Here is a 57,671-nt window from a genome sequence, read left to right on the forward strand (position 1 = left end):
TTACCGAGGCCGTTGATGTTGTCATTTCCGATCAGCGTGAGGTTTTCCAGGTTGGTGCCCAGCCCCCAGCTCACCGAAGAGCGCACCATGTCGATCTCGCCGGCCAGGGTGCTGTCTTCGCTGATCACGTCACCGACGTTGTCGACCACATAGGTGTCGTTGCCGGCGCCGCCGATCAGGGTGTCTTTACCGGCAAGACCATTCAGAACGTTACCCAGTGCATTACCTATCAGGGTATCGTCATTGGCCGAGCCCACAGCGTTTTCGATCTTGGCGCCATAGGCTATCGCCAGCCCTTCATTAAAGGCGGTATTGGTGTCTGTGTTCAGGAATGCCTGGCCGATCTTGCTGAACTGCCCCTCATTCAGATTGATGCGCACTGCCGACAGCTGATTACTGGCATCGATCGTGTCATTGCCACCGGCGTCCCAGATGGTCTCGAATACCGACTGGTCAACCGCCCAGCTATAGGTGTTGTTACCGGTCTGCCAAAGGGTATTGGCACCATAAAGACTCTGGATGGCGGCAATATCCAGCAGCATGGGGGTGGTCGGCTCATAAGAGTACGAGTTGTGGTAACTCATGACCGTATAACGGACATCATCGTACTGGGCAGCAAGCACCGTGGGGTTGCTAGGACCTGGGGTGAACGGATGCTTGAGACCCAGCGCGTGGCCAATTTCATGCACGAAAGTCAGATAATCGTAACTGCCCTGAACGGGGCTTGGGTCGCTCGTCGCCGGCCCGATCCAGACGTCACCGGCGCTGGCGCTCAGGCCGGGGAAATAACCCCAGGCGGCGGTGCCGTCGTCCATGTCCCCATAACCACCGAATCGCAAGTCGCCGACGTTGGTGGAAGACTCGCTCACCTGGGTGAACTTGATATCGGCCACTGAACTCCATTTGCCCAGGGCGCTGACAATGGCGCTTTGTTGCGCTGAAGACAGGACGTAGCCAGACGTGTATTCATTTACGTTGCTATAGGAGCGGGCGAAATATGAATCGGTGGTCATGAAACTGTATGTCAAGGCCGTGGAGAACGTGCCGTTGGTATCCATCCAGTAAGTGCCGTAGATCAGGCTGTCGACTTGGGCATTTCCGGTCAAACTTGCCGGCAGAGCAAATGTAAAACCAGCGGGACTTGGCATACGAACTTCCTGTGTGCAGATCTGCGGCCCTTCCTAGGATGCGGCCGCTACAAGTGATCATAGTGTTGGAAAATGGCGACATTGATATCACATTGCCACCACCCTATCAATTCTGACGCTATTTTTTTGGCGCAACAAGCCAGTCATTGGCCTTGCGAATATCCCCATCCCCCAACCTTCCGCTCCAGCGCTGCAGGACCAGCAAGCTGGTTACGAACCGATACTGGGACTGATAGAAGTCACGCCGTGCGCGAAACTCTTCCTTGATGCTGTCCAGTACGTCCACGGCATTCTTGACGCCATATCCGAAGGCCTTCTCCGTGGCCATCCGTGACTTTTCAGCGGACTCCAGCGCATGGCGCGTGGCCTTGATCCGGCTGAGTTCGGCCGACATCCCGAGATAGGCGGTGCGTGTCTCCTTGATCACCTGGCGCCGCAAAGCCTCCAGCTCTTGCTGGGCGGCTTCCTTATCGCTTTCGGACGTCGATACCCGAGCACTGGTGGATCCACCGCTGTAGAGCGGCACCTGCAAATCAAGGGATGCGACCAGGTTATCCGAGCGCGGCGTCACCGCCCCCTCATAACCGATATCGCTGCGTTGTGCCGTCAGGTTCAGGCCCAGACGGGGCAGATGGCCGGCCCTGGCCTCACCGATAGCCGCCTCGGCGGCACGGATACTGTGCTCGCGGGCGTGCAGCGCCGGGTTGCTCTCGAGTGCTGTCTGCACCCAATAGTCCGGGGTCTGCGCCGGCAGACTGAAAGCCGGATTGTCGCCGATGCGCTTGAAAGGCTCCTGGACATCGCGCCCCACCAATTCGGAAATGGCTTCCCGACTGACCTGGACCTTGTTGCCGGCTTCGATCTCATCCGCCTTGAGCGCATCCACTCGCGCCTCGAGGTCAAGGGTATCGGTCACCATCGCCATCTGCCGCGCATACAACGCATTGACGCGCTTGAGGTTGCGCTCGGTCGCATCCAGCTCGCTGCGCACCAGGGACAGCTCATCCTCCGCCGCGAGCACGGCGAAGTAGCGCTCGGACAGGTCGATGCTGGACTGTACCTGGGTGTCGTTGGATTCGTATTCGCTCTGTCGGGCCAGTTCTACATACTTCTGGTAACTGCGCCAGACCTGCGGGTCGTAGATCACCTGGCTGAGCGCCACGGCCATGCGCTTGCCGTTGTACTGGATACGGCTCAGGTCATCGTCACGCCGACCGCGATTGACGCTGCCGCTGGCGTTGAGCTGTGGCAGCAGTTGGCCAAGGGCCGCACGCTCGTTGCCCTCCCCGCTGTGGATCCGGGCTTGCGCCCGCAGAATACGCGGATCGGCACCCTGCGCCTCCTGATGGAGCTGCCACAGGTCTATGTAAGAATCGTCGGCAACCGCGCCAAGCGGCATGACGAGCAGGCATATCGCGATCAGAGACTTCATGTCAGTCCTCGATCAACGAACGGGCAAAGGCATTGCTCGCTGGTTGCATCAGATACTGCAACAGCGTCCGCTCACCGGTGTTGATCAGCACTTCGACCGGCATGCCCGGCACCAGAGTCAGGCCGCCCAACGCCTGACGTCCCTTGTCAGTCATGGCCACCCGGGCCAGGTAATACGGCGTGCCGGTATCCTTGTTGACCAGGCGATCAGCAGATACTTGCACCAGTTGTCCTTCGACGACCGGCGTAGCCCTGTTCTTGAACGCACTGAAACGAATGTTCGCCAACTTGCCCACTGCGATGCGATCGATATCCATTGGCGAAACCTGGGCTTCGACGATCAGCTCTTCGTTGGCCGGAACGATATCGAGCAGCGCCGTGCCTGGACTGACCACTGCCCCCAAGGTGTGGACGGTCATGCCCATCACCATTCCCGACTCGGGGGCGAGGATGTCGGTGCGCTGGTCACGATCCTGCAGTGTCGCCAGCCGTTCGCGCAGTTCGTACACTTTGGTTCGGGCATCCCCCAACAGACCGGCGACTTCGCTGGCGAAGGTCTTTTTCAGTTGGAGAATCTTCAGTGTCGCCTCGTCGATATTGACCCGCGCCTGGGCGATCTGGGACTGACTCTCGGCTATTTCAGTCTGCAGGCGAGAGAGACTGCGCTCCTGCTCGCGCAGGCGCTGCTTGTCCACGTAGCCTTCGGCAAGCAGCGCTCGCAAATCGACAATCTCGTCCTGGTAGGAGGCCGCCAGCATCTGCTTGCTGGCGATGATGGTCTTGAACCCGCGAATCTGTTCTTCGATTTGTCCGATGGTCTTTTCCTGCAGGCCGACTTCACCCTGCAACGAATTGCGTCGAGCCTGGAAGATCCGTGCTTCGCTGTCGCGAGCCTCACGCACTCGCGGATCAGCCGGGTCCAGGGTCGGCACCGCTACCGGTTCGGGCAGTGCGTCCCGCTCAGCCTCCAGTCGGGCCTGCAACTCGAGCGCGGCGATCAACTGGCTGCGCATGGCTTCCATTTCCGAGCGTGCCTGGGTGTTGTCAAGCACCAGCAACACATCGCCGCCGTTCACCCGGTCGCCGTCATGAACGCGCAGTTCGCGCACGATGCCGCCTTCAAGATGCTGTACGGTCTTGCGGTAGCTTTTGACCGTGACCACACCCGGCGCCAGTGCAGCACTGTCAAGTGGCGCCAGGCTGGCCCAGCCGCCGAACAGGCCGAAAGTCACCAACAACATGAGGTAACCGATGCGCCGTGCCGGTACATCATCGATCGGCAGCGCGGGCACGTGGGCGGATGAAAGCTGACTGTTCTGCATGAAAGGTTTTATCCGCTGCTTACGATTGAATCACGGTGGCCGGGGGAACTGCGGACGCAACGCCCTGCAATCGGGCCAGGACCTTGTCCCGTGGGCCGAACAGACTCAGTTCGCCCTGATTGAGTACCAGCAGTTTGTCCACCTGGGCCAGCACCCCGGAGCGATGGGTAATGACAAATACCGTGGCCCGACTCTGCCTGAGTTTGCGCAGGGCCTCGGCGAGCATTTTTTCGCCGGCGTCATCCAGGTTGGAGTTGGGTTCGTCGAGTACCACCAGGCGCGGTTCGCCGTACAAGGCACGGGCCAGGCCGACACGTTGACGCTGGCCGCCGGACAACCCGCCACCATTGGCACCGATCACGGTGTCGTAGCCCTCGGGCAATTGCAGCACCAGTTCATGAACGCCGGCCATGCGTGCGGCGGCGACCACCGCAGACGCGTTGGTCGGGCCGAAGCGCGAGATATTCTGGCTGATGGTGCCCTCGAACAGTTCGATGTCCTGGGGCAGATAACCGATGTACTGACCCAGTTCATCGCGACGCCATTGGCTGATGTCCGCATCGTCCAGGCGCACGGTGCCGGCCTGGCTTGGCCAGATCCCCAGCAGCGCCCGTGCCAGCGTTGACTTCCCGGCCCCGCTGGGGCCAATGATCCCGACCACTTCCCCCGCGGCCACCCGGAAATCCAGGCCGCGAATGATCGGCTTGCGCGCGTCGGGGGCTACGACCGACAACCCCTCGACACGAATCGCCCCCGCCGGCGCTGGCAACGGCATGCGTTCGGGCTCTGCGGCTACCTTGACCAGCAATTCGTGGAGCCGGGCATATTGCGAGCGCGCGCCGAGAAAGCCTTTCCACACGCCAATCAGTTGGTCGATGGGGGCCAAGGCGCGTCCCAGCAAAATGGAGCCGGCAATCATCAGCCCCGGCGAAATCTGGTGGGTGATGGTCAAATAAGCCCCCAGGCCCAGCACCAGGGACTGGACGATCTGGCGGAACGTCCTGGATACCGCCGCAACGGTCGCACCGCGATCACTGGCCAGGCTTTGCAGGACCAGGACCTCATGAACCCGTCGGCTCCAATGCTCACGCAGGCTTGCCAGCATGCCCATGGATTCGACCACTTCGGCATTGCGCAAGCTCTTGTTTATGAAGGCGGTAGCCGCCATCTGCTCGCGGTTGGCGGCCTGCAACGGTGAGCGCGTGAGTTTTTCGTTGACGAAGGCCAACGCCCCCAGCAACAACGCGCTCAATACCCCCATCCAACCGTACCAGGGATGGAACATGAACATGACGCCCAGGTAGATCGGAATCCAGGGCGCGTCGAAAAAAGCAAACAGGCCGTTACCGGTCAGGAACTGACGCAAGGCGCTCAGATCGCTCAACGGCTGGGCCGACGCGCTCATGCCACAGGTATTGAGCGCCTGTCTGAAACTGGCGTCGAACAGACGCCGGCCCAGCAACGACTCCAGGCGCGTACTGACTCGCACCATGATCCGCGAGCGCACCCACTCCAGGCCGCCCATCGTAGTCATCAACAGCAACATGATCAGGGTCAGCATCAACAGTGTGGACAGGCTGGCGCTGCCTACCGCGCGGTCATACACCTGCAGCATGTAGAACGATGGAACCAGCATCAGCAAATTGACGAAGAAACTGAAAAAACCAACGGAAAGAAAACTGCCCTTGCAGAGGGCAAGGGCACTTTCCAGCTCGGTCCTGGGGTGGGCTGACATGGTTCATTACCTGAGGTCGTTGGGCCGACCCGCAAAAATCGGATAAACGCTGGCGCATGAGCGCCCTGAGGAGTGTTGGCAGATACCTCTGAAGCGCCCGCGCGGTTTGAGCTGCCTGCGTTGTATCGACAGCGGCGCCTGGTTCTGAAGGGAGGGCGACTGTAATCCGCGCAGATAATCCGCCAAGAACGCAAGGCCTTCGCTGGCCAGATGATCTATACCTTCAGGACAACCAATAAGATCAAGGCAACAGCAGCAGAATGTCCGAACGAAACGATCATGACGGATTCACCTTCGCAAACGCCGCATCGAACGATCGGAGAACCTGCAGGACGCTGTTTCACGAGGCCAGTCACACGTAGAATGCCGCCCCCTTTTTTCAATGCCTGAAGTATCGATCATGAGCCGGATCACACGCGTGTTGAATGTTCGCCCCGAAGCGCTTTCCCGGCTTTGCCTGTTGCTGTCGCTGCTGCTCGTTCACACCGCCCACGGAGAGCCCAGGCCGATTGAACTGCACATCCTGGACGCTCCCCCGCTGACATTCGTCAACGACCCCAGGGGTTATGGCATCGTCGGGGATATCGCCGTGCAAGCCATGGCCAAGGCGGGATACGCGATGAAAATCCATGTATTGCCCTGGGCCAGGGCGCAAAAACATGTCAGCGAGGAGCGAGATCACTTGATCACGCCGCTGTCACGCATCCCCAGCCGTGAAGACCACTTCACCTGGATCGCCCCCATCATGCCGATGGAGCGGGCTTTCTTCAGCCTCGACCGACAAGTGCGCAATTTTGCCGAAGCCAAGGATACCTTTCAGAAGATCGGCGTCGGCCTGGGCAGTGCCCAGGAAGAGATCCTGCGCGTCCAGGGATTCAGGGATGATCAGATCTATCCGCTGACCATTGGCGACAACCCCGCCCAGATGCTCCTGATGGGGCGCATCGATGCCTGGTTCAACGGCGTTCCGGAAAGCCGTTACATCTGGCCGAAGGTGTCCAAGCGCAAACTGCTCATGAGCCCGGTCAACAGCCATGCCGACCTCTACCTGGCCTGTTCGAAGCTGTGTTCTCCCAAGATGGTGGAGGATTTGCGCGAGGCCGTTGAAATGCTGCGCAAGGACGGTACCATCGACCGCGTGCATGACCGTTATCTGTCGCAATGACCGACGATGAGGGTGGGCTGCGCTTATATCATTCCGAATGATAGTTACCTTTGCTTCATTCGATTCGTTCCCTCGCATCCCGCCACGCATTATCCGCCCATCTCAATACACTTGGCGGATGCTATCCATGGACCATTCACTTTCAAAACTACGTTTTCCCCTCGCACTGTTGGCGGTGCTGGTGATAAGCGCCTGTGGCAAGACACCTGACACGGCAGCGTCCATGCCGGCCGCCAAAGTCAGTGTGGCCAAGGTACTGGAACAGCCAGTCAACGAATGGGATGAGTTCACCGGACGCCTCGAAGCACCGGAAACCGTCGAAATTCGTCCACGGGTTTCCGGGCAGATCGACGAAGTCGCCTTCACCGAAGGTGCGCTGGTCAAGAAAGGCGACCTGCTGTTCCAGATCGACCCTCGCCCCTTCCAGGCTGAAGTGCGCCGTCTCGAAGCCCAACTGGCCCAGGCCCGCGCCACGGCCACCCGCAGCGAGAACGAAGCCCAGCGTGGCGAACGCCTGCGCCAGAGCAATGCCATTTCCGCCGAACTGGCGGATTCGCGTACCAGCGCCGCCCAGGAAGCCCGTGCCGCCGCCGCGGCGATCCAGGCACAACTGGACCTGGCCAAACTGAACCTGAGCTTCACCCGCGTCACGTCGCCCATCAATGGTCGCGTCAGCCGCGCGGAAATCACCGCCGGCAACCTGGTGACCGCCGACGTCACCGCGCTCACCAGTGTGGTTTCCACCGACAAGGTCTACGCCTACTTCGACGCCGACGAGCGTGTCTTCCTCAAATACACCCAACTCGCCCGCCAGGGCCAGCGCGGCCAGGCCACGCCGGTCTACATGGGCCTGTCCAACGAGGACGGCAACCCGCATCAGGGCCAGATGAACTTCATCGACAACCAGGTCAACCCGCAGACCGGCACCATCCGCGGCCGCGCCGTATTCGACAACAAGGACGGGGCCTACACCCCCGGCCTGTACGCCCGGCTGAAGCTGGTGGGCAGCGGCACCTACTCCGCCGTGCTGATCAACGATGAAGCCGTGGGCACCGACCTGGGCAAGAAATTCGTGCTGGTGATGGACGCCGACAACAAGCCTGCATATCGCCCCGTTGAGCTTGGACCGAAGATCGAAGGCCTGCGCATCGTGCGTAGCGGCCTGAGCAAGGACGACACCATCATCGTCAAGGGGCTGCAACGGGCTCGCCCAGGGGCACCGGTCACGCCTGAAGTCGTACCGATGGCCAGCGAACAAACCCTCGCCGCCCTGGCTCAACAACGCAAAGCGCTCGAAGCCAGCAACCTGCCCCAGGTCGCGCCGTCCAAGGCGACGTCCACAGCGGCGGGAAAACTGGCCGCTGCGACCCCACGCGGTTAAGGAACTGAACTCAAGATGAAATTTTCCCAGTTCTTCATTTCGCGGCCGATCTTCGCAGCGGTGCTTTCGCTGCTGATCCTGATCGCCGGCGCCATCTCGCTGTTCCAGTTGCCGATCAGCGAATACCCCGAAGTCGTTCCGCCTACGGTGGTCGTGCGGGCCAACTTCCCGGGCGCCAACCCCAAGGTCATCGGTGAAACCGTGGCCGCGCCCCTGGAACAGGCCATCACCGGCATCGAGAACATGCTGTACATGTCCTCGCAATCCACCGCTGACGGCAAGATCACCCTGACCATCACCTTTGCCCTGGGCACCGACCTGGACAACGCCCAGGTACAGGTGCAGAACCGCGTCACCCGGACCGAGCCCAAGCTCCCGGAAGAAGTGACCCGGATCGGCATCACGGTGGACAAGGCGTCGCCCGACCTGACCATGGTCGTGCACTTGACCTCGCCGGACAAACGCTACGACATGCTCTACCTGTCCAACTACGCCCTGCTCAACATCAAGGATGAGCTGGCGCGCCTGGGTGGCGTGGGTGATGTGCAACTGTTCGGTATGGGCGATTACTCCCTGCGGGTCTGGCTGGATCCGAACAAGACTGCTTCGCGCAACCTGACCGCCACCGACGTGGTCACCGCCATTCGCGAGCAGAACCGTCAGGTCGCGGCTGGTGCCCTGGGTGCGCCACCGGCGCCGAATGCCCAGGCGTTCCAGCTCTCGATCAATACCCAGGGTCGCCTGGTGAATGAGGAAGAGTTCGAGAACATCATCATCCGTTCCGGCGCCAACGGTGAAATCACCCGCCTGAAAGACATTGCCCGCGTGGAGCTGGGCTCCAGCCAGTACGCCCTGCGCTCGTTGCTCGACAACCAGCCGGCGGTGGCGATCCCGATCTTCCAGCGTCCAGGTTCCAACGCCATCCAGATCTCCAACGACGTCCATGCCAAGATGGACGAACTGAAGAAGAACTTCCCGGCGGGAATGGACTACAGCATCGTCTATGACCCGACGATCTTCGTGCGCGGCTCCATCGAGGCGGTGGTCCACACCCTGTTCGAAGCGCTGATCCTCGTGGTGCTGGTGGTGATCCTGTTCCTGCAGACCTGGCGTGCCTCGATCATCCCGCTGGTGGCCGTGCCGGTATCGTTGATCGGTACGTTCGCCGTGATGCACCTGTTCGGCTTCTCGTTGAACGCGCTTTCGCTCTTCGGGTTGGTATTGGCCATCGGTATCGTGGTGGACGACGCCATCGTCGTGGTGGAAAACGTCGAACGGAACATCGGCCTGGGCCTCACCCCGGTGGAAGCGACCAAGCGTGCCATGGGCGAAGTGACCGGCCCGATCATCGCCACTGCACTGGTGCTCTGCGCGGTCTTCATTCCGGCAGCATTCATCAGCGGCTTGACCGGGCAGTTCTATAAGCAGTTCGCCCTGACCATTGCCATTTCCACCGTGATCTCGGCGTTCAACTCCCTGACACTGTCGCCGGCCCTGGCCGCGGTACTGCTCAAGAGCCATGACGCACCCAAGGACCGTTTCTCCAAGTTCCTCGATGCATTGCTGGGCAGCTGGCTGTTCCGTCCGTTCAACCGCTTCTTCGACCGCGCCAGCCACAGCTACGTGGGCGCCGTAGGCCGCGTGATCCGCAGCAGCGGCATCGCCCTCTTCGTCTATGCAGGCCTGATGGTGTTGACGTTCTTCGGCTTCTCCAACACCCCGACCGGCTTCGTGCCCGGCCAGGACAAGCAATACCTGGTGGCCTTCGCCCAACTGCCGGATGCCGCGAGCCTGGACCGTACCGAAGACGTGATCAAGCGCATGTCCGACCTGGCGCTCAAGCAACCGGGCGTCCAGAGCGCGGTGGCGTTCCCTGGACTGTCGATCAACGGCTTCACCAACAGTCCGAACGCCGGCATCGTGTTCGTGACCCTCAAGCCGTTTGATGAACGCAAGGACCCGAGCCAGTCGGCCGGCGCCATCGCCGGCGCCTTGAACGGCCAGTTCGCGGGCATCCAGGAAGCCTACATGGCGATCTTCCCGCCGCCGCCCGTACAGGGCCTGGGCACAATCGGTGGTTTCCGCCTGCAGATCGAAGACCGGGGCAACCTGGGCTACGACGAGCTGTACAAGGAAACCATGAACATCATCACCAAGAGCCGCAGCGTGCCGGAACTGGCCGGGCTGTTCACCAGCTACACCGTGAACGTGCCCCAGGTCGATGCCGCCATCGACCGGGAAAAAGCCAAGACCCACGGCGTGGCCGTCAGCGACATCTTCGACACCCTGCAGATCTACCTGGGTTCGCTGTATGCCAACGACTTCAACCGCTTCGGCCGTACCTACCAGGTCAACGTCCAGGCCGAGCAGCAATTCCGCCTCGAATCGGACCAGATCGGCCAGCTCAAGGTGCGCAACAACCGTGGCGAGATGATCCCGCTGGCGACCTTCATCAAGGTCAGCGACTCCTCGGGACCAGACCGCGTGATGCACTACAACGGTTTCATTACCGCTGAAATCAACGGTGCCGCCGCACCGGGCTACAGCTCCGGCCAGGCCGAGAAAGCCATCGAGAAACTGCTCAAGGACGAATTGCCCAACGGCATGACCTACGAGTGGACCGACCTGACGTACCAGCAGATCCTGTCGGGCAACACCGCGCTGTTCGTGTTCCCGCTCTGCGTACTGCTGGCGTTCCTGGTACTCGCGGCACAGTACGAAAGCTGGAGCCTGCCGCTGGCAGTGATCCTGATCGTACCGATGACCCTGCTGTCCGCCATTACCGGGGTAATCCTGTCCGGTGGCGACAACAACATCTTTACTCAGATCGGCCTGATCGTACTGGTGGGGCTTGCCTGCAAGAACGCGATTCTGATCGTCGAGTTCGCCAAGGATAAACAGCTCGAGGGCATGAACCCATTGGCAGCGGTCCTGGAAGCCTGCCGCCTGCGTCTGCGGCCAATCCTGATGACCTCCGTGGCCTTCATCATGGGCGTGGTGCCCCTGGTGTTCTCCAGCGGTGCCGGTGCGGAAATGCGCCACGCCATGGGTGTCGCGGTGTTCTCGGGGATGCTGGGCGTGACCTTCTTCGGTCTGCTGCTCACCCCTGTGTTCTATGTACTGATCCGTAACTTCGTCGAGCGCAGCGAGGCCCGCAAGTCGGCCCGGGCTTTGAAACTGGAGACGCAACAATGAGCTTGGCAACAATGAGCTTGAAAGTGTTCGTGCCGAGCTTGCTGGTCCTGGCCCTGGGCGCCTGCGCCGTGGGGCCGGACTACAAGGCACCGCAAACCGAGGCGGCGAATATCACCACCGCCACCGACGGCGCCGCCGGCCAGAAGAACTTCGACCGGGCCCGTTTCGAAGGCGTCTGGTGGCAGCAGTTCGATGACCCGACCCTCAATGCGTTGGTGACCCGTTCCCTGGAAGGCAACCGCGAGTTACGCGTCGCCTTCGCCCGTCTGCGGGCGGCGCGAGCCATTCGCGACGACGCCAGCAATGACGCCATGCCGACCATCACCAGTCGCGCCAGCAGCAACCTGGGCAAAGGCCAGATTCCGGGACAGACCACCGACCGGGTCAATACCGAGCGCTACGACCTGGGCCTGGACATGGCCTGGGAAGTGGATCTGTTCGGGCGCATCCAGCGCAACCTGGAAGCCACCGACGCCGACCAGCAGGCGGCCGAGGCCGATCTCTACCAACTGCAGGTGACCATGATCGCCGAGCTGGTGGATGCCTACGGTCAACTGCGCGGCGCCCAACTGCGGGAAAAAATCGCCCTGGCGAACCTCCAGAACCAACAGGCGTCGCGCAAGATCACCGAAAGCCTGCGCGATGCCGGCGTAGGCGATCAGTTGGATGTGGTCCGTGCCGACGCCCGCCTGGCCTCCGTAGAAGCCAGCGTGCCGCAGTTGCAGGCCGAGCAGGTGCGTCAGCGCAACCGCATCGCCACCCTGCTGGGTGAACGTCCGGACAAACTGAGCGTGGACCTGAGTCCCAAGGACCTGCCGGCCATTGCCAAGGCCTTGCCGATCGGCGACCCGGGGCAGTTGCTGCAACGTCGGCCGGATATTCTCAGCGCCGAACGTCAGTTGGCCGCGGCCACCGCACGCATTGGCGTGGCCAAGGCCGACCTGTTTCCACGGGTCAGCCTCAGCGGCTTCCTTGGTTTCACCGCAGGGCGTGGTTCGCAGATCGGCTCGTCGGCGGCCAACGCCTGGGCGCTGGGCCCGAGCATTACCTGGGCAGCCTTTGACCTGGGCAGCGTGCGGGCTCGCCTGCGCGGCGCCAACGCCGAGGCCGATGGCGCCCTGGCAACTTACGAACAGCAGGTGTTGCTGGCACTGGAAGAGTCGGAGAACGCCTTCAGCGATTACGGCAAACGCCAGCAACGGCTGATCTCGCTGATCCGCCAGAGCGAATCCAGCCGCGCCGCTGCCGACCTGGCCGAAATCCGCTACCGCGAAGGTACCGTGGACTTCCTCGTGCTGCTCGACGCCCAGCGCGAGCGCCTCGCCGCCGAAGACACCCAGGCCCAGGCTGAAGTTGACCTGTACCGCGGCATCGTCGCGATCTACAAGGCCCTGGGCGGTGGCTGGCAGCCGGAAACCGTCGCCAGTAACTGATCGACCTTTGCACAGAGCCCCTTTGGTTGACCGCAATCAACCAAGTCCTTGCCCCGCTCCACCCTGGACGCGGGGCTTTTTTTATCTCACCCGCAGTGCCTCTGTGGGAGCGAGCCTGCTCGCGATAGCTCTCTGTCAGCCAGCACCCATGTTGACTGACACACCGCCATCGCGAGCAGGCTCGCTCCCACAAGGGTTTTGCTGATACCTATCACAAGGTTTGACTCAGCCCCCCACCTGACCGAAGCTTGCGACATTTCAAGTTTCCCGGTCATGGATTACCTGCATGCCTTCGTCTCGTCGCTATCTTCTGCTCAGCCTTGGGGTCGTCCTGATGATCGGACTGGTTGGGTTGTGGCGGCACAGCAACACCCCGCAAATCCCCGAAGCGATCAAGCGCGGCTACAGTGAAGCCCTGGCTCAGGCACGTAACGGGCTCCCCGGCGCGGCGAGGATGCTCTATCAGCAACTCGGGCGTCCGGACCTCTCACCCAAGCGTCGCGTGTGGCTGCACGCCGAACTGCCCAACTACCCGAGTCCCCAGGCCTTGAAACTGGCGGACGCGGACCTGCACAGCGAATCGGCGGATGTACGTCGGGCGGCCATCGGCAGCATTGTCGGACTGGTGCCGACGGCGCAACGCAGCCTGCTGCTGGGACCGCTGCTCGATGATGACGACTCCAGCGTGCGATTTGCCGCCGTGAACGCCCTGCTGGGCCTGTCGCCGGATGAACTGGGCTTGTACTTCGGCGCCATGCAACTGGCCATCGACACCTGGGAACAGCAACTTCAAGATGGCCCGCAAACCACCGACGCCTTCTATCAACTCGCCCGCCTGCACCTGCACAACGCCGAGTTGAAAAAGGCCCAGCAAGCCCTGGAACAAGCCCTGCGCCTGAAGCCGGACAACCTGCCAGCAGTGGTCATGCAGATCGAAGTACTCGACAAACAGGGCCAGGGCGAAGCCGCACGACAATTACTCGCAAGACAGTTGCAAACCCAGCCGCAGTCAGCTTACCTGCAACATGCGCTGGGCATGTGGTTGTTGCAACATGGCCAGAGCGAATACGCGGTGCTCGGCTTGGCAAAAGCCGTGGAACTGGAGCCCGACAATCGCTATTACCGTTATGACCTGGCCACCACCCTGCATGCCGAGCAGGAGCTGGAAGCCGCGCAGAAACAGTTGCAGGAAATTGTTCAGCGCTACCCCGCCGACCGCAAAGCCCGGGTGTTGCTGATCAACTACTGGAAGGAAACCGGTCAGTTGCAGAATGTGCAGATCCTGCTGGCGAAACTGGAACAGCTGAACCCGGACGATCCGGTGTTGCAGCAAGGCTTGTAGAAGGCCTCGTCCACACCGCAAGTTGTACAACTTCACCAGTTATGTAGCAGGAAGCGGAACCGCCATCACCGCCAAAGGTCAAGTATTCAGACACTCAACCTGCTTTACTTCCTTAGCCATGAGGGGGCTATTTTTGTCTACATTGAACGAGTTGATCGACGCCAAAGCCGCCACCGGTATCGAAGGACTGGACAATATCCTCTCCGGTGGCCTGTCCCGCGGCCATGTGTTCCTGTTGGAAGGGGAACCCGGCACCGGCAAGACCACAGTCGCGTTGCATTTCCTGTTGGCCGGCGCCCAGGCCGGCGAACGCTCGTTGTACATCACGCTGTCGGAAACCGAGCGTGAATTGCGCCAAGGCGCGACGTCCCACGGGTGGACCCTGGACGAAAACATTCACATCTTCGAACTGACGCCGCCGGAAAGCCTGCTCAATGCCGAGCATCAGCAAAGCCTGCTGTATTCTTCGGACCTGGAGCTAGGGGAAGCGACCCGGCAGATCTTCGAGGTGGTCGAACAGGTCAAGCCGACCCGGGTCGTACTCGACAGCCTGTCGGAGATCCGTCTGCTGGCGCAGAGCTCCCTGCGCTATCGCCGGCAGATCCTGGCGATCAAGCACTACTTCGTGCGCTACGACGCCACCGTCCTGCTGCTCGATGACCTGACCACCGAATCCTTGGACAAGACCGTGCACAGCGTCGCCCACGGGGTGATTCGCCTCGAAGAGTTGACCCCCAATTATGGCGCCGAACGGCGACGGATCCGGGTGGTCAAGTATCGCGGGCAAAAATACCGTGGCGGCTTCCACGACTTCACCATTATGGGGGACGGTCTTCACGTCTTCCCGCGCCTGGTGGCGGCCGAGCATCGCGGGCAGTACCTGCGTCAACAGCTGTCCAGCGGCATCGCGGAAATGGACGCCCTGCTGGGTGGCGGTATCGAGACCGGTTCAAGCACCTTGATCCTGGGGCCGGCAGGTACCGGGAAGTCGCTGATTTCGATGATTTTCGCTGCAGCGGCCGTGCAACGGGGCGAAAAGGCTGCCCTGTTCATTTTTGACGAAGAGCTGGGCCTGCTGTTCGAACGTATGAACAATATCGGCATCGATCTGAAGGCGCTGCAAGAAACCGGCAACCTGTTGATCGAACAGGTAGACGCCGCCGAATTGTCTCCCGGTGAGTTCTCCCACCGGGTACGCCGCTGCGTCGATGAAGGTGACATCAAGACCGTCGTCATCGACAGCATCAACGGCTACCAGGCCGCCATGCCGGAAGAAAACGCTCTGGTGCTGCACATGCATGAGCTGTTGCTCTACCTCAATCGCAAGGGAGCGGCCACCTTCATGACCGTCGCGCAACATGGCCTGGTAGGCGATATGCAGGCGCCGGTGGACATTACTTATCTGGCCGATACCGTGATTCTATTGCGGTATTTCGAGGCGCTGGGCAAGGTCCGCCGAGCGATTTCCATCATCAAGAAACGCACCGGCAGCCACGAATCGACGATCCGCGAATACCGCATCAGCGGGCAAGGCATGACGATCGGCGAGCCGCTGGAGGCATTCCAGGGTGTATTGCGCGGGGTACCGACCTATATGGGAGCGGACCATCCACTGCTCAGGGATGAGCTCCAGTGATGTTGGTCGAGCCCCTGTCGGAGCGGGCACTGATCCTCGCGCCGCTGGGACGGGACAGCCAGATTGCCATGATGATCCTCAATGAGGCCGGGTTCACCGGCCTCATCTGTCGCCATCTGGGGGAACTGTGTGAGGAACTCGAGCATGGCGCCGGCCTGTTGGTCATCTCGTCGGAAGCCTTGGTGGGTCCCGACCTGGAAACGTTGTTCCAACAGATTGAACAACAGCCTGCCTGGTCCGACCTGCCCATCGTCCTGCTGACCCATCATGGTGGCCCGGAACAGAACCCGGCGGCACGCATTGGCATGCAGCTGGGCAACGTAACGTTCCTGGAGCGTCCTTTTCATCCAGTGACCCTGGTCAGCCTGGTCACCACCGCCTTGCGCGGTCGACGAAGGCAATACGAGGCCCGGGAACGCCTGATCGATCTCAGCAAGAGCGAGCTGCGCCTGCAGAATACCCTTGAAACCCTTGAACAACAGGTAGAAGAGCGCACCGCTCAATTGCGCCACAATGAAGAAGCCTTGCGCCAATCACAGAAAATGGAAGCGGTGGGCCAGCTGACTGGCGGTATCGCCCACGACTTCAACAACATGCTGACCGGGATCATCGGCAGCCTCGAACTGTTGCGCAGACGCCTGGCACGGGGCCGCACCGAAGACCTGGACAGCCTGATCGACCTGGGCGTGACCTCGGCCAACCGCGCAGCCGGCCTGACCCATCGCTTGCTGGCTTTCTCCCGGCGCCAGTCCCTGGACTCCAAGGCCGTGCAGATGAACACCCTGGTGCTGTCCATGGGGGAGCTGTTGCAGCGCAGCCTCAATGAGAGCATCCGGCTGGACATGCAACTGGAAGACCAGCTCTGGATCGCCGAGGCCGATCCCAACCAACTGGAAAGTGCCCTGCTCAACCTGGTCCTCAACGCGCGGGATGCCATGCCGGAAGGCGGAATGCTGGTGGTGCGCACGTTCAACACACATCTGGATGCCGGTTTCACCGACGCGTACACCAACCTGGAGCCCGGCGACTATGTGGTGCTGAGTGTGCAGGACAGTGGGTGTGGCATGCCCGAATCTGTCGTCAATCGCGCATTCGATCCATTTTTCACCACCAAGCCCATCGGCCAGGGCACTGGGCTGGGCCTGTCGATGATCTATGGATTCAGCAAGCAATCCCGTGGCCACGTGGCAATCGACAGTGATGTCGGCAAAGGCACCACCGTCAATCTTTATCTGCCACGCTTCCTGGGCGAGGCAATCCCCGAATCATTGGCCGACCCCCAGCACGCGGCTCCTGCGCAGGCCGGCGAGACCGTGCTGATCGTCGAAGACGATCCGGCAGTCCGGGTGCTGGTCAGCTCGGTACTGGGCGAACTGGGCTATGCGTTCCTCGAAGCCGGTGACGCCAACGGTGCGTTGCCGATTCTCGAATCAGGCCAGCGCATCGATCTGTTGATCAGCGACGTGGGATTACCAGGCATGAACGGCCGGCAACTGGCGGAAGTCGGCCGGCAGATCCGCCCGGACTTGCGGGTGCTGTTCATCACCGGCTACGCCGAGCATGCGGCGGTACGCGGGGGCTTCCTTGACCAGGGCATGCAGATGATCACGAAACCGTTCACCTTTGACCTGTTGACGGCCAAGGTCCGGGAAATGATCGGGGCTTGAGTCGAATCCCATGTGGGAGCCAGCCTGCTCGCGAATGCGGTATGTCTGCCTCAGAGACGTTGAATGCGCCATCGTCATCGCGAGCAGGCTCGCTCCCACAGGGTTTTGTGGCGTACACGAAGCTGCATACGCCGCAGGACCCGGTGTGGGAGAGAGCCGGCTCGCGATAGCGGTATGTCTACCGCAAGAAATGTTGAATGTGCCGCCGTCATCGCGAGCAGGCTCGCTCCCACAAGGGCCGGGGTGAACTCAACAGCGTCAGGACAACATCGAGCGCATGATGCCCTGCAACTCGTCCAGGTCGAACGGCTTGTCCAGGATCGGCGCCTGGCGGGTGATGGGGCTGTCGGTGTCGCGCACTTCCTGGGCGTAACCGCTGATGAAGATCACCTTCAGCTCAGGACGCAGCTTGACCGCGGGTTCGGCGATCTGCACCCCGGAAATACCGCCCGGCAGTCGGAAGTCGGTGATCATCATGTCCAGGTGGGGCTTGCTTGCCAGGATTTCGAAGGCCTTATCACCATTTTCGGCCTGCAGCACCCTGTACCCCACCCCTGACAGGTAGGCGGACAATACCATCATGATTGACGGATCATCCTCGACGACCAGTACAACATCTTGCGCATCTTCACTCATGGGAAGCCTTCGTTCGATCAATAGCTGCTGATACGACCGTAGGGTCATTCAGAGGTTGCGTCAATGCGACGTTTTTTGGAAGGACGGAGAGCTGCAAGGGCAAGCAAACACGGAATAACGCACCTTCGTTGATGCGGCTATTGACCATGATGGTCCCTCCATGGGCGGTGACGATCTGCTCGGAAATGAACAAGCCCAACCCCAAGCCGGAGGCGACCGCCTTGGAGGTCACCCGCTCGAACTGCTGGAAGATGCGTTTCTGGTTCTCCTCGCTGATACCGATGCCGCGGTCCTGGACCTCGATACAGGCGTGCTCGGGCGTCTTGTAGACGCGCACATCGATCGGGCTCTTGCCCCCATAGCGCAATGCGTTGGTCAGCAGGTTCGACACCACTTGCTCGATCCGAAACTCATCCCAGAGCCCTTCAACCGAAGGCTCGGCGGTGTAATTCAACGCGCATTCGGCAGCCACGATCTGCGGTTGGAAATTGCGCAAGAGGTTTTCCACCAAGGCTGAGAGGTTGAAACGGGTCGGTCGGATGGACAACTTGCCGGTACGAATGCGTGATACATCCAGCATGTCCTCGATCAGTCGGATCAGGCTCTTGATCTGCCGCTCGTCGCGCTCGACCATAGCCTTGACCTTGTCCAGGCTGAACGCGGCGGCGTTGTCCCGAGCCAGATGCATCTTGCGCAGTTGTGTCTCGAGAATCAGGCCGTTGAGGGGCGTGCGCACCTCATGGGCGACGATCGACATGAAGTCGTCACGCATACGCACCGCCTGCTCCAGTTCGCTGCGGGTGGCCTGCAACTGCTGAAGCAGCACTTCCTGTTCCCGGCGACTCTGCTCCAGGGCGACGACCTGTTCCTTCACCGCCCTCTTCTGGCGATGGAGTTCCACGAACACATTGACCTTGCTCTTGACCGCATGGGTGTCCAGTGGCTTGTGCAGAAAGTCCACCGCACCGTTTTCATAGCCGGTAAAGGCATAGTTGCGTTCCCGGCCGGCGGCGCTGACAAAAATGATCGGAATGCTACGGGTCTTCTCCGTGCCCCGCATCAGCTCGGCCAGCTCGAAGCCGTTCATGTCCGGCATCTGTACGTCGATGATGGCCAGGGCAAAGTCATGTTGCAGCAGCAGGGACAACGCCTGGTCGGCCGACTGAGCCTTGTAGACCTTGCGGTCGTCCCCCTTGATCAGGGCTTCCAGCGCCAACAGATTCTCCGGCAGATCATCGACGATCAGCAGTTTGGCTTGAATATCTCTTGGCATGTGGTTCATTCCAGCCCGGCCAACAATTGGCCGATGCCTTGTAAAGTGAGGATATGGTCGGGCTCGTGCAGGGCCAGCGCGGCTTCCGGCATGGTCGAGACCTGAGCTTCGGCGGGGTCTTGGACGACGGTGATTCCGCCCAGTTCCTTGACCCTGGCCAGGCCCCGGGCGCCATCGTCATTGGCCCCGGTCAGCACGATCGCCAGCAGGTTCGAGCCATAGACGTCGGCGGCCGATTCGAACAGGACGTCGATGGACGGCCGGGAATGGTGCACCGGCTCCTCCAGGCTCAACGACAGGCTGCGATCGGCCTCGACCGACAAATGGTAGCCAGGTGCGGCGACATACAGGGTGCCGGCTTGAATATCCTGTTTGTCCCGCGCCTCTTCCACCGGTATCGCCAGGCGATGACCAAGGACTTGTGCCAACTGGCTGTGGCGCTCGTTGGGCAGATGCAGCACCACCAGGACAGGCAAACGGAAGCCCTTGCGCAGTTGCCCGAACAGCCTGAGCAGCGCCTCCACGCCACCAGCGGATACACCAACGGCGATAGCTTCTATTGCGGGTCCGGGTCTGTCCGTTGTCTGGTTCATAGCTTGCGATAGATCCGTTCCTGTTTGACCAACGGCTCGAATTGCTTGCCGAACACCGAGAAGTCCAGCGTCTCCTTGCTGCCCAGCACAAGAAAACCACGGTGACACAGGGACTCATGAAACAGTCCAAACGCGCGATCTTGCAGTTTTTTGTTGAAATATATCAATACATTACGACAAGAAATTAATTGAGTCTCTGAAAAGACGCTGTCCGTCGCCAGGCTGTGATCGGCAAAGGTCACATTCTCACGCAGGGTCTTGTCGAACATCGCATAATCGTAGGCGGCGGTGTAGTAATCAGCAAACGAGCGTCGTCCTCCGGCCTGCTGATAGTTCTGGGTATAGGCCCTCACGTTCTCCAGGGAAAAAATGCCCTGCTTGGCCTTCTCCAACGATCTGGGGTTGATGTCGGTCGCATAGATGAGCGTGCGGTCCAACAGCCCCTCTTCACGCAGCAGAATCGCCATGGAATAGACCTCCTCCCCTGTGCTGCAGCCCGCAATCCAGATTTTGAGCGACGGGTAGGTCTTGAGCAGCGGCACCACTTCCTGGCGAATTGCCAGGAAGTGCGAGGGGTCGCGGAACATCTCGCTGACGGGAATCGTCAGCAACTGCAGCAACTGCATGAACATGCCCGGATCGTGCAGCACACGCTCCTGGAGTGCCGAGATGGTTCGGCACTCGAACTGGCTCAGCGCATGGAGGACCCGGCGCTTGATGGAGGCGCCGGAGTAATCCCTGAAGTCGTAGCTGTATTTGAGGTAGATCGCCTCGATCAACAAACGCAGTTCAATGTCGGTGTCTCTTTCCACTAAATTCTTTCCATATTCGGCAACCACACGCGAATCAGCGAAAACAGGCGATCGAGGTCAATCGGTTTGGCCAGGTAGTCGTTGGAGCCGGCGGCGATGCAACGCTCCTGATCATCCTTCATGGCCTTGGCCGTCACGGCGATGATAGGCAACTTGCGCCAGCGCGGGTCCTTGCGGATTCGCGCAGTGGCTTCGAAACCGTCCATTTCCGGCATCATCACGTCCATCAGCACCAGATCGATGTCTTCCACCTCATTGAGGCGTTCGATCGCTTCGTAGCCATTACGGCCGATGACCACGACCGCCCCTTTTGCCTCCAGGGCACTGGTCAGTGCAAAGATGTTGCGCACATCGTCGTCCACCAGCAGCACCTTGCGGCCTTCGAACACTTTGTCCCGGCTGCGGGCTGTCTGGAGCATCCGCTGCCGTTCATGGGACAACCGGGATTCGACTTTGTGCAAAAAGAGTGTCACCTCGTCCAGCAGACGTTCTGGCGAGCGGGCGCCCTTGATGATGATCGAGCGCGAATACTTGCGCAGCTCGGCCTCTTCGTCGCGGGTCAGGTTGCGTCCGGTGTAGACAATCACTGGCGGGAATGAGCAGATCTCTTCGGTGGACATGCGCTTGAGCAGATCATTGCCCAGCATATCCGGCAGTTTCAGATCGATGACCATGCAATCGTAGACGTTGGTCCGCAGCAGATCCAAAGCCTGCTGGGCCAGGCCGACGGCGGTGATCTCGATGTCCTCGTCGCCGATCAGGCGGGTAATGCTGTCGCGCTGCAGGTCGTCGTCCTCCACCAGCAACACTCGCTTGACCTTCTGGGTCAGCTTCGCTTCCAGGCGGGCGAATACATCCTTGAGCTCTTCGCGGGTGGTCGGTTTGACCGCATAGCCGATGGCGCCCATGTGCATCGCGGCTTCGACGCGGTCTTCGACAGAAATCACGTGCACCGGGATATGCCGGGTCTCGGCCCGTTCCTTGAGCCGTTGCAACACCGTCAGCCCGGAATGATCAGGCAGGCGCATGTCCAGCAGGATGGCGTCGGGGCCCAGCTGCGAGGCCAGGTCAAAGCCTTCGTCGGCGCCGTGGGCTACCAGGCATTGGTAACCCAGTTCATGGGCGAGGTCGAAAAGGATCCGGGCGAACTTGGGCTCGTCTTCGATCACCAGGATGCAACGGCCGTCGAACGGCGCCTTGTCCCGGTCATCGGCGAAGCGGGCAATGGGAAGGTCCACCTGGGCAACCAAGGGTGCCGGTGTAGCGGCCGGCACATCGGTGATGGAGGCCGGCACAGTGGCCGTTGGCGTGAAGGTCCGCGGCTCCACCGGTGTATCCCCAGGCTCGACATAACGCTCAGGCAACACCAGGGTGAACACACTGCCCTGCCCCGGCGCGCTGGACACGGAGATCGAGCCGCCCAGCAACGCCGCCAGGTCCCGGGAGATCGACAGCCCCAGGCCAGTACCGCCGTAACGGCGATTGGTGGTGCCATCAGCCTGGCGGAATGCCTCGAAGATGCTCTGCTGCTGATCGGGGGAAATACCGATGCCCGAATCCCGCACCATGAAGGCGATGCCTGAACCCGGCTGGCCGGCCACGGACAGGCTCACGGTGCCTTGCTCGGTGAACTTCACTGCGTTGGACAACAGGTTCTTGAGTACCTGTTCCAGACGCTGGCGGTCGGTGTACAGCATCGCTGGCGCGTCGGGCAGCACCTGGACGTCGAAGCCCAGGCCCTTGTCGGCCGCCAGCGGCTTGAACATGTCGCGCAGACCTTCCACCAGGCGCGACACGCCCGTGTTTTCCGGACGCACCTCCAGCTTGCCGGCCTCGACCTTGGAAATGTCGAGGATGTCGTTGATCAGGTTGAGCAGGTCATTGCCGGCGGAGTAGATCGATTCGGCAAACTTGACCTGCTCCTCGCTCAGATTATTCTGCGGATTCTCCGCCAACAACTTGGACAGGATCAGCGAACTGTTGAGCGGCGTGCGCAGTTCGTGGGACATGTTGGCGAGGAACTCGGACTTGTACTTGCTCGAACGCTGCAACTCTTCAGCGCGTTCCTGCAGCTGGAGCTGGGCCAGGTTCAGCTCGTTGTTCTTCTGGTCCATGGCGTCGCGTTGCTCGGCCAGTTGCTCGTTGGTCTGCTCCAGTTCCTGCTGCTGGGCCTCCAGGTGGACCTGGGACTCCTTGAGAATGCGCGACTGCTCCTCTAGCTCTTCGTTGGCGGTCTTGAGCTCTTCCTGCTGGACCTGCAGTTCTTCGTTCAATTGCTGGGTTTCCGCCAGTACCTCCTGCAAGCGCTGCCGGTAGCGGGCGGCTTCGATGGAGGTGCCGACATTACCTGCAATCAGTTCCAGCAACTCGATGTCACGCTCGGTCAACGGCCGCAGGAAGCCCAGTTCGATGACGCCGTTGATCCGGTCGTCATCGCTGGTCGGCACCACCACCACGCTGTTGGGCAAGCCCTGCCCCAGCCCCGAACTGACTTTCAGGTAATCGTCGGGTACAGGGTCCAGACGAATAAGACGCCCCTGCTGCACGGCCTGGCCGACGATGCCTTCACCGGCAACAATCATTTGGTGCTGTTCGTCCTCCTCCCGGGAAAGACCGTAGGTGGCCACCCGCTTGAGCACACCGTTTTCCTCCCGCGCGTACAGCGCGGCAACGACGGTGTCGAGGTACTTGGCGCAGAACTGCAGGATATTGCGCCCCAACAGGTTCAGGGTCAGTTGCCCCAGCACCTGCTCGGCCAATTGGGTCTGGCCATTGCGCAGCCAGGCCTGTTTCTCCAGGTGCAAGGCACTCTCTTGCTGTATCCGCAGGCTGGCGCCGTAACTGTTGGACAGGCTCAACAGATCTCGTCGTCCGACATAGGCCAGCAATCCGCTGACGGCGGCAACGAACAGCAAATAGAGGGTAATGCTCCAGACCGTGGTGGAGCGCACCTCTTCGTTGCGCGTCGTACGCAATTGCTGCTCGGTGTCGACGATGTCTTCAAAGGTCTTGCGGATTTCATCCGTCAGGCGCTTGCCGCGCCCGGCCTTCACCGCTCCCCGATAATCGCCGCTGCTGCGTTGCAGGTCGATCATGCTCTGGGCGTAATTGGCCCACTCCGTCTGGAGCGCTTGCACCTTGCGCAAGCGTTCGGTCTGGATGGGGTTGTCGGCTGTCAATTCCAGCAATGTCTCAAGCGCGACGGCAATACGCGGCCTGGCGATCTCATAGGGGTCGAGGAAGTGCTCGTCCCCACTCAGGAGATAACCGCGCATGCCGGTCTCCAGGTCCACGCTCAGCTTGATGGCTTCATTGGCATTACTGATCACCCGATCGCTGTGCCCGACCCACTGGATCACCGACAGCAGATAAGTGATCAGCACAATGAAAAACACCGCGCTGAGGGCGCCTATGCCCAGCGGCAGGCTGATATTACGGCTCAGGAGTTTGCGAAAGCTTTGCTCGTCAACCGAAGACGAAGGAGTCATGGAAAAGGCCTTGGCGAACAGTTGAAAACCATGGAGTTTGCCCGAAAGACACGGACTGGATCCACATTTCTGACAAAGTCAAAGGCACAATTCCCACAACGGCCAATCCCGTAGCAAGGAAGCGACTATCCTTGTCAGCTCTTGTACTATAGATCCTTTCTTGTACAGGCTCGGGAACTTGTGTCGCCTCGCTACTTACTCATGCATGAGGCCCTTTTCGCCCTTCCCGATTTTTTCTTCTGAGAATAATGACTATGTCCACCCCCGCCCCTGTCACCGCCACCACCGTTCTGGTAGTCGAAGACGACGACATCGTCCGGATGTTGATCGTTGATGTCCTGGAAGAACTGGAATACAGGGTGCTCGAGGCGGACGGTTGTGAGCAGGCGCTGGACTACCTGCGCAACCTGGATCAGCCGATCGAGCTGATGATGACGGACATAGGCCTGCCGGTGATGGACGGCCGCGAGCTGGCCAAGCAGGCCCGCCTGGTACGGCCTGGGCTGCCGGTCCTGTTCGCCAGCGGCTATGCCGAAAGCGTCGACGTGCCGGAAAGCATGGCGGTGATCGGCAAGCCTTTTTCCATTGATCAGCTACGCGACAAGGTCAGAAGCATTCTTTCTTGAGCCCAAGCGGATTCTTGGTCACTATCGGCGCCCCACGCGCCGACCGCGCCTGATCCCTCCCAAGGAAATGCCTGCCCATGCCTCATCCCACCGCCCTCAAGGTCCTGGTCATCGGTTATGTCTGGCCCGAGCCGCGTTCATCGGCAGCGGGCGGACACATCATGCAGATCCTGGAGGCATTCCTCGGACAAGGCTGGGACATCACGTTCAGCAGCCCGGCGAGGCCCGGGGAGAAGCGCGCGGACCTGATCGAACTGGGCATCCGAGAAGTGCCTATCGAACTCAATAACAGCAGTTTCGATGTGTTCGTCAGCGAGCTGGCACCGGACATCGTTCTGTTCGACCAGTTCATGATGGAAGAGCAATTCGGCTGGCGGGTCGAGAAACACTGCCCCGGCGCCTTGCGTGTGCTGGAAACGTCGGATTTGCAAAGCCTGCGCCACGCCCGGCACCAGCGCCTCAAGGACCGTTTGAAAGCTGATGAGACCTCCCAGGATTTCAGCGATCTTTTCGCGCCCGACCTGCCCGAAACCTTCCAATTGATGGCCGACACCGATATGGCCAAGCGCGAGATCGCCGCCTTGTACCGCTGCGATCTGAACCTGATGGTGTCCGAAGTCGAGATCGAACTGCTGGTGGAACAATTCAAGGTGCCCCGCAACCTCCTGCTCTGGTGCCCGTTGATGATTGATCTGCCGGCCACGCCACCGGCGCCATTCGAGGAACGGGCGCATTTCTTGAGTATCGGCAACTTCCGTCATGCGCCGAACTGGGATGCCGTGCTCTGGATGAAGAACGCCATCTGGCCACTGATCCGCCAGCAACTGCCGGGCGCGCAACTGCACCTGTACGGCGCGTACACACCGCCGAAAGCTGCCGCGCTGCACAATCCGGCCCAGGGATTCCATATCATGAACTGGGCCGAGGACGCCCTGCAGGTGATGTCGGCGGCCCGCATCTGCCTGGCGCCGCTACGTTTCGGCGCCGGCATCAAGGGCAAGCTGATCGAGGCCATGCTCTGCGGCACACCAAGCGTCACGACCCCCATCGGCGCCGAAGCCATGTCGGGGGAGATGCCATGGCCTGGGGATATCAGACAGAGCGCCGAAGACATCGCCCGCGCCGCCGTGCAGTTGTACAGCGACCCCGCTCTCTGGAACCAGGCCCGGGATGCTGGGCTGACGCTGCTGGCGGAGCGTTATCGCAAAGAGATTCATGGCCCGGCGCTGATTGAAAATATCCAGGCGTGCCGTGCCAACCTGGCGCAACGACGTCGTGACAATTTCACCGGCAGCATGTTGCGCCACCACCAGCACAAGAGCACCCAATACATGTCCCAGTGGATTGAAGAAAAGCACCGCAACAACGCGCCGGCGTAGGTGCCAGCATCAGTCATGGCATGGCGCCGGGCGACCATCGGAAGATGATTCGGGGTGGCACCCGCTCGGCGAAGGGGGCATTATCCAACGGCTATAACAATAAAAGTGCAGGCCCATGACCCGAACAGCAAGAGTCACCGACCCTTCCTACGAGTTGATGGATGACCATGACGGACTGTCCATCATCTATCGCCAGCATGGCTTTCCTTGCCCGTTGGTGCGCTGGCATTTCCATAAGGAATACGAGCTGCACCTGATCGTCGCCAGTTCCGGCAAGGTGTTCATTGGCGATTACATCGGCAACTTCTACCCGCAGACCCTGTTTCTCACCGGCCCCAACCTGCCCCACAACTGGATCAGCCAGGTGGCCGAGGACGAAGTGGTGCCCAAGCGCGACATGCTGGTGAATTTCACCGACGAGTTGTTCGAAAGCGGACACCAGGTATTTGCCGAACTCAAGACCATCGCGCCGTTGCTCGAACGGGCCCGCTACGGCATCGAGTTCCGCTGCAAGCGCACCATCCGCCAGGCAATGATCCTGATGCAGCGCATTGCCGACTCCCAGGGCATGAGCCGCCTGGGGTATTTCTTCATCCTGATGGAGTTGCTGGCCACCACGGATGACTATCAAGTGCTCTCCGGTGGCGCATCTTCGCAGATGACCGATGAGCACAGCATCGACCGTACCAACCGGGCCGTGGACTACATTTTTGCCCATTACGCTCGGGAACTGCCCCTGGAGGAAGTCGCCGAGCACCTGGGCATGAAACCCACCTACTTCAGCCGGGTGTTCAAACAGGCCACCGGTCGTTGCTTCATCGAATTCGTCAACCGCCTGCGCATCAGCAAATCCTGCGAACTGCTGGCCGACGGTGACAAACCGGTCACGGATGTCTGTTTCGAGTCGGGCTTCAATAACATCTCGAACTTCAACCGGCGCTTCCAGCAGCTCAAGGGCATGACCCCTTCCCATTACCGGCGGCTGGCGGTGCAGCGGTTGACCGAGCAGAACCAGGGCTGACACTTTGCTCCCCTGTGGCGAGGGGATTTATCCCCGCTGGGTCGCGAAGCGGCCCCTTGCGTTCTAATTGATACACCGCGGTGGCAGAGATATTTGGGGCCGCTTCGCAGCCCAGCGGGGATAAATCCCCTCGCCACAGGTAATCCTTTCACCAACCATCTTCGTCCAGTGCAAAAAAGTATCAGCACCAGTGCGACGGATGATTTGTCACGCCGGCCATTGAAGGCTGTAATCAGCGCACATTCTTCCCTTCATCCGGAAGACAAAAAACAATAACTGTCCTTCCGCCGCCTTTCGGCACGGAAAAGGAGTGCGCGATGAAACCTTCGGTAAAAGCTCTGCTTGTCTCCACCTGCATGACCCTCAGCAGCGTCAGTTTCGGCGCGCAGACCCTCACCATTGCCACCGTCAACAACAGCGACATGATCCGCATGCAGAAGCTCTCGAAAACCTTCGAGTCGGAGCATCCGGACATCAAGCTGAACTGGGTGGTGCTCGAAGAAAACGTCCTGCGCCAACGCCTGACCACCGACATCGCCACCCAGGGTGGACAGTTCGATGTGCTGACCATTGGCATGTACGAAGCTGCACTCTGGGGCGCCAAGGGTTGGCTGGAACCGATGAAAGATCTGCCAGCCTCCTACGACCTGGACGACGTCTTCCCTTCCGTGCGTGACGGCCTGTCCGTCAAGGGTTCGCTGTATGCCCTGCCGTTCTACGCCGAAAGTTCGATCACTTATTACCGCACCGACTTGTTCAAGGACGCCGGGCTGACCATGCCCGAACACCCGACCTGGACCCAGATCGGTGAGTTTGCCGAGAAACTCACCGACAAGAGCAAGGAACAATATGGCCTGTGCCTGCGGGGCAAGGCCGGTTGGGGCGAGAACATGGCGCTGATCACCACCCTGGCCAACGGCTACGGGGCGCGCTGGTTCGATGAGAAGTGGCAACCGCAATTCAATGGTCCCGAGTGGAAAGACGCGCTGACCTTCTACGTCGACAACATGAAGAAGTCCGGCCCTCCAGGTGCGTCGAGCAACGGCTTCAACGAGAACCTGGCCCTGTTCAACAGCGGCAAATGCGCGATCTGGGTCGATGCCAGCGTCGCCGGCTCGTTCGTGACCGACAAGACCCAGAGCAAGGTGTCCGATCATGTCGGCTTCACCTTCGCACCCCACGAAAAAACCGATAAAGGCACCTCCTGGTTGTACTCCTGGTCACTGGCAATCCCGACCAGCTCCAAGGCCAAGGATGCCGCCAAGGTCTTTACCAGTTGGGCGACCTCCAAGGAATACAGCCAACTGGTCGCCAAGACCGATGGCATCGCCAACGTACCGCCAGGCACCCGCACCTCGACCTACAGCGACGACTACATGAAAGCCGCGCCGTTCGCCAAGGTCACGCTGGAGTCGCTGAAAGTCGCCGACCCGAAAGCGCCGACCCTCAAGCCGGTGCCTTATATCGGTATCCAGTTGGTGACCATTCCCGAGTTCCAGGCCATCGGCACCCAGGTGGGCAAGTTCTTCTCCGGCGCACTGACCGGTCAGCAGAGCGTGGACCAGGCGTTGACCGCCGCGCAGTCCACCACCGAGCGCGAGATGAAGCGTGCCGGGTATCCCAAGTAACTGCGCCGCATCCATTTCTGTAGGAGATCCAGTGTGGGAGCGAGCCTGCTCGCGATGACGGTGTGACAGCCACCTCGATGGCGAAGGTCGGACGCTATCGCGAGCAGGCTCGCTCCCACAAGGAATTGCTCCCACATTTGGGTTCTTCATAGGCCCGCACAAAACGGTTCAATGCCATGAATACTTCAACGACAACTGCCAAAGCGCCTCTCGAAATTGCCGCACCGACGCGCAAGCTCCGCCTGGCGAACCCCGGCTGGTTCCTGGTCAGTCCATCGGTAGCCTTGTTGCTGTTGTGGATGATCGTGCCCCTGGGCATGACCGTCTACTTCTCGATGATCCGCTACAACCTGCTCTACCCCGGTGAAAACGAGTTCGTCGGGCTGGAGAACTTCACGTACTTCCTCACTGATTCGGGCTTCATACCCGGTGCCACCAATACTTTGTTGCTGGTGGGCAGTGTGCTGCTCATCAGTATCGTGTTCGGGGTTCTGATCAGTGCATTGCTGGAGGCCAGCGAGTTCTTTGGCCGCGGCATCGTCCGGGTCCTGCTGATCTCGCCGTTCTTCATCATGCCCACCGTGGGCGCACTGATCTGGAAGAACCTGATTTTCCACCCGGTCTCGGGGATCCTCGCTTCAGTGTGGAAACTGTTTGGCGCGCAGCCGGTGGACTGGCTGGCCCACTACCCGCTGCTGTCGATCATCATCATTGTCAGTTGGCAGTGGCTGCCCTTCGCGATCCTGATCCTGATGACGGCCATGCAGTCCCTCGACCAGGAACAGAAAGAAGCCGCCCGCCTGGACGGCGCCGGTCCGATCGCGATTTTCTGGCACTTGACCCTGCCGCATCTGGCGCGGCCGATTGCCGTCGTGGTGATGATCGAGACCATTTTCCTGTTGTCGGTGTTCGCCGAGATCTTCACCACCACCAACGGCGGCCCCGGCTACGCCTCGACCAACCTCGCCTACCTGATCTACAACCAGGCGCTGGTGCAGTTCGACGTCGGCATGGCTTCGGCCGGTGGCCTGATAGCCGTGGTCATTGCCAATATCGCCGCCATCATCCTGGTGCGGATGATCGGCAAAAACCTCACTGACAAGAACTGAGGCCGCCGCCATGACACTTCAACAATCCCGTCGGCTGCAAAGCCTGCTGCTGGGCACGCTGGCCTGGGCCATTGCGATCCTGATCTTCTTCCCGATCTTCTGGATGGTGCTGACCAGCTTCAAGACCGAAATCGATGCATTCGCCACGCCGCCGCAGTTCATTTTCACGCCGACGCTGGAGAACTACCTGCACATCAACGAACGCAGCGACTATTTCACTTTCGCCTGGAACTCGGTGGTGGTGTCCTTCAGTGCCACGGCTTTGTGCCTGCTGATCGCGGTACCGGCGGCCTACTCCATGGCGTTCTACGAAACCCAACGCACCAAGCGCACCTTGCTGTGGATGCTCTCCACCAAGATGCTGCCGCCGGTGGGCGTGCTGATGCCGATCTACCTGCTGGCCAAGAGCTTTGGCCTGCTGGACACCCGCACTGCGCTGATCATCATCTACACACTGATCAACCTGCCGATCGTGGTCTGGATGATTTACACCTACTTCAAGGACATTCCCCGCGACATCCTCGAAGCCGCGCGCCTGGACGGAGCCACCCTGTGGCAGGAGATGGTTCGAGTGCTGCTGCCGATTGCCAAGGGCGGCCTGGCCTCTACCGTGTTGCTGTCACTGATTCTGTGCTGGAACGAGGCCTTCTGGTCGCTGAACCTGACCTCGTCCAAAGCCGCACCACTGACAGCTCTGATCGCTTCCTACTCCAGCCCCGAAGGTTTGTTCTGGGCCAAATTGTCCGCCGTCTCGACCCTGGCCTGCGCGCCGATCCTGATCTTCGGCTGGATCAGCCAGAAGCAATTGGTCCGCGGTTTGTCCTTTGGCGCCGTGAAGTAACGCGCCCTACACCTAATCAGACGTGGAGGCCCATCATCATGGCCAACCTGAAAATCAAGAATCTGCAAAAAGGCTTCGAAGGCTTTTCCATCATCAAGGGTATCGACCTGGAAGTGAACGACCGCGAGTTCGTGGTCTTTGTCGGCCCGTCGGGCTGCGGCAAATCCACCCTGCTGCGGCTGATCGCCGGCCTGGAAGAGGTCAGCGACGGCACCATCGAGCTGGACGGGCGTGACATCACCGAAGTCAGCCCGGCCAAGCGCGACCTGGCGATGGTGTTCCAGACCTACGCCTTGTACCCCCACATGAGCGTGCGCAAGAACATGTCCTTCGCCCTGGATCTGGCGGGCGTGCCCAAGGCCGACGTCGAGAAGAAGGTCAACGAAGCGGCGCGTATCCTCGAACTGGGACCGATGCTCGAACGCAAACCCAAACAGCTGTCCGGCGGCCAGCGCCAGCGGGTGGCAATCGGCCGGGCCATCGTGCGCAATCCGAAGATCTTCCTGTTCGACGAACCGCTGTCCAACCTCGACGCCGCCTTGCGGGTGCAGATGCGCCTGGAACTGGCCCGGCTGCACAAGGAACTGCAGGCAACCATGATCTACGTGACCCACGATCAGGTCGAAGCCATGACCCTGGCCGACAAGGTGGTGGTGCTCAATAGCGGGCGCATCGAGCAGGTCGGCTCGCCCCTGGAGCTGTACCACCAGCCGGCCAATCTGTTTGTCGCCGGGTTTCTCGGCACGCCGAAAATGGGCTTTCTCAAGGGCAAGGTTAGCGCGCTCAACGGCCAGGGTTGCGAAATTCAGCTGGATGCGGGCACACGCATCCAGTTGCCGGTGAACGGCGCGAGCCTCAACGTCGGCAGCCCGGTCACCCTGGGCATCCGTCCGGAACACCTGAACCTGGCACAACCCGGTGAATGCACGCTGCAAGTGACCGCCGACGTGAGTGAGCGACTGGGCAGCGATACCTTCTGCCACGTCAACACCACGTCCGGTGAAGCCTTGACCATGCGAGTGCGCGGCGATCTGGCGAGCCGTTTCGGCGAGCAGTTGAACCTGCACCTGGACGCTCAACACTGCCATTTATTCGATGCCGATGGCGTAGCGGTCACCCGTGCGCTGCGCGCCGCCGCCTGATTACCGAGACTCGCGATGAAACTCAACCGCCAAAACCTGCATAACCTCAAGCCGGAAGTTGCCCTGCCCGCCTATCCCCTGGGCGATATCCGCCAGGGCATCGCCCACATCGGCGTCGGGGGCTTCCATCGGGCTCACCAGGCGTACTACACCGATGCGCTGATGAACACCGGCGCCGATCTGGACTGGGCCATCTGCGGCGTCGGGTTGCGGGCCGAAGACCGCCGCGCCCGGGATGACCTGGCCAGCCAGGACTATCTGTTCACCCTGTACGAACTGGGCGACAACGACGACACCGAAGTCCGCGTGATTGGCGCCATCAACGACATGTTGCTGGCCGAGGACGGCGCCCAGGTGCTGATCGACAAACTGGCGGATCCGCAGATCCGCATCGTTTCGCTGACGATTACCGAGGGCGGCTATTGCATCGACGACAGCAACGGCGAATTCATGGCCCATCTGCCGCAGATCCAGCACGACCTGGCCCACCCGGACGCGCCGACCACCGTGTTCGGTTTCCTCTGCGCCGCGCTGGCCAAACGCCGTGCCGCCGGGACATCGGCGTTCACCCTGATGTCCTGCGATAACCTGCCCCACAACGGCGCGGTGACCCGCAAGGCCCTGCTGGCCTTCGCCACGCGGCACGACGCCGAACTGGCGCAGTGGATCGACCACAACGTGAGCTTTCCCAACGCCATGGTCGACCGCATCACCCCCATGACCAGTGTCGCCCATCGCCTGCAGTTGCACGACGAACACGGGATCGACGATGCCTGGCCGGTGGTCTGCGAGCCGTTCGTGCAATGGGTACTGGAAGACAAATTCGTCAACGGGCGCCCGGCCTGGGAAAAGGTCGGTGTGCAGTTCACCGATGACGTTTCTCCCTACGAAGAAATGAAGATCAAACTGCTCAACGGCAGCCATCTGGCCCTGACCTACCTGGGGTTCCTCAAGGGCTATCGCTTCGTCCATGAAACCATGAACGACCCGTTGTTCGTGCGGTATATCCGTGCCTACATGGACCTCGACGTGACGCCGCAACTGGCCCCCGTACCGGGCATCGACCTGGGCGACTACAAGAACACCCTGGTGGAGCGTTTTTCCAATCAGGCCATCGCCGACCAGTTGGAACGGGTATGCTCGGACGGCTCGTCGAAGTTTCCGAAGTTCACCGTGCCGACCATCAACCGCCTGATAGCCGACGGCGGCGAAACCCGGCGCGCGGCGCTGGTGGTCGCGGCCTGGGCCGTGTACCTCAAAGGGGTGGACGAGAACGGCGTGAACTACACGATTCCCGACCCTCGGGCGGGATTCTGCCAGGCACTGGTGGCCGACGATGCGCTGGTGACCCAACGGATGCTGGAGGTCGAGGAGATTTTCGGCACAGCGATCCCGCGCTCGGCGGAGTTCGTCGCGGCCTTCGAATGGTGCTGCAACAGCTTGCGCGAGCATGGGGTGACCCGGACACTTGAGCGGGTGCTGGCCGACGCAGACTAAACTGCACACGGTTGATCGTTCCCACGCTCTGCGTGGGAATGTAGCCAGGGACGCTCTGCGCCCCACAAGCCGAACGCGGAGCGTCCGTTGAGGCATTCCCACGCAGAGCGTGGGAACGATCTGTCACGGTTCAGTGTCACGCACATGAGGGTTTCTATGGCAAGTCAACAGTTGTTCCTGGGCATCGACTGCGGCACCCAAGGCACCAAGGCCTTGATCCTGGATGCGAACAGCGGCCAGGTCCTGGGCCAGGGCGCTGCGGCCCACACCCTGATCAGTGGCGCGAATGGCCGGCGTGAACAAGACACCGGGCAATGGATCGATGCGTTCATCCAAGCCACTCACCAGGCCTTGGCAGACGCTGGTGTCGACGGCAAGGCCATACTTGGCATTGGCGTCTCCGGCCAGCAACATGGCCTGGTGTTGCTCGACGAGCAGGATCAGGTGCTGCGCCCGGCCAAGCTCTGGTGCGACACCGAAAGCGCCCCGCAAAACGATGATCTGCTAGTGTACCTGGGCGGTGAAAGCGGTGCCCTGGAGCGTCTCGGCGTAGTCATCGCTCCCGGCTACACGGTTTCCAAGCTGTTGTGGACCCGGGAACACCATCCGCAGATTTTTGCTCGCATCGCGCACATCCTGTTGCCCCACGACTTCCTGAACCACTGGCTCACCGGCCGTTACTGCAGCGAATACGGCGATGCCTCGGGCACGGGCTATTTCAACGTACGCACCCGTCAATGGGATCTGCAGCTGCTGCAACACATTGACCCCAGCGGCCGGTTGCAATCGGCGTTGCCGGAACTGATCGAGGCCCATCAGCCGGTCGGGCGGATCCTGCCGGGCATTGCCGCGCGCCTGGGCATCAACCCTGAGGCCATCGTGGCGAGCGGCGGCGGCGACAACATGATGGGCGCCATCGGCACCGGCAATATCCAGCCCGGCGTGATCACCATGAGCCTCGGTTCATCCGGCACGGTCTATGCCTATGCCAGCGAGCCCGCGGTCAGCCCCGAGGCCTCGGTCGCGACTTTCTGCTCATCCAGTGGTGGCTGGCTGCCGCTGATCTGCACCATGAACCTGACCAACGCCACCAGCGCCCTGCGCGAGCTGTTCGAGCTGGACATCGAGACCTTCAACGCCCTGGTGGCCCAGGCCCCGATCGGCGCCGAGGGAGTCTGCATGTTGCCGTTCCTCAACGGTGAACGCGTTCCCGCCCTGCCCCACGCCACCGCCAGCCTGCTGGGCCTGACCACCACCAACCTGAATCGGGCCAACCTGTGCCGGGCCGTGGTCGAAGGCACCACCTTCGGCTTGCGCTATGGCCTGGACCTGCTGCGCGCCACAGGGCTCGAGGCACGGAGCATCCGCCTGATCGGCGGCGGCTCGAAGAGCCCGGTATGGCGGCAGATCGTCGCCGACATCATGAACACCACGGTCATCTGCACCGAACAGAGCGAAGCGGCAGCCTTGGGCGCGGCGATTCAGGCGGCGTGGTGCCATTCCGGATCGCAACACAGCCTGGCCGAACTCTGCGAGCGTTGCGTCAAGCTCGACCCGGCCAGCGAAACCCGGCCGGTCGCCGAACATGTCGCGGCCGCCCAACAAGCCTATGAAACTTATCGACAACACGTCGCAACCCTTTGAGAGCAGACATCCATGTATCTGGTGTGTGGTGAAGCACTGTTTGATTTCTTCAGTGATCAAGAAAGCGGCGGCCCGGCCTCGCAGGTTAATTTCAAGGCCATCGCCGGCGGTTCGCCGTTCAACGTGGCGGTAGGGCTGCGTCGCCTGGGGGTGGAATCGGCGCTGTTTGCCGGGCTGTCCACCGACTTCCTGGGTCGGCGCTTGCAGCAGGTCCTGCTCAACGAAGGTGTCAGCGCAAAATACCTGCGGGACTTCGACGCACCGACCACCCTGGCGATGGTCGCCGTGGGGGCAAACGGCTCGCCCCACTACAGTTTTCGCGGTGAAGGCTGCGCGGATCGACAGCTGGGCCTGCAACACTTGCCCGAACTGGGGCCTGAAGTGAGTGGCCTGCATTTCGGCTCGTTTTGCCTGGTGGTGCAACCGATTGGCGATACCCTGTTGGCGCTGGCGCAGCGGGAGAGCGGCAAGCGCCTGATCAGCCTGGACCCGAACGTGCGACTCAACCCGCAGCCGGACATCGAGCTGTGGCGCTCACGGATTGCGACGCTGGTGGAGTACGCCGACCTGATCAAGGTCAGCGACGAAGACTTGAGCCTGCTCTATCCCGAACGGGATCCTCAGGTGGTGATCGAGGGCTGGCTGGAACATCGTTGCCAATTGGTATTCCTGACCCGTGGCGGCCAGGGCGCAACCGTGTTCAGCCGTCGCCATGGAACATGGTCGATGCCGGCCTGCTCAGTGACAATCGCCGACACCGTAGGCGCAGGGGATACCTTCCAGGCCGCATTGATTACCTGGTTGATCGAACAGCAACTGGATTCAGTCGAGGGTCTACTGACGCTGACCCGGGATCAGATCAGCGCCATGCTCGACTTTGCCATGCGTGCAGCCGCACTGACCTGCGGCAAGACCGGGCCAGACCTGCCCTATCGCCAGCAGTTGAACTGACAACTCGCCCCAGCGACTGCCGCTTCGTTCAAACATTGCGGCAGCCTGGGAGCATCAAAAGCCAGGCACCTGGCTTAACCCCCTTTTAATCCTGCGCTCCGACACTGGCCCGGACCGCGCCCTCCCCGCAAAGGCCCCGCGCGGCAGACCTCGATGCCAGGGCATCAGGTCGAGGCCCTCTGCTGCGGAATTCCGATCATGAACACTTCTGCGTTACTCGCCGCCGCGTCCTTGTTGGGCTTGGCCGGCATCACCGGTCTGGCTCAGGCCGACAATACCTCACAGCCCATGCCTTATCGCTATGGCATGCCATTGGAGATCAAGAAGGTGCTGTCACTGACGGAACCGTCCACACCTTATTGCGAAGTGATCACCGCACAAATGGTGTATATCGACAAGATGGGAGAAACCCGGGATGTTTCCTATCGCAAACTGACGGATGCCTGCACGAAGGGAGACTGAGTGGCATCTTCACACTGCAACTGGACGCCGGGTTCGGTTATTGGCCGGACCCAGGCGTCAGATGACCAAGACAAGGTCGCGATCAGCGCCCGGTCATACGGTGGTGTTGTTGATGAAAGTAGTTCCCGCTGCCGTGGTTGTGGTCGAGTTCGGTGCGCAACTCGGCAATCAGGTCGTTGATCGCCCGACAGCCCGTGAGTTTGTTGGCATCGATGTTGGACTTGATCAAGGCTACGCGATCGGTTTCATGATCGTCGAAAATCTTGATCGTCATCGTCAAGTCGGGTGACAAAGTGCATTGCGAACGCTTGGGCAGCAAACTGCTTTCAATGATATTGCGCATTTCGAGGGCAGATAAAAACATGGCAACTCTCTCCTGTTGAGGCGGCCAATTTATGTTTACAACGACGGTATTTCGTCCGTTTCTTCCCTGCGGACTGAACTACGAATACCGTGCCGTATGTTCATTTCTTGGCGTTCTGATCAATGAGTCCGGGAAGCGAACTCTTGAACCATCCCGCAAAAAATATGCCTGCATTTGCCACATTCTGGTTTGATATAAATCAACCATTTAGCGTACCGGTGCGCCGGCAGGCTCGTGCAAAATGCAAGTAAACAGCGATTTCCTTCTTGCAAACTGCATACAGAGTGCAATCACTTTATTGCTGTCGAAAGCTAGAGTAGACCCAATTTGCTAAAGCGGAGCCGGGCATCCGTCGGGTAGTTGAAAAAAGCGATGACAGGTCGTGGGTCACACCGCTTCGACGCCGGCGCGCTCCGCCACATGGCGCAAACTGTCAAAGTTGATGTTGGCCCCCGAGTCGATGGCGATCAACGTCTGGCCACGGGCACCGGTGCGAGCGACGTACTGTTTGATGCCCGCCACGGCCAGGGCACCGGAGGGCTCGGTGATGGAACGGGTATCGTCATAGATGTCCTTGATCGCCGCGCACAGCTGGTCGTCACTGACGGTCACCACCTCGTCGACGCAAAAGCGGCAGATATCGAAGCCATGGGCACCGATCTGCGCCACGGCGACACCGTCGGCGAAGGTCCCCACGGTCGGCAGGATGACGCGCTCTCCGGCGGCCAGCGCCGCCTGCAGGCAAGCGGAATGCTGGGATTCCACACCGATGATGCGAACGTCCGGACGCAGGTATTTAACGTAGGCCGCAACCCCGGCAATCAATCCCCCACCGCCAACCGGGACGAAGATGGCGTCCAGCGCACCGGCGTGCTGGCGCAGTATTTCCATGGCAACCGTGCCTTGTCCGGCAATGACATCCGGGTCATCGAACGGTGAAACGAACTCTCTACCGGTCTGCCGGGCCAGATCCAGCGCATGTTCCAGGGCAAACGGAAAACTCTCGCCATGCAGCAGCGCCTCGGCGCCCCGGTGACGGACGCCCAGCACTTTCAACTGCGGCGTGGTCACGGGCATGACAATACAGGCCGAGATCCCCAGCTCCCGTGCCGCCAATGCAACGCCCTGGGCATGGTTACCAGCCGAAGCGGTGATGACGCCACGGGCCCTCTGCTCCGGTGTCAATTGCACGAGTTTGTTGTAGGCGCCCCGGATCTTGAAAGAAAACGTCGGTTGCAGGTCTTCACGCTTGAGCAGGATCCGATTTCCCAGGGTTTCGGACAACGCAGGCGCCGCTTGCAGCGGCGTGCGCACGGCCAGTTCGTACACCGGCGCGGCGAGGATCTTCTTAACGTATTGCTCCAGCAACGTTTGCTCGGGGCGGGAAGCGGTCATGGCGGTCTCCTGGTTTGAATCGGGCCCAGGAGACAGAAAGAAAAAACCCGCCTCAAGGGCGGGTTGGGTGCAGCCGTCAGCTAGCCCGCCAAATAAGGAATGGCGGTAATAATGCTTGGCTGGCTGCGCAGTACGGTAGAAGTCATGGCTGGAAATTAGCCGGGCGCTGCTGGCAAGTCAATGGTGAATCGTTCATCCGTTTCAAATCGCCTGTGGAAGCGAGCCTGCTCGCGAAAGCGGTGTGTCAGCCAACATCCTGATCGCCAGAGACACCGTCACCGCAAATGGGCCGCGCGAACGCACCCAACGTATCGCGAAGTGCTTCCTGGCGTTCGCCAGGGACCTGGCAGGTCGTTCCAATCTTGTCGGTGACCGCCCAGAGCGCCTCGCGCAGCGCTTCTCCGGCATCGGTCAGGGCAACCAGTACCCGACGCTCATCCTCCCGGTCGCGGGTCCGAGTCACCTTGCCCGACGCCTCCAGACGCTTGAGCAAGGGCGTGATCGTCCCGGTATCCATCGCGAGCCTGGCCCCCAGCTCACCGACACTCCTGGGCGCATCATGGAACAGTTCCAGCATGACCAGGTACTGCGGGAAGGTCAGCCCCAGCGGATCCAGCAAGGGCTTGTGCAGGCGAATCATGCGATTGGAAGCACTGTACAAGGCAAAGGACAACTGATTCTCAGGCACCGCGTCCTGTAGCGAGTTATTATCTAGCACGCTAGACAATAGCGACTGCGGTCGAAGCGTTCCAGCCGCGTCCGGTGATATAAACATTGCCGCCTCCTCCCGCCCTGCGCTCCCGTACTCCCTGTCGGCGTCGAGTAACTGCTCCCGTGCCGCACGCAGGATCCGGTCGGACAATGACTGATCGTCGACTGCCCGGGCCAGCACCATTGCTCCCACCATCGTAGCGAGGAAGCTGATGGCCTGATCTTCACGAGAGCGGCCACGCTGCCAGGGCAGACGGGACCTGAAAGAGGCAATCATCCCGGCAACCCGACGGGTGAAGGCGCGCCGCATCCCCGGCTCGCGCGCCACCTCGACAGCCAGCGCAGGCATTGCACAGCCTGCTTCCGGATGATCACGGTGCCGCTCACTGAGGTACAAGGCCAGGACCGCCTCCTTCGGAGCAACACTGCCGGCGATGGTTTCCTCGATCTTGAGCGCCAACTGGTCCATCGCACGTTCGAGACTGGCGCAAGCCAGCGCATCCTTGGAATCGAAATGCGCATAGAAGGCACCATGGGTGAGGCCTGAAGCCTTCATCACCTCAGCAATGCTTGCCCCGGCGATCCCCTTGGCGCGAAAGAGTCGGGAGGCCTCTTCCAGGATTGTCTGGTAGCGCTCTGCGGTCAGGCCTGGGGGATATCTCATGGCAAATCCTGAATGTTTGGCTTGACGAATTGCATGATGATCATCATGCTCGGCGATAAATATGACAAGCATCATATATTACGACAAAAATATCGATCAGCTTTTCATCCACGACCGATCTGCCACAACCCACCTGAAAGAGTGCTACGCCATGACGACCGCTCTCGCGAATGAGGCTACACAGACCCTGAGGCCGCTGACCGGACGAATTGTGGCCCTGCTGGCAGGCCTGGCGGCCATCGGCATACTTTCCACGAACATCATTCTCCCGGCATTTCCGATCATTGGTGAAGACCTCGGTGTGAGTGCGCGGGAACTGGGCCTGACGCTGTCGAGCTTCTTCATCACGTTCGCCTTGGGCCAGCTCATCGTCGGGCCATTGGCCGATCGCTATGGACGCCAGAAACTGGTGCTAGGCGGACTGCTAGTATTTGTGGTCGGCACCGTTATCGGGGGGCTTGCCACCGATCTTGACGTGCTGATCGCCGGACGCGTCGTCCAGGCGCTGGGCGTCTGCGCAGCCTCGGTGTTGTCGCGGGCTATTGCGCGGGATCTGTTCGAGGGAGAAGCTCTTGCCCGTGCCTTGTCCCTGACCATGATCGCCACCGCCGCTGCGCCTGGTTTTTCCCCCCTGGCGGGCAGCGTGCTATCGGCCGTACTCGGATGGCGCGCCATCTTCATCCTTGTGGGACTGGCCGCCGTTGTCCTCGCGCTCTTTTACATTCGTGGCCTGGGAGAAACCCATCCAGCCGATCGCAGGGCGCCGCTCTCAGCCATGCGCGTGATTCGTGCCTATGGACGGTTGGCGCTGGATAAGCGGTTCATCCTGCCAGCCGTCTCAATGAGCCTCCTGATGAGCGGGCTGTTTGCCTCGTTCGCCGCGGCACCTGCCATCTTGATGAAAGGGATCGGCCTGACGTCATTGCAGACTGGCTTGTATTTCGCTGCCACGGTATTCGTCGTGTTCGGCGCCGGCATGGCGGCCCCCCGCCTCGCCCATCGCCACGGTCCCCGCATCGTCACCCTCCTGGGCATTGCCTGCGCCATGGCCGGCGGCGGCTTGCTTCTCGCGGGGCCTGCCGATCCAGGCCTTGGGCGCTACGCCCTCTCGATGGTGACATTCCTCTGGGGCATGGGACTCGCCAATCCGCTGGGTACCGCCATCACCATGGGGCCTTTCGGCAAAGAGGCCGGAATGGCCTCCGCACTGTTCGGCTTCATCTCCATGGGCGCTGCCGCGCTGAGCACCTGGCTGGCCTCGGTCTTGCCCTTTGCGCCGGTCACGGCCCTGGGCAGCATCCAGGCCGTGGCCTGCATGATTGCGCTGGTCCTGTTCATTCTGCGAGGCAGTCTCGCCAGATAAACCGCCAAGGCGCCCGTGCGCCGCTTTGTTCCTTTTCGTCAACAACTGGAGATTCAACATGCAAATCAAAGGCAGCGTGGCGCTGGTAACCGGCGCCAACCGTGGTTTGGGCAAGGCTTTCGTGCAAGCACTCCTGACGGCCGGTGCCGCCAAGGTCTACGCCGCAGCACGTGACCCCGGGACAATCGACGCCCAACCCAACGTGATCCCCATCAAACTCGACGTCACCCGTCCCGAAGACATCGCCGCGGCCGTCGCTCAAGCGCCGGACCTGACGCTATTGATCAACAACGCAGGCGTGAGCGGAATGGAAGGCCAGGAACGAGGCAACATCAGCCTGGAAACCCTACGCCATGAATTCGAGATCAATGCCATTGCCCCGCTGGCCACCAGCCAGGCCTTTGCGCCGATCCTGGCAGCGAACGGCGGCGGCGCCATCGTCAACATGCACTCGGCCCTGAGCTGGGTCAATCTCCCCGGCACCGTTACCTATTCGGCCAGCAAAGCGGCCGCCTGGTCGCTGACCAACGGCTTGCGCCTGCACCTGGCCGCCCAGGGCACATTGGTGGTGGGCGTGCACGTCGCATTCGTGGACACCGACATGACACGAGGCATCGAAGGCGTTCCAAAGGCATCCCCGCACGATGTGGTCCAACGCGTGCTTGAGGGGCTGATCAATGATCAGCCGGAAGTGCTGGCTGACGACACGAGCCACCATCTCAAGCAGAACCTGAGCAACGGCGTCTATCTGCAGCCGATTTCGTAAGACCAGAGAAACCGGACCTTGTGGGAGCGAGCCTGCTCGCGATGAGGGTGTGTCAGTCAACATTTCTATCGACTGATACATTGCCATCGCGAGCAGGCTCGCTCCCACCATTTTTCCGGGCGCCTACAGGATTCGACCCGGGTCATTTAAGCCCGATTTTATACAGCGCACCGTCGTCTTCATCCGTCAGGACATACAGATAACCATCCGGCCCCTGGCGCACGTCGCGGATCCGCTCCTGGAGTTCGCCCAGCAGACGCTCCTCGTGCACGACCTGGTCGCCTTCCATCTGCAAGCGAATCAGATTCCGGGACACCAACGCACCGATGAAGACATTGTGCTGCCAAGGCTTGAAACGCTCGTTGTCATAGAACGCCATGCCGCTGAGGCCCGGCGAAACTTGCCAGACATGGTGCGGGCCAAGCGCACCCTCTACATCCTTGCCCTTGGCTTCGGGAATTGGCGCACCGGAGTAGTTGATGCCATGGGTCGCCAGCGGCCAGCCGTAATTCTTGCCGCGCTCGATGATATTCAGCTCATCGCCGCCCTTGGGTCCATGCTCGTTTTCCCACAATGTGCCGCTCCAGGGATTGAGTGCAGCCCCTTGGGGATTGCGCAGGCCATAGGACCAGATCTCGGGACGGACATTCTTCTGGCCGACAAAGGGGTTGTCATCCGGCACCTTGCCGTCCGGGTAGATGCGCACGACCTTGCCTTGCAGCTTGTCCAGGTCCTGGGCCGTCGGGCGGTCGTTGTTCTCCCCCAAGGTGATGAACAGATACCCCTCCCGGTCGAAGACCAGCCGCGAGCCGAAGTGATTACCCGTGGAGAGCTTGGGCTGCTGACGGAAAATCACATCGAAGTTCTCCAGGCGCTTCGAGTCCTCGGAGAGCTGTCCACGCCCCACGGCGGTACCGGCCTTGCCGTCCTTGCCAGCCTCGGAGTAGGACAGGTATACGGTGCGATCCTGCTTGAAGTCAGGTGACAACACCACGTCCAGCAAGCCGCCCTGGCCGTTGGCCCATACCTCAGGTACACCGCTCAATGGCGCCGAGAGACGACCCTCGGGGCTCAGCAGGCGCAGATTGCCCGGTCGCTCCGTGACCAGCATGCCCCGCTGCCCCGGCAGGAATGCCACGGACCAGGGGTGCTTCAAGCCCCTGACCACGGTGGTCACCTCCACGCTGCCCTCCTCGCTCTTCAGTACCTGGGTTTGCGCGGCCCAGGCCGGCGCGGAAAGGATCAGGACGGCACTGGCGCAAAGCGCGGCCTGCAATGTCTTACGCAACATGCACACTTCCTTCTGAGGTGGAAAACAAGACGACTAGCGATTGCTGTCGTTCGAGTTTCTGGGTGGCGTACCGGATTCGATGGTGGGCCTGGGCGAACCCGGCGGCGGCCCCGAACGCGGGTAGCCGTTGCCGATACCGCCATTTTCCAGGGTCGGTCGACGGGGTACCGGTACCGTCGGGTTGTTGTGGATCGTCGGTACGTTGGGCTGGGTTCCCTGCATGCTGTTGGGATTGGCCCGACGTATGGGGTTGTTATAGGGGTTGTTGTTGCCCGGCAGATTCTGAGCCACGACCATGGGGCCCTGGCCGGGTGCAGCAGCCTGAACGATGGTGCTCAGTAATAGCGTGGTGATCGCAAGTACTAGCCTGTTCATCGGTACCTCCCTGCTTCGCGGAAATCGCTCAGGCATATCGAAAACACGCTACCGCGCAGGTTCACGGTTGTTAAGCGAAATGTCTGGTTGAAGATGTAACGAGGCTTCTCTGAGAGCAATCCTGTGGGAGCGAGCCTGCTCGCGATGGCTATGTTGACTGACACACCGCCATCGCGAGCAGGCTCGCTCCCACAGGGCACCTTCCGGGTGGGTATTCATCGAAGAGGCGCCGCCCTGCCACACCGCCAGCCGGCGCGCCATGGAAACTTTTTCAAAGGCCGGAAGGTCACCAGAGAGAACCCTTCACGGCAAGGAAACCGCACCATGGCACGGGCAATCTGGAAAGGCGCAATCAGTTTCGGGCTGGTCCACATTCCCGTGGCACTGGTCTCGGCGACGTCGTCCCAAGGTGTGGATTTCGACTGGCTGGACAAGCGCAGCATGGACCCGGTGGGCTACAAGCGGGTCAACAAGGTCACAGGCAAAGAGGTGACCAAGGAAGACATCGTCAAGGGCGTCGAGTACCAGAAAGGCCAGTACGTGCTACTCAGCGAAGAAGAAATCCGCTCCGCCCATCCCAAGTCCACCCAGACCATCGATATTTTCTCCTTCGTCGACAGCGAAAAGATTCCACTGCAGAACATCGACACGCCCTACTTCCTAGCCCCTGACAAGCGTGGCGGCAAAGTCTACGCCTTGCTTCGCGAAACCCTGGTCAAGACCAACAAGGTGGCCCTGGCCCACGTCGTCTTGCATACCCGCCAGCACCTGGCGGCATTGATGCCCCTGGAGTCGGCCCTGGTGCTGGTGATGCTGCGCTGGCCGGCGGAAGTGCGTGAGCTGGACATCCTCGAACTGGGCGACGAGGTTACCAAGCCGAACCTGGTCAAAGGCGAGCTGGAAATGGCCAAGCGCCTGGTGCAAGACATGAGCGCCGACTGGGAACCCCAGAACTATCGGGACAGTTTCCAGGACAAGATCATGGAGCTGGTGGAGAAGAAGGCCAACGAAGGCCGGCTCGAAGCGGTGGAGACCGACCCCGGCGAAGAACAGCGCAAGACCGCGGACGTCATCGACCTCACCGAACTGCTCAAGCGCAGCCTGGGCGGCAAAGGCAAGACCGCCGACAAGCCTGCCACAAAGGCCGCCGCAAAACCTGCTAAGGCCAAATCCGCTCCCGCAAAAAAAGCCACCAAAGCCTCCCGGGGCTAAACCACGGACGCCAGCGATACAAGGGAACCTGTCATGGCCAAGGCCGAGAGTGAATCTGCCCGTACATCCAAGAAAACCGCTACCAGCCACACCCAACGAAACCGGGCGCATCAGAACACGCGCCTGCCAGAACGGCTGTTGCCGCAACTGGCAACACCTGTGGAGCAACCGCCGTCGGGCGAATGGCGCTATGAAGTCAAATTTGATGGCTATCGGTTGCTGACCCGCATCGAGGGTGGCGAAGTCCGCCTGTTCAGCCGCGATCATCAAGACTGGACCGAACGCCTCAAGTTGCACGCCGAGGCCCTGGCCGAGCTGAACCTGGGAGACAGCTGGCTGGACGGTGACCTGGTGCTGCTCGACGAAACCGGCCAGTCCGACATGGCGGCCCTGCGAGATGCTTTCGAGATCGGCCGCACCGTAGACATGGTCTACGTGTTGTTCGACGCACCGTTTCTCAACGGCGAGGACCTGCGACAGACGCCTGTGGAAGAGCGGCGCGCGGCGTTGAGAAAAGCGCTCAAGCATCACGGTGGCAAGCGACTGCGCTTCTCCGAAGCCTTTTTCGCCAACGAGGATGAGATTCTGGAAAGCGCCAGCGCCCTCTCCCTGGACCGTGTAGTCGGTAAGCGCCAGGGTAGCCCTTACGTGTCACGGCGCAGCAGCGACTGGGTCAACCTGAAGTGCCGGCTGCGCCAGGCTTTCGTGATCGTCGGGTTCACCCATCCTCAAGGCAGGCGCAACGGCTTCGGAGCCTTGTTGCTCGCAGTCAAGGACCCCGCGGGGTGGGTGTATGCCGGGCGGGTCAGCAGCGGGTTCAGCCAGGATGAAATCAAACGATTGCATGAGCGACTTGCCGCCCAGGAGCGTGATGCTTCGCCCCTGGCCAAACCTGTCAAGCCGACACAGGGGCGCGGCGTGCAGTGGGTAGAGCCTGAGCTGGTCTGTGAGATCGAGTTCACCGAATGGACCGCCGGCGGCCTTGTGCGCCAGGCCGCTTTCGTGGACATGCTCGACGATATGCCGGCGGAAAAGATTGTCCGCGAGCACCCTCTGCCGAAAAAAACCAGGACGTCGAAACCCAAGCGCGGCGGCAAGGAGCACGACGTGGAAGTCGCCGGCGTGAAGATCACCCATCCAGAGCGCGTCATCGACAGCCTCAGTGGCGTGCAGAAAGTCGAACTGGCGCAGTATTACGCGGACATCGCACCGTGGATCCTGCCCCATCTGAAACTGCGGCCCGTCGCGTTGTTGCGGGCACCCGACGGAATCGGCGAAGAACAGTTCTTCCAGAAGCACGCCGATCGCCTGGAAATTCCTCATATCCGGCAGCTGGATCCGGGACTGGACCCAGGTCATGCCGCCCTGATGGAAATCGACAGTCTCCCGGCCCTCATCAGTGCGGCGCAGATGGGCGCGGTGGAACTGCACACCTGGACCGCCACTCACGACCGGATCGAAACGCCGGACCTGTTCGTCCTGGACCTGGACCCTGACCCGTCGCTGCCCTGGAGTGCCATGCTCGAGGCCACTCGCATGACCTTGTCCTTGCTCGATGAGCTGGGCCTGCAGGCGTTCCTCAAGACCAGCGGCGGCAAAGGCATGCACATCATCGTTCCGTTGGCGCGAAGCGAAAGCTGGGATGTCACCAAGGCCTTCGCGAAAGCCATCTCGCAATTCATGACCCGGCAGATGCCGAAGCGGATCACCGCAACCATGGGACCCAAGAACCGGATCGGGAAGGTTTTCGTCGATTACCTGCGCAACACCCGAGGCGCCAGCACGGTGGCTGCCTACTCGGTACGCGCCCGGCCGGGCCTACCGGTATCGATGCCAATCGCCAGGGCTGAACTCGACGGCCTGCGCAATGCCCAGCAATGGGATATCCAGACGGCCCTCGAACGGGCCAGAGGTCTGGGCGCCGATCCATGGGAAGGCTACAGCCATCGCCAACGGATCACCGCCAGGATGTGGGAACAACTGGACGCAGAAAAACCCGGGGAGTGAACAAATGCTCTTGGTAGGAGCTGGCAAGACTTCAGATCCAGATGAACACCGCCAGCAGGCCGCCAAAAAACGCCCACTTCTGGAGGTAATACAACTTTCGGTTGCGCTTCTTGAGGGCCTTGCCCTGCAAGCGAATCTTGTAGAGCCTGGAGAACGCCCGGTTCAATCCACCCGTCTTGTCGCCGGCATCGTTAGGCGCACCCGCAGCGGCCATCACGGTGCGGCTGAACCAGCGATTGAAGGCTGTTGCCCAGCGAAACCGCATTGGCCGCTCGACGTCGCAAAACAAAATGATGCGGTTCTGAGAAGTGGTGTTTTCGGCGTAATGAATGAAGGTTTCGTCGAAGACCACCGCCTCGCCATCGCGCCAATGGTAAGGCTCGCCATCGACGTTGATATAGCAACCGGCATCGTTGGGGGTTTCCAGGCCCAGGTGATACCGATAGGAGCCGGCGTACGGATCGCGGTGCCGAACCAGTTTGGAACCGGGCGGCAGCTCGGCAAACATCGCCGCCTTGATCGAACCGATGCTCTGCACCAGTTCAGTGGTGCGTGGACACAACTTCATGGCCGAGGGGTGACTGTCGCCGTACCATTTCAGGTAGAAGCGCTTCCAGCCGGTCTTGAAGAACGAATTGAAACCCACGTCGTCGTATTGATTTGAGCGCTTGATCGCCCCCGCCTGCAACAGGCTCTGGCCCTCGGCGCGGATTTCTTCCCAGTGGGCCTGCAGGGGGCTCAGATCAGGGAAGTCCGCCGGGCTCAGGTACGGCTTGTTGGGCAACTTCGAACACAGGTAAAGCAGGCAATTGACAGGCGCCAGGAAGGACGAGTGGTCGCTCAGCTGGCGTCCGAGCTTGTGCCGCACGCGTCCGCGCAGGTGTACATAGCCGATGGACAGGATGTAGATCGCAGCAATGATGAGTTTCACGGAATCGTCACGCACTGGAGTGAACGGGTTGCGTCCCCTGGCCAACCAAGCGGCAAAAGAGACGCATCAAGAGAGATGGCATTTTAGTCACATGTTGTAACTGAAAGTTATCCTCATTTGTGAAAAACTGTCTTGCCCGGGCAATACCCTATCGTTAACGCGGCCAGATCAGTACAATCGCCGCCAAATATTATGCGCCCCCCTTTTGGCCGACACCGTGAACCGGTTTCGCGCACATCCATTCGGGCTCGGCGCTTCGTATGCTGCTGTCCTCTTATGCCGGATGGACCCTTGCGCCTGTGACCGCGCCGCCTTTGCACGGTTGTGGATCGGCGCAGACAGGTACTGAACAGGTACTGCCGCACCCTTAGCTACTCTGAATGTTCCGCAGGATAAACCTTTGATCTCTACAGCTAACATCACGATGCAGTTCGGCGCCAAGCCGCTGTTCGAAAACGTCTCTGTCAAATTCGGCGCGGGCAACCGCTACGGCCTGATCGGCGCCAACGGTTGCGGCAAGTCGACCTTCATGAAGATCCTCGGCGGCGACCTCGAGCCATCTGGCGGCCAAGTCATGCTCGAGCCGAACGTGCGCCTGGGTAAACTGCGCCAGGACCAGTTCGCCTACGAGCAATTCACTGTCATCGACACCGTGATCATGGGTCACGAAGAGCTGTGGAAGGTCAAGGCTGAGCGCGATCGCATCTATTCGCTGCCGGAAATGACCGAAGAAGACGGCATGGCCGTGGCCGAGCTGGAAACCGAGTTCGCCGAAATGGACGGCTACACCGCCGAATCCCGAGCTGGTGAGCTGTTGCTGGGCCTGGGCATTCCGCTGGAGCAGCATTTCGGCCCGATGACCGAAGTCGCGCCAGGCTGGAAACTGCGGGTACTGCTCGCCCAGGCGCTGTTCTCCGATCCGGAAGTGCTGTTGCTCGACGAACCGACCAACCACCTTGACATCAACACCATCCGCTGGCTGGAAAACATTCTCACGGCGCGTAACAGCACCATGATCATCATTTCCCACGACCGGCACTTCCTGAACAGCGTCTGCACCCACATGGCCGACCTGGATTACGGCGAGCTGCGCCTGTTCCCGGGCAACTATGACGAGTACATGATCGCAGCGACCCAGTCCCGCGAGCAGTTGCTGTCGGACAACGCCAAGAAAAAAGCCCAGATCGCCGAACTGCAGACCTTCGTCAGCCGCTTCTCGGCCAACGCCTCGAAAGCCAAGCAGGCGACTTCCCGCGCCAAGCAGATCGACAAGATCCAGCTCGCCGAGGTCAAGCCATCGAGCCGCGTGAGTCCGTTCATCCGCTTCGAGCAGAACAAGAAGCTGCACCGCCAGGCGGTGACCATCGAGCGGATGTCCAAGGGCTTCGACGGCAAGACCCTGTTCAAGAACTTCAGCTTCACCGTCGAAGCCGGCGAGCGCGTCGCGATCATCGGCCCCAACGGTATCGGCAAGACCACCCTGCTGCGTACCCTGATGGGCGAGCTGGCGCCGGACGCCGGCTCGGTGAAGTGGACCGAGAGCGCGGAACTGGGCTACTACGCCCAGGACCATGCCCACGACTTCGCCGACGATGTCAGCCTGTTCGACTGGATGGGCCAGTGGACCCAGGGCGAACAGATGATCCGTGGCACTTTGGGCCGCATGCTGTTTTCCAACGACGAGATCCTCAAGTCGGTCAAGGTCATCTCCGGTGGTGAACAGGGCCGCATGCTCTTCGGCAAGCTGATCCTGCAGAAACCGAACGTGCTGGTGATGGACGAACCGACCAACCACCTGGACATGGAATCCATCGAAGCGCTGAACCTGGCGCTGGAAAACTACCCGGGCACGCTGATCTTCGTCAGCCACGACCGTGAGTTCGTCTCGTCCCTGGCCACCCGTATCATCGAGCTGAGCGCTGATGGCGTGGTCGACTTCAGCGGCACTTATGACGACTACCTGCGCAGCCAGGGTGTGATGTTCTAAGAGCAGCTCTGAGCCGCAAGCCGCAAGTGAAAAGCCCTGTCCAATGTGACAGGGCTTTTTTCATTTCAAGGGCACAAGACCTGTGGGAGCGAGCCTGCTCGCGATGGCGGTGTGTCAGCCGGGATTTTGATCAACTGACGCACCGCCATCGCGAGCAGGCTCGCTCCCACAAGGGGATCTGCGGTGATCTTCAATCCGCGGATTTAGTTAGCCAGCTTTCTTTTCTTCTCTCCCCGCGCCATGATGAAGCTCTTCTGCCGCCGCCCGCGAACGAGCCCATGTCTACGCCGCAAGCCACCCCCAGCTCCCTGTCGATCACCCTGCAGATCGTTTCCATCGTTTTCTACACCTTCATTGCCTTCCTTTGCATCGGCCTGCCGATTGCCGTGTTGCCAGGGTATGTCCATGAACAATTGGGCTTCAGTGCCGTGGTGGCTGGCCTGACCATCGGTTCGCAATACCTGGCGACCCTGCTCAGCCGCCCCATGGCCGGGCGGGTGTCGGACAGCGTCGGGACCAAACGGGCGATCGTCTACGGGTTGTCGGGCATTGTGCTCAGCGGTGTGCTGACGTTGATTTCCACCTTGTTGCAAAGTCTGCCGTTGCCGAGCCTGGTGATCCTGATTGCCGGCCGCTTGTTGCTCGGCGTGGCCCAAGGTTTGATTGGCGTTGGCACCATCAGTTGGTGCATGGGCCAGGTCGGCGTGGAGCACACGGCCCGTGCGATCTCCTGGAACGGCATTGCCTCCTACGGCGCCATCGCCATCGGCGCCCCGCTGGGGGTGGTGATGGTAGGTAACATGGGTTTCAGCAGCCTGGGCATCGCGCTGTCACTGTTGGCCGGCGCGGCGCTGTTGTTGATCCGCAACAAGCCTTCGGTGCCGGTGGTCCGTGGCGAACGCCTGCCCTTCCGGGCCGTGTTCGGACGCATTGCGCCATACGGGGCCAGCCTTAGCCTCGCCTCGATCGGCTACGGCACGCTCACCACGTTCATCACCCTGTTTTATGTCAGCCGTGGCTGGATCGGCGCAGCGTGGTGCCTGACGGTGTTCGGCATCTGCTTCATTCTTTCGCGATTGCTGTTCATTTCCAGCATTGCCCGTTTCGGTGGCTTCAACTCGGCCATCGCCTGCATGAGCATCGAAACCCTGGGGCTGGTGCTGCTCTGGCTGGCGCCTTCCCCCGCGTTCGCCTTGGTGGGGGCGGGACTGGCCGGTTTCGGGCTGTCGCTGGTGTATCCGGCACTCGGGGTGGAAGCCATCAAGCAAGTGCCAAACACCAGCCGTGGCGCGGGGTTGAGTGCCTATGCCGTGTTCTTCGACCTGGCCTTGGCGATTGCCGGGCCATTGATGGGGGCGGTGGCGTTGAACCTGGGCTACTCGTCGATCTTTTTCTGCGCCGCCTTGCTGTCGATCACCGGGCTGGGCTTGACCCTGCTGCTGCGTCGACGCGCCGAAAAAACCGCTTACTGATCGGCGGTGCGCATACCGGCCCGGCTCGGCTTGCCCAGGGCCTGGCTGAAGAAGCGCCCGGCTTCGGAAATCATGGTGCGGTGGATGTCCTTGCGGTCGACGCCATCGGCATCGGTGCACAGCGCCGGCATCGTGGCAATCTGCTCCTCGGTGCAGGGTGCCAGGAAAACAAAGTGCCCTGCCCCGGCCAAGGTCTTGAAATCCGGCGCGGTGGGCAGTTTACGGGCCAGTGCCGCGGCATTCTTGTCGAAGGCCACCAGTTTGTCGCCATCGCCGCTGTACAGCAGCACCGGCACATGGACGTCGGCCAAGGTATGGCGACCGAACTTCAGGCTCAACGGTGCCATCAACAGCAATGCCCGCACCCTGGGGTCGGCCATCGGTTGCAGATCGTCGCGGTCGGCGATCAGCTCGCCCTGGGTGTTGCAGGCGTCACGGTCGTCCGGCCGCTCTTGGCAATAACGGCGCAGGCGATTGAGATCGGGCGTGGCGCCAGACAGGATCAGGGCGGTTTCCCCTCCGGCGGAATAGCCGATCACCCCCACCTGCCCGGCATTGACGAACGGCGACAGCATCGGATCGTTCAGCGTCGCGGTGATGGCCTCGGAAATCTGGATCGGCCGTCCGTAGAGGTTGCTCAGAGTACCCAAGCGGCTATGGTCCTGGGCATTGTCGCCAGGGTGGATCACCGCGACCACGACAAATCCCTTGCGTGCCAGCGAAGTGGCCAGGTCATGCAGGGCCAGCGGTGTCCCCGTGTTGCCGTGGGACAGCATCAACATCGGGAAGCGGCCGATGGCAATCTGGGCGTCCGGTGCAGCGTCGATCTGATAGCCACCCAGCTGGCTGGTTTGCGCTCGGGCGTTAGACGGATAGAAGGCGATGGCGTGCATCGGCTGGTGATCCAGCGGATCGAGAAAGCTCAGCTCGTGAAAACCGGCACTCCAATTGGGGTGCAGCGCCGGTGCAGCCTGCACCGTAACCAGGCTGCCGAGCAGACAAAGCAATATCCCTGCACCAAGACGTGTCATCGAATCATCCACCTTCACCAGCGGACAGGAAGGCCCCGTCGCTCGCTGCCTGGACTTGCACGACCTGCGCCAAAAGCCCGATGAACAGAATACAGCGTTTTACGAAGGTTTCGATATTCATCAATGTGCAAAGGGGGTGATGCAAACCTCACGGCCACCGAAAAACCAATGTGGGAGCGAGCCTGCTCGCGAAAGCGGTGGGTCAGTCGGCATGGAGGTGACTGGTACACCGTTATCGCGAGCAGGCTCGCTCCCACAGTAAAGTCGTGCTGAATGCAAATCTCACAGCGACCCAAAACCAGTGTGGGAGCGAGCCTGCTCGCGAAGCGATGGGTCAGTCAGCATGGAGGTGACTGGTACATCGCTATCGCGAGCAGGCTCGCTCCCACCGGGATTTCAGGGCTTGATGACGCTGTGCAAGCCTTACGCGGCGGCGAACTGTTCGCCGATCTGCGCCTTGGCTTCGCTCATGGCCTTGTTGCGCATGTCATCACCGTAGGCCAGGCCCTCGGCACGGACGATTTCGATGTCGGTGATACCGAGGAAACCGAACAGAAGCTTCAAGTAGTCTTCATGACCCACACCGCTCGGCTGACCGGCATGCAGGCCGCCGGAAGTGGAAACGATCACCAGCTTCTTGCCGCCACACAGGCCTTGCGGGCCGGCTTCGGTGTAGCTGAACGTCTGCCCGGCCACGGCAATGCGGTCGATCCAGGCCTTGAGCTGGGTTGGGACGGTGAAGTTGTACATCGGCGCAGCGATCACGACTGCATCCGCCGCGAGGAACTCAGCCAGCGTGGCAGCGCTGAGGTCGGCTTCGTGCTGCTGCGCGGCGTCACGCAATTCGGCGCTGGTACCGGCCGCAACCAGCGTCTGGGCGGAAAAGTGACTGATTGCATCGGCGGCCAGGTCGCGGTAGGTCACGACCACGTCCGGTTCGGCGGCTTTCCAGGCCTCGACCACCTCACGGCTCAATTGGCGGGAAGCGGAGTTGTCGCCGAGGATGCTCGAATCAATGTGCAGAAGTTTCATATGAGTGCTCTCCAATGAGGATCGCTACCGGGCGATCGAATGGGGACCATCCTACCGATGAAACCAATAGCCGATTAGCCCGCTATGATGCGATAGTTCGTTCTACTGACAGGACAATCGAGCCCGACATGCAAGACCTCAACGATCTCTACTATTTCGCCAAAGTCGTCGAAGCCGGTGGCTTCGCCGCAGCCGGACGGACCCTTGGCATCCCCAAGTCGCGACTGTCCAGGCGTATTGCCGAACTGGAAGACCGCCTCGGCGCCCGCCTGCTGCAACGCACCACTCGCCAGTTGAAACTGACAGCGGTGGGCGAACGCTACCTGCGCCATTGCCAGGCCATGTTGTTGGAGGCGGAGATGGCCGACGAAGCGGTGGCGAGCATGTCCAGTGCGCCCCGTGGTCGGCTGCGGGTTTCGAGCCCGGTGGGGCTGGCCCACGAAATACTGGCCGGGGTGGTGGCCGACTTCCTGGAAAAATATCCTCAGGTCCAGTTGGAGATGATCCTGCTCAATCGCCGCGTTGACCTGGTGAGCGAGGGCATCGACGTAGCGTTGCGGGTGCGTGACCTGGGTGACGAAGACCCGTTGCTGATGACCCGCCGCTTGCGTCAGGCGCGGTTGATCATGGTCGCCAGCCCGACGTTCGTCGAAGGGCGGCGGATCGAAACACCCGAGGACCTCAAACAAGTCCCGGTGCTCGGGGCGCTCGAGAGCGATCGCCTGGTACATCTGCGCCTGCACAGTGCCGACGGACAGGTCGCTGAACTGGCCCTGGAAGCACGCCTGGGCATCGACGATTTCATTGTCCGCCGCGCCTGCGTCCTTGCCGGCCTGGGATTTACCTTATTACCGAGCATGTATTGCGAGCAGGAGTTGAAGGACGGCACACTGGTGGAATTGCTACCGGGATGGTCGCTGCCCGATGGCTGGCTGCAGGCGGTCTATCCCCATCGACGCGGCATGTTGCCGGCGGTACGCGCATGGCTCGACCACCTGGTGGAAGCCTTCAATCTTTGTGGAGAAAGGACGTTATGAGTTTGAGCGAAGAGGATGTCGCGCGGTTTTGCCTGGGTTTGCCTGGCGCCAGGGAAGATTACAAATGGGGCGGCGTGCGGGTGTTTTCCATCGCCGGAAACAAGATGTTCGCCTTGCAGGGGCTGCGCAGCGATTCATTGGCGTTCAAGGTCGACAAGGACCTGTTCCTGGGACATTGCGACCGACCGGGCATCCATCCCGCCCCGTATCTGGCGCGGGCGCAATGGATCATCATGCACACCCCCTACCCCTTGGGTGCCGAGGAACTGCATGGCCTGCTACGACGCTCCCACCAACTCGTGGTCAGCAAGTTGCCCAAGCGCACGCAGGTCGGTTTGCTATTGCCGTGACATTACCCCCAGGCCAGCAAATGGCCGCCCAGGAACAACTGGTCGACCCAGAACACCTGGTGCAGCAGCACGATGAACCAGAACACCACTTGAAACGACACCTTTCGGGTCTTGTGCCGAAAGACCTGCTGGGCCAGCAACGCGCCAGGCCAACCCCCAGCCAGCTCCACGGCGTGCAGTACGTTCTCGGGGGTACGCCAGGCGTCGGAACGGGCCTTGCGTTTGTCGCTCCAGTACAGCAGGAACGCCACGACGCTGACAACGCCATAGGCCGTCAGAGGCACCCATGATGCCTCCTGCAACCCGAGCAACAGCGAGCCCGTCAGCGGCAGCGCGCACAGCAACGCCAATACGATCAACTTGAGCCGAAGGTTCTGCACGACGCCCCCATTATTGCGGGCCGCGTGCCTGCGCGTGCCGGAATCGTTCATGGCCGGGCGCTTGTCCAGTCGACCCAACCGAATTGCCAGGTCGCCAGGATCAACAAGCCGAACACGATCCGATACCAGGCGAACACCGCATAGCTGTGGTTGGCGATGAACCGCAGCAACCCCTTGACGGCGATCATGGCGAAGATGAACGCGGTGACGAAACCGATGGCAAACACCGGGAAGTCCGCCGGTACGAAAAGCGCGCGGTATTTGTAGCCCGAGTAGACAGCCGCACCGACCATGGTCGGCATGGCCAGGAAGAAGGAGAACTCGGTCGCGGTCTTGCGCGACAGGCCGAACAGCAACCCGCCGATGATGGTCGAGCCGGAACGGGAGGTGCCGGGAATCATCGCCAGGCACTGGGCCAGACCGACCTTGATTGCATCTTTCCAGGTGATGTCGTCCACAGTTTCGGCGTGTACTTCATGCTGGCGCTGTTCGGCCCACAGCATGATGAAACCACCCACCACCAGCGCGGCGGCCACGGTGATCGGGTTGAACAGGTATTCGTGGATCAGATCCGCAAACAGCACGCCCAGCACCACAGCTGGCAGGAAGGCGATCAACAGGTTGGCGGTAAACCGCCGGGCACTGGGTTGGGTGGGCAAACCCAACACCACGTCGAAGATCTTGCGCCGGAATTCCCAGACCACCGCCAGGATCGCCCCCAACTGGATGATGATGTTGAACGCCATGGCCCGTTCCCCACCGAACCCGAGCAAGTCGGCGACAACGATCTGGTGCCCCGTGCTGGAAATCGGCAGGAATTCCGTCAGACCTTCTACAATGCCAAGAATCAGTGCCTGAAAGGCAGTCCACAAATCCATTCATCCCCCAAGAAAGGCCCTGTCAGCAGGGCCTCATCGATAATCAAGTGTCATGCCCTTACGAGCAGCGGGTGCACGATAACTGCGCCATAGCCCAAAAAACCAATGAAAAATCAAAGGCAGGCTCAGGTTTTGCGCCGCGAGGCCGAAATCCTATCAGACAAGCCCTCATAACGCCGACGCGTTATGGCCCAGGGGGCAATCCACCGGCCGTGGATGACAAGAACAAGAAACTGGAGTGACAGCGTATGAATAGCTTGCGCAATGTGTCGATCAGCCGACGCTTGTGGCTCATCCTCGTCGTGGCCATCTTGATGGTATTCACGCTGGGTGCCCTGATGCTGAAACAGATCCACAGCGATCTCTATCAGGCCAAGGTGCAGAAAACCCAGCATGTGGTCCAGACCGCCAGCGGCGTGCTGAGCTACTACCATGGCCTGGAAACCGCCGGCACCCTGACCCGCGAAGCCGCCCAGAAACAGGCCCTCAGTGCCGTGCGTGGCCTGCGCTATAACGAAACCGACTATTTCTGGATCAATGACCTGACCCCGGTCATGATCATGCACCCGACCAACCCGAAGCTAGAAGGCCAGAACCTCTCGGCGATCCGCGACCCGAACGGTTTCGCGCTGTTCAACGAGATGGTCATCATCGCCAAGGCCAAGGGTGCCGGGATGGTGAACTATCTATGGCCGAAACCGGGCGCCGAGGCACCGGTCGGCAAGACGTCCTACGTCAAACTGTTCGAACCCTGGGGCTGGATCATCGGTTCGGGCGTATACGTGGATGACGTACAGGCCGAGTTCCTGGCCCAACTGATCAAGGCCTCGCTGGTGGGCCTGACGATCGCACTGATCATGAGCCTGCTGTTGACCCTGATCGTGCGCAGCATCGTGCGACCCCTGCAAGAGACGGTGAACGCGATGGCCAACATTGCCAGCGGTGAAAGCGACCTGACCCGCACCCTCGACACCCATGGCCAGGATGAAGTCACCCAACTGGCGCGCCACTTCAACGCGTTCACGACCAAGCTGCGCGAGGTAGTGAGCCAGCTGCAGGTTTCTGCCAGCGCCCTGGGGCAATCGTCCAGCGAATTGGGCAGCGACGCCGCCCAGGCCCAGGAGCGCAGCCAACAGCAATCGCAGCAGATGGAGTTGGTGGCCACGGCGATCAACGAAGTGACCTATGGCGTCCAGGATGTGGCCAAGAACGCCGAACATGCCGCCAGTGAAATGCGCGACGCCGAGTCCCAGGCCCAGCAGGGCCAAGTCAACATCGATGGTAGCTTGCAGCAGATCGACCGTCTTTCCCAGACCATCGACCAAGCGGTTGAAGTGATTCGTACCCTGGCCAGCGAAAGCACCCAGATCGGCAGCGTGCTGGAGGTCATCCGCTCCATCGCCGAACAGACCAACCTGCTGGCCCTCAACGCCGCGATCGAAGCCGCTCGCGCCGGGGAGCAAGGCCGGGGGTTTGCGGTGGTGGCCGATGAGGTGAGGTTGCTGGCCCAGCGCACGCAGAAGTCCACCGCCGAGATCCAGGGGATGATCGAGCGCTTGCAAACTCACTCCGAAGCCGCGGTGAAAGTCATCAGCGACAGCAGCCGCGCCTCGCAGCTGACCATCGAACAGGCCGGCCTGGCGGGTGCCAGCCTCAACGCCATCGGTCAGGCCCTGCGCAATCTCAACAGCCTGAACGCCTCCATCGCCAGTGCCACCCTGCAACAGGCCCACGTGGTAGAGGACATCAACCAGAACGTCACCCAGGCCGCCGGCCTGTCCCACAGCACCGCCCTGGCGGCGGAACAATCGAGCCTGGCAAGCACGCGCCTCAAGGCACTGAGCGAACAGCTGAACGGCCTGCTCAAG

The 57,671-nt window shown here is 60.9% G+C and carries 45 protein-coding genes and 1 pseudogene (1 of these 46 running past the window's edge); 27 read left to right on the forward strand and 19 right to left on the reverse strand.

Features of this window, described 5'->3' with window-relative positions:
- The 4 genes from ACODTO_RS22420 to ACODTO_RS22435 all read right to left on the reverse strand — a co-directional run.
- Positions 1–1,148 (reverse strand): M10 family metallopeptidase (locus ACODTO_RS22420; RefSeq protein WP_489107062.1); only part of this gene is annotated, 1,148 nt, incomplete at its 3' end.
- A gap of 118 nt (positions 1,149–1,266) precedes the next feature.
- Positions 1,267–2,580, reverse strand: a complete 1,314-nt coding sequence (locus tag ACODTO_RS22425; RefSeq protein ID WP_489107063.1) for a TolC family outer membrane protein — start codon at positions 2,578–2,580, stop codon at positions 1,267–1,269.
- Between the two features lies 1 nt (position 2,581).
- Positions 2,582–3,901 (reverse strand): HlyD family type I secretion periplasmic adaptor subunit, encoded by a 1,320-nt coding sequence (locus ACODTO_RS22430; RefSeq protein ID WP_489107064.1) that lies wholly within the window; start codon positions 3,899–3,901, stop codon positions 2,582–2,584.
- 19 nt (positions 3,902–3,920) lie between these two features.
- On the reverse strand, positions 3,921–5,636 hold the full coding sequence (locus tag ACODTO_RS22435; RefSeq protein ID WP_489107065.1) for a type I secretion system permease/ATPase: 1,716 nt from the start codon (positions 5,634–5,636) through the stop codon (positions 3,921–3,923).
- Positions 5,637–6,036: 400 nt separating this feature from the next.
- Between ACODTO_RS22435 and ACODTO_RS22440 the strand changes: the two genes are divergently transcribed.
- From ACODTO_RS22440 to ACODTO_RS22470, 7 genes are all read left to right on the forward strand, one after another.
- Positions 6,037–6,801, forward strand: coding sequence for a substrate-binding periplasmic protein (locus tag ACODTO_RS22440; protein ID WP_257225641.1), 765 nt, complete (start codon positions 6,037–6,039; stop codon positions 6,799–6,801).
- Between the two features lie 127 nt (positions 6,802–6,928).
- Positions 6,929–8,182, forward strand: coding sequence for a multidrug efflux RND transporter periplasmic adaptor subunit MexE (mexE, locus tag ACODTO_RS22445; protein ID WP_047703215.1), 1,254 nt, complete (start codon positions 6,929–6,931; stop codon positions 8,180–8,182).
- Positions 8,183–8,197: 15 nt separating this feature from the next.
- A complete protein-coding gene (locus ACODTO_RS22450) occupies positions 8,198–11,377 on the forward strand; it encodes an efflux RND transporter permease subunit (protein ID WP_139645532.1) in 3,180 nt (1,059 codons plus the stop codon).
- Positions 11,378–11,388: 11 nt separating this feature from the next.
- A complete protein-coding gene (locus ACODTO_RS22455) occupies positions 11,389–12,810 on the forward strand; it encodes an efflux transporter outer membrane subunit (RefSeq protein ID WP_041023237.1) in 1,422 nt (473 codons plus the stop codon).
- Between the two features lie 286 nt (positions 12,811–13,096).
- A complete protein-coding gene (locus ACODTO_RS22460) occupies positions 13,097–14,152 on the forward strand; it encodes a tetratricopeptide repeat protein (protein ID WP_489107066.1) in 1,056 nt (351 codons plus the stop codon).
- A gap of 133 nt (positions 14,153–14,285) precedes the next feature.
- Positions 14,286–15,788: an ATPase domain-containing protein gene (locus ACODTO_RS22465; protein ID WP_489107067.1), complete on the forward strand. Its 1,503-nt coding sequence runs from the start codon at positions 14,286–14,288 to the stop codon at positions 15,786–15,788.
- Complete coding sequence (locus tag ACODTO_RS22470; RefSeq protein WP_489107068.1) at positions 15,788–17,455, forward strand: response regulator; 1,668 nt, start codon at positions 15,788–15,790, stop codon at positions 17,453–17,455. Before ACODTO_RS22465 ends, ACODTO_RS22470 begins: the two co-directional genes overlap by 1 nt.
- Before the next feature lie 258 nt (positions 17,456–17,713).
- On the opposite strand, the gene ACODTO_RS22475 is transcribed toward ACODTO_RS22470, so the two are convergent.
- Genes ACODTO_RS22475 through ACODTO_RS22495 form a run of 5 tightly spaced genes read right to left on the reverse strand, consistent with a single transcriptional unit; the run spans position 17,714 to position 24,257 of the window.
- Positions 17,714–18,091 carry a response regulator gene (locus ACODTO_RS22475; RefSeq protein ID WP_175362643.1) on the reverse strand — a complete coding sequence of 126 codons (378 nt, stop codon included), beginning with the start codon at positions 18,089–18,091 and terminating at the stop codon, positions 17,714–17,716.
- Positions 18,084–19,364, reverse strand: a complete 1,281-nt coding sequence (locus ACODTO_RS22480) for a hybrid sensor histidine kinase/response regulator (protein WP_489107069.1) — start codon at positions 19,362–19,364, stop codon at positions 18,084–18,086. The genes ACODTO_RS22475 and ACODTO_RS22480 overlap by 8 nt, the downstream gene beginning before the upstream one ends.
- A 5-nt stretch (positions 19,365–19,369) precedes the next feature.
- On the reverse strand, positions 19,370–19,957 hold the full coding sequence (locus ACODTO_RS22485) for a chemotaxis protein CheB (RefSeq protein ID WP_175362642.1): 588 nt from the start codon (positions 19,955–19,957) through the stop codon (positions 19,370–19,372).
- Positions 19,954–20,769, reverse strand: a complete 816-nt coding sequence (locus tag ACODTO_RS22490; RefSeq protein ID WP_139645706.1) for a CheR family methyltransferase — start codon at positions 20,767–20,769, stop codon at positions 19,954–19,956. The genes ACODTO_RS22485 and ACODTO_RS22490 overlap by 4 nt, the downstream gene beginning before the upstream one ends.
- Positions 20,769–24,257, reverse strand: coding sequence for a response regulator (locus ACODTO_RS22495; RefSeq protein ID WP_139645518.1), 3,489 nt, complete (start codon positions 24,255–24,257; stop codon positions 20,769–20,771). The genes ACODTO_RS22490 and ACODTO_RS22495 overlap by 1 nt, the downstream gene beginning before the upstream one ends.
- A gap of 254 nt (positions 24,258–24,511) precedes the next feature.
- Here ACODTO_RS22495 and ACODTO_RS22500 point away from each other — a divergent pair, with 254 nt between their 5' ends.
- From ACODTO_RS22500 to ACODTO_RS22550, 11 genes are all read left to right on the forward strand, one after another.
- Complete coding sequence (locus tag ACODTO_RS22500; protein ID WP_464708777.1) at positions 24,512–24,883, forward strand: response regulator; 372 nt, start codon at positions 24,512–24,514, stop codon at positions 24,881–24,883.
- A gap of 77 nt (positions 24,884–24,960) precedes the next feature.
- Positions 24,961–26,262, forward strand: a complete 1,302-nt coding sequence (locus ACODTO_RS22505; protein ID WP_489107070.1) for a glycosyltransferase — start codon at positions 24,961–24,963, stop codon at positions 26,260–26,262.
- Positions 26,263–26,377: 115 nt separating this feature from the next.
- On the forward strand, positions 26,378–27,283 hold the full coding sequence (locus ACODTO_RS22510; protein WP_139645512.1) for an AraC family transcriptional regulator: 906 nt from the start codon (positions 26,378–26,380) through the stop codon (positions 27,281–27,283).
- A gap of 317 nt (positions 27,284–27,600) precedes the next feature.
- Entirely contained in the window at positions 27,601–28,911 is a 1,311-nt protein-coding gene (locus tag ACODTO_RS22515) for an ABC transporter substrate-binding protein (protein ID WP_175362638.1), read from the forward strand.
- A 176-nt stretch (positions 28,912–29,087) separates the two neighbouring features.
- Entirely contained in the window at positions 29,088–30,020 is a 933-nt protein-coding gene (locus ACODTO_RS22520) for a carbohydrate ABC transporter permease (RefSeq protein WP_139645508.1), read from the forward strand.
- A 10-nt stretch (positions 30,021–30,030) separates the two neighbouring features.
- On the forward strand, positions 30,031–30,861 hold the full coding sequence (locus ACODTO_RS22525) for a carbohydrate ABC transporter permease (protein WP_139645506.1): 831 nt from the start codon (positions 30,031–30,033) through the stop codon (positions 30,859–30,861).
- 38 nt (positions 30,862–30,899) lie between these two features.
- A complete protein-coding gene (locus ACODTO_RS22530; protein WP_175362637.1) occupies positions 30,900–32,003 on the forward strand; it encodes an ABC transporter ATP-binding protein in 1,104 nt (367 codons plus the stop codon).
- A gap of 15 nt (positions 32,004–32,018) precedes the next feature.
- Positions 32,019–33,500, forward strand: a complete 1,482-nt coding sequence (locus ACODTO_RS22535; protein ID WP_139645502.1) for a mannitol dehydrogenase family protein — start codon at positions 32,019–32,021, stop codon at positions 33,498–33,500.
- A gap of 156 nt (positions 33,501–33,656) precedes the next feature.
- Positions 33,657–35,144, forward strand: coding sequence for a xylulokinase (xylB, locus tag ACODTO_RS22540; protein WP_489107071.1), 1,488 nt, complete (start codon positions 33,657–33,659; stop codon positions 35,142–35,144).
- A 12-nt stretch (positions 35,145–35,156) separates the two neighbouring features.
- Positions 35,157–36,095 carry a carbohydrate kinase family protein gene (locus tag ACODTO_RS22545; protein WP_175362634.1) on the forward strand — a complete coding sequence of 313 codons (939 nt, stop codon included), beginning with the start codon at positions 35,157–35,159 and terminating at the stop codon, positions 36,093–36,095.
- A gap of 198 nt (positions 36,096–36,293) precedes the next feature.
- Positions 36,294–36,557 (forward strand): DUF2790 domain-containing protein, encoded by a 264-nt coding sequence (locus tag ACODTO_RS22550; protein WP_489107072.1) that lies wholly within the window; start codon positions 36,294–36,296, stop codon positions 36,555–36,557.
- 82 nt (positions 36,558–36,639) lie between these two features.
- Here ACODTO_RS22550 and ACODTO_RS22555 read toward each other — a convergent pair whose 3' ends face one another.
- The 3 genes and pseudogenes from ACODTO_RS22555 to ACODTO_RS22565 all read right to left on the reverse strand — a co-directional run bounded on the left by ACODTO_RS22555 (position 36,640) and on the right by ACODTO_RS22565 (position 39,691).
- Positions 36,640–36,921 carry a DUF1652 domain-containing protein gene (locus ACODTO_RS22555; RefSeq protein ID WP_175362633.1) on the reverse strand — a complete coding sequence of 94 codons (282 nt, stop codon included), beginning with the start codon at positions 36,919–36,921 and terminating at the stop codon, positions 36,640–36,642.
- Between the two features lie 405 nt (positions 36,922–37,326).
- Positions 37,327–38,316: pseudogene (gene ilvA, locus ACODTO_RS22560) on the reverse strand (threonine ammonia-lyase, biosynthetic); the annotation flags it as partial.
- A 244-nt stretch (positions 38,317–38,560) separates the two neighbouring features.
- The gene (locus ACODTO_RS22565; protein ID WP_489107073.1) at positions 38,561–39,691 is read right to left on the reverse strand and encodes a transcriptional regulator, SarA/Rot family; all 1,131 of its coding nucleotides are present in this window, start codon (positions 39,689–39,691) and stop codon (positions 38,561–38,563) included.
- A 151-nt stretch (positions 39,692–39,842) separates the two neighbouring features.
- Between ACODTO_RS22565 and ACODTO_RS22570 the strand changes: the two genes are divergently transcribed.
- Together ACODTO_RS22570 and ACODTO_RS22575 are read left to right on the forward strand one after the other, a co-directional pair.
- Positions 39,843–41,054 carry a multidrug effflux MFS transporter gene (locus ACODTO_RS22570; protein WP_489107074.1) on the forward strand — a complete coding sequence of 404 codons (1,212 nt, stop codon included), beginning with the start codon at positions 39,843–39,845 and terminating at the stop codon, positions 41,052–41,054.
- A 58-nt stretch (positions 41,055–41,112) separates the two neighbouring features.
- On the forward strand, positions 41,113–41,820 hold the full coding sequence (locus ACODTO_RS22575; protein ID WP_489107075.1) for an SDR family oxidoreductase: 708 nt from the start codon (positions 41,113–41,115) through the stop codon (positions 41,818–41,820).
- 142 nt (positions 41,821–41,962) lie between these two features.
- On the opposite strand, the gene ACODTO_RS22580 is transcribed toward ACODTO_RS22575, so the two are convergent.
- Positions 41,963–43,111, reverse strand: coding sequence for a PQQ-dependent sugar dehydrogenase (locus ACODTO_RS22580; protein WP_489107076.1), 1,149 nt, complete (start codon positions 43,109–43,111; stop codon positions 41,963–41,965).
- Between the two features lie 33 nt (positions 43,112–43,144).
- On the reverse strand, positions 43,145–43,486 hold the full coding sequence (locus tag ACODTO_RS22585; protein WP_464711846.1) for a hypothetical protein: 342 nt from the start codon (positions 43,484–43,486) through the stop codon (positions 43,145–43,147).
- 324 nt (positions 43,487–43,810) lie between these two features.
- On the opposite strand from ACODTO_RS22585, the gene ku reads away from it, so the two are divergent.
- Together ku and ligD are read left to right on the forward strand one after the other, a co-directional pair.
- A complete protein-coding gene (ku, locus tag ACODTO_RS22590) occupies positions 43,811–44,698 on the forward strand; it encodes a non-homologous end joining protein Ku (RefSeq protein WP_139645480.1) in 888 nt (295 codons plus the stop codon).
- 33 nt (positions 44,699–44,731) lie between these two features.
- Positions 44,732–46,705 (forward strand): DNA ligase D, encoded by a 1,974-nt coding sequence (gene ligD / locus ACODTO_RS22595; RefSeq protein ID WP_489107077.1) that lies wholly within the window; start codon positions 44,732–44,734, stop codon positions 46,703–46,705.
- 31 nt (positions 46,706–46,736) lie between these two features.
- Here ligD and lpxO read toward each other — a convergent pair whose 3' ends face one another.
- Complete coding sequence (gene lpxO, locus ACODTO_RS22600; RefSeq protein WP_139645476.1) at positions 46,737–47,636, reverse strand: lipid A hydroxylase LpxO; 900 nt, start codon at positions 47,634–47,636, stop codon at positions 46,737–46,739.
- A 400-nt stretch (positions 47,637–48,036) separates the two neighbouring features.
- On the opposite strand from lpxO, the gene ACODTO_RS22605 reads away from it, so the two are divergent.
- Both ACODTO_RS22605 and ACODTO_RS22610 read left to right on the forward strand, forming a co-directional pair.
- Positions 48,037–49,623, forward strand: a complete 1,587-nt coding sequence (locus tag ACODTO_RS22605) for an ABC-F family ATPase (RefSeq protein ID WP_024781069.1) — start codon at positions 48,037–48,039, stop codon at positions 49,621–49,623.
- A 278-nt stretch (positions 49,624–49,901) separates the two neighbouring features.
- Entirely contained in the window at positions 49,902–51,095 is a 1,194-nt protein-coding gene (locus tag ACODTO_RS22610; protein ID WP_139645474.1) for an MFS transporter, read from the forward strand.
- Here the strand turns inward: ACODTO_RS22610 and ACODTO_RS22615 are convergent.
- Positions 51,089–52,126, reverse strand: a complete 1,038-nt coding sequence (locus ACODTO_RS22615; RefSeq protein WP_139645472.1) for an alpha/beta hydrolase family protein — start codon at positions 52,124–52,126, stop codon at positions 51,089–51,091. The genes ACODTO_RS22610 and ACODTO_RS22615 overlap by 7 nt on opposite strands.
- Positions 52,127–52,549: 423 nt before the next feature.
- On the reverse strand, positions 52,550–53,158 hold the full coding sequence (locus tag ACODTO_RS22620; protein ID WP_175362625.1) for an FMN-dependent NADH-azoreductase: 609 nt from the start codon (positions 53,156–53,158) through the stop codon (positions 52,550–52,552).
- 128 nt (positions 53,159–53,286) lie between these two features.
- Here ACODTO_RS22620 and ACODTO_RS22625 point away from each other — a divergent pair, with 128 nt between their 5' ends.
- Positions 53,287–54,195: a LysR substrate-binding domain-containing protein gene (locus tag ACODTO_RS22625; RefSeq protein ID WP_139645467.1), complete on the forward strand. Its 909-nt coding sequence runs from the start codon at positions 53,287–53,289 to the stop codon at positions 54,193–54,195.
- Entirely contained in the window at positions 54,192–54,545 is a 354-nt protein-coding gene (locus tag ACODTO_RS22630) for an MmcQ/YjbR family DNA-binding protein (RefSeq protein ID WP_055126865.1), read from the forward strand. Before ACODTO_RS22625 ends, ACODTO_RS22630 begins: the two co-directional genes overlap by 4 nt.
- A gap of 2 nt (positions 54,546–54,547) precedes the next feature.
- On the opposite strand, the gene ACODTO_RS22635 is transcribed toward ACODTO_RS22630, so the two are convergent.
- Both ACODTO_RS22635 and ACODTO_RS22640 read right to left on the reverse strand, forming a co-directional pair.
- Complete coding sequence (locus ACODTO_RS22635; protein ID WP_489107078.1) at positions 54,548–54,976, reverse strand: DUF1294 domain-containing protein; 429 nt, start codon at positions 54,974–54,976, stop codon at positions 54,548–54,550.
- Positions 54,973–55,803: an undecaprenyl-diphosphate phosphatase gene (locus ACODTO_RS22640; RefSeq protein ID WP_139645460.1), complete on the reverse strand. Its 831-nt coding sequence runs from the start codon at positions 55,801–55,803 to the stop codon at positions 54,973–54,975. Before ACODTO_RS22640 ends, ACODTO_RS22635 begins: the two co-directional genes overlap by 4 nt.
- Before the next feature lie 248 nt (positions 55,804–56,051).
- Between ACODTO_RS22640 and ACODTO_RS22645 the strand changes: the two genes are divergently transcribed.
- Positions 56,052–57,671 carry the 5' portion of a methyl-accepting chemotaxis protein gene (locus tag ACODTO_RS22645; protein WP_139645458.1) on the forward strand. 15 nt of this gene lie beyond the right edge of the window, so the window shows 1,620 of its 1,635 coding nt (coding positions 1–1,620); its start codon is at positions 56,052–56,054; its stop codon lies beyond the right edge, outside the window.

The organism is Pseudomonas sp. FG13 (assembly GCF_057809755.1).

What these genes read in the sequence shown, in the direction of transcription:
- ACODTO_RS22425 (WP_489107063.1), bottom strand. Translation starts at nt 2,580, where the DNA reads ATGAAGTCTCTGATCGCGATATGCCTGCTCGTCATGCCGCTTGGCGCG.
- ACODTO_RS22430 (WP_489107064.1), bottom strand. Translation starts at nt 3,901, where the DNA reads ATGCAGAACAGTCAGCTTTCATCCGCCCACGTGCCCGCGCTGCCGATC.
- ACODTO_RS22435 (WP_489107065.1), bottom strand. Translation starts at nt 5,636, where the DNA reads ATGTCAGCCCACCCCAGGACCGAGCTGGAAAGTGCCCTTGCCCTCTGC.
- ACODTO_RS22440 (WP_257225641.1), top strand. Translation starts at nt 6,037, where the DNA reads ATGAGCCGGATCACACGCGTGTTGAATGTTCGCCCCGAAGCGCTTTCC.
- mexE (WP_047703215.1), top strand. Translation starts at nt 6,929, where the DNA reads ATGGACCATTCACTTTCAAAACTACGTTTTCCCCTCGCACTGTTGGCG.
- ACODTO_RS22450 (WP_139645532.1), top strand. Translation starts at nt 8,198, where the DNA reads ATGAAATTTTCCCAGTTCTTCATTTCGCGGCCGATCTTCGCAGCGGTG.
- ACODTO_RS22455 (WP_041023237.1), top strand. Translation starts at nt 11,389, where the DNA reads ATGAGCTTGAAAGTGTTCGTGCCGAGCTTGCTGGTCCTGGCCCTGGGC.
- ACODTO_RS22460 (WP_489107066.1), top strand. Translation starts at nt 13,097, where the DNA reads ATGCCTTCGTCTCGTCGCTATCTTCTGCTCAGCCTTGGGGTCGTCCTG.
- ACODTO_RS22470 (WP_489107068.1), top strand. Translation starts at nt 15,788, where the DNA reads ATGTTGGTCGAGCCCCTGTCGGAGCGGGCACTGATCCTCGCGCCGCTG.
- ACODTO_RS22475 (WP_175362643.1), bottom strand. Translation starts at nt 18,091, where the DNA reads ATGAGTGAAGATGCGCAAGATGTTGTACTGGTCGTCGAGGATGATCCG.
- ACODTO_RS22480 (WP_489107069.1), bottom strand. Translation starts at nt 19,364, where the DNA reads ATGCCAAGAGATATTCAAGCCAAACTGCTGATCGTCGATGATCTGCCG.
- ACODTO_RS22485 (WP_175362642.1), bottom strand. Translation starts at nt 19,957, where the DNA reads ATGAACCAGACAACGGACAGACCCGGACCCGCAATAGAAGCTATCGCC.
- ACODTO_RS22495 (WP_139645518.1), bottom strand. Translation starts at nt 24,257, where the DNA reads ATGACTCCTTCGTCTTCGGTTGACGAGCAAAGCTTTCGCAAACTCCTG.
- ACODTO_RS22500 (WP_464708777.1), top strand. Translation starts at nt 24,512, where the DNA reads ATGTCCACCCCCGCCCCTGTCACCGCCACCACCGTTCTGGTAGTCGAA.
- ACODTO_RS22505 (WP_489107070.1), top strand. Translation starts at nt 24,961, where the DNA reads ATGCCTCATCCCACCGCCCTCAAGGTCCTGGTCATCGGTTATGTCTGG.
- ACODTO_RS22510 (WP_139645512.1), top strand. Translation starts at nt 26,378, where the DNA reads ATGACCCGAACAGCAAGAGTCACCGACCCTTCCTACGAGTTGATGGAT.
- ACODTO_RS22515 (WP_175362638.1), top strand. Translation starts at nt 27,601, where the DNA reads ATGAAACCTTCGGTAAAAGCTCTGCTTGTCTCCACCTGCATGACCCTC.
- ACODTO_RS22520 (WP_139645508.1), top strand. Translation starts at nt 29,088, where the DNA reads ATGAATACTTCAACGACAACTGCCAAAGCGCCTCTCGAAATTGCCGCA.
- ACODTO_RS22525 (WP_139645506.1), top strand. Translation starts at nt 30,031, where the DNA reads ATGACACTTCAACAATCCCGTCGGCTGCAAAGCCTGCTGCTGGGCACG.
- ACODTO_RS22530 (WP_175362637.1), top strand. Translation starts at nt 30,900, where the DNA reads ATGGCCAACCTGAAAATCAAGAATCTGCAAAAAGGCTTCGAAGGCTTT.
- ACODTO_RS22535 (WP_139645502.1), top strand. Translation starts at nt 32,019, where the DNA reads ATGAAACTCAACCGCCAAAACCTGCATAACCTCAAGCCGGAAGTTGCC.
- xylB (WP_489107071.1), top strand. Translation starts at nt 33,657, where the DNA reads ATGGCAAGTCAACAGTTGTTCCTGGGCATCGACTGCGGCACCCAAGGC.
- ACODTO_RS22545 (WP_175362634.1), top strand. Translation starts at nt 35,157, where the DNA reads ATGTATCTGGTGTGTGGTGAAGCACTGTTTGATTTCTTCAGTGATCAA.
- ACODTO_RS22550 (WP_489107072.1), top strand. Translation starts at nt 36,294, where the DNA reads ATGAACACTTCTGCGTTACTCGCCGCCGCGTCCTTGTTGGGCTTGGCC.
- ACODTO_RS22555 (WP_175362633.1), bottom strand. Translation starts at nt 36,921, where the DNA reads ATGTTTTTATCTGCCCTCGAAATGCGCAATATCATTGAAAGCAGTTTG.
- ACODTO_RS22565 (WP_489107073.1), bottom strand. Translation starts at nt 39,691, where the DNA reads ATGAGATATCCCCCAGGCCTGACCGCAGAGCGCTACCAGACAATCCTG.
- ACODTO_RS22570 (WP_489107074.1), top strand. Translation starts at nt 39,843, where the DNA reads ATGACGACCGCTCTCGCGAATGAGGCTACACAGACCCTGAGGCCGCTG.
- ACODTO_RS22575 (WP_489107075.1), top strand. Translation starts at nt 41,113, where the DNA reads ATGCAAATCAAAGGCAGCGTGGCGCTGGTAACCGGCGCCAACCGTGGT.
- ACODTO_RS22580 (WP_489107076.1), bottom strand. Translation starts at nt 43,111, where the DNA reads ATGTTGCGTAAGACATTGCAGGCCGCGCTTTGCGCCAGTGCCGTCCTG.
- ACODTO_RS22585 (WP_464711846.1), bottom strand. Translation starts at nt 43,486, where the DNA reads ATGAACAGGCTAGTACTTGCGATCACCACGCTATTACTGAGCACCATC.
- ku (WP_139645480.1), top strand. Translation starts at nt 43,811, where the DNA reads ATGGCACGGGCAATCTGGAAAGGCGCAATCAGTTTCGGGCTGGTCCAC.
- ligD (WP_489107077.1), top strand. Translation starts at nt 44,732, where the DNA reads ATGGCCAAGGCCGAGAGTGAATCTGCCCGTACATCCAAGAAAACCGCT.
- ACODTO_RS22610 (WP_139645474.1), top strand. Translation starts at nt 49,902, where the DNA reads ATGTCTACGCCGCAAGCCACCCCCAGCTCCCTGTCGATCACCCTGCAG.
- ACODTO_RS22615 (WP_139645472.1), bottom strand. Translation starts at nt 52,126, where the DNA reads ATGACACGTCTTGGTGCAGGGATATTGCTTTGTCTGCTCGGCAGCCTG.
- ACODTO_RS22620 (WP_175362625.1), bottom strand. Translation starts at nt 53,158, where the DNA reads ATGAAACTTCTGCACATTGATTCGAGCATCCTCGGCGACAACTCCGCT.
- ACODTO_RS22625 (WP_139645467.1), top strand. Translation starts at nt 53,287, where the DNA reads ATGCAAGACCTCAACGATCTCTACTATTTCGCCAAAGTCGTCGAAGCC.
- ACODTO_RS22630 (WP_055126865.1), top strand. Translation starts at nt 54,192, where the DNA reads ATGAGTTTGAGCGAAGAGGATGTCGCGCGGTTTTGCCTGGGTTTGCCT.
- ACODTO_RS22635 (WP_489107078.1), bottom strand. Translation starts at nt 54,976, where the DNA reads ATGAACGATTCCGGCACGCGCAGGCACGCGGCCCGCAATAATGGGGGC.
- ACODTO_RS22640 (WP_139645460.1), bottom strand. Translation starts at nt 55,803, where the DNA reads ATGGATTTGTGGACTGCCTTTCAGGCACTGATTCTTGGCATTGTAGAA.